Annotated in this window: 33 protein-coding genes (2 of these 33 cut by a window edge); 22 read left to right on the top strand and 11 right to left on the bottom strand. The window is 42.9% G+C overall.

The features are described 5' to 3' along the window. From VXM68_RS20795 to VXM68_RS20775, 5 genes are all read left to right on the top strand, one after another. A protein-coding gene (locus VXM68_RS20795; protein ID WP_367209885.1) for an FAD/NAD(P)-binding protein crosses the window boundary here: on the top strand, nucleotides 1-1,706 show its 3' portion. 10 nt of this gene lie to the left of the window's left edge; the window shows 1,706 of its 1,716 coding nt (coding positions 11-1,716); its start codon lies off the left edge, out of view; the stop codon is at nucleotides 1,704-1,706. Nucleotides 1,707-1,844: 138 nt separating this feature from the next. Beyond that, nucleotides 1,845-5,465 (top strand): response regulator, encoded by a 3,621-nt coding sequence (locus tag VXM68_RS20790; protein WP_367209884.1) that lies wholly within the window; start codon nucleotides 1,845-1,847, stop codon nucleotides 5,463-5,465. Nucleotides 5,466-5,502: 37 nt separating this feature from the next. Continuing rightward, nucleotides 5,503-5,877: a response regulator gene (locus VXM68_RS20785; protein WP_294182947.1), complete on the top strand. Its 375-nt coding sequence runs from the start codon at nucleotides 5,503-5,505 to the stop codon at nucleotides 5,875-5,877. Further along, a complete protein-coding gene (locus tag VXM68_RS20780; protein ID WP_367209883.1) occupies nucleotides 5,874-6,701 on the top strand; it encodes a protein-glutamate O-methyltransferase CheR in 828 nt (275 codons plus the stop codon). The genes VXM68_RS20785 and VXM68_RS20780 overlap by 4 nt, the downstream gene beginning before the upstream one ends. 17 nt (nucleotides 6,702-6,718) lie before the next feature. Further along, nucleotides 6,719-7,441 (top strand): response regulator, encoded by a 723-nt coding sequence (locus tag VXM68_RS20775; protein ID WP_367209882.1) that lies wholly within the window; start codon nucleotides 6,719-6,721, stop codon nucleotides 7,439-7,441. A 143-nt stretch (nucleotides 7,442-7,584) separates the two neighbouring features. On the opposite strand, the gene VXM68_RS20770 is transcribed toward VXM68_RS20775, so the two are convergent. Further along, complete coding sequence (locus VXM68_RS20770; protein WP_367209881.1) at nucleotides 7,585-10,314, bottom strand: DUF5695 domain-containing protein; 2,730 nt, start codon at nucleotides 10,312-10,314, stop codon at nucleotides 7,585-7,587. 248 nt (nucleotides 10,315-10,562) lie between these two features. Here VXM68_RS20770 and VXM68_RS20765 point away from each other — a divergent pair, with 248 nt between their 5' ends. Further along, nucleotides 10,563-13,970: a family 43 glycosylhydrolase gene (locus tag VXM68_RS20765; RefSeq protein WP_367209880.1), complete on the top strand. Its 3,408-nt coding sequence runs from the start codon at nucleotides 10,563-10,565 to the stop codon at nucleotides 13,968-13,970. 76 nt (nucleotides 13,971-14,046) lie between these two features. Here VXM68_RS20765 and VXM68_RS20760 read toward each other — a convergent pair whose 3' ends face one another. Continuing rightward, nucleotides 14,047-14,262: a hypothetical protein gene (locus VXM68_RS20760; RefSeq protein ID WP_293954389.1), complete on the bottom strand. Its 216-nt coding sequence runs from the start codon at nucleotides 14,260-14,262 to the stop codon at nucleotides 14,047-14,049. A 581-nt stretch (nucleotides 14,263-14,843) separates the two neighbouring features. On the opposite strand from VXM68_RS20760, the gene VXM68_RS20755 reads away from it, so the two are divergent. The 10 genes from VXM68_RS20755 to VXM68_RS20710 all read left to right on the top strand — a co-directional run bounded on the left by VXM68_RS20755 (nucleotide 14,844) and on the right by VXM68_RS20710 (nucleotide 32,170). Further along, nucleotides 14,844-17,951 carry a TonB-dependent receptor gene (locus VXM68_RS20755; protein ID WP_312362136.1) on the top strand — a complete coding sequence of 1,036 codons (3,108 nt, stop codon included), beginning with the start codon at nucleotides 14,844-14,846 and terminating at the stop codon, nucleotides 17,949-17,951. A 13-nt stretch (nucleotides 17,952-17,964) separates the two neighbouring features. After that, nucleotides 17,965-19,572, top strand: a complete 1,608-nt coding sequence (locus VXM68_RS20750; RefSeq protein WP_312362137.1) for a RagB/SusD family nutrient uptake outer membrane protein — start codon at nucleotides 17,965-17,967, stop codon at nucleotides 19,570-19,572. A 249-nt stretch (nucleotides 19,573-19,821) separates the two neighbouring features. Next, entirely contained in the window at nucleotides 19,822-21,456 is a 1,635-nt protein-coding gene (locus VXM68_RS20745; protein ID WP_312330544.1) for an alpha-L-fucosidase, read from the top strand. Nucleotides 21,457-21,875: 419 nt separating this feature from the next. Continuing rightward, nucleotides 21,876-22,463 (top strand): sigma-70 family RNA polymerase sigma factor, encoded by a 588-nt coding sequence (locus tag VXM68_RS20740; protein ID WP_293954396.1) that lies wholly within the window; start codon nucleotides 21,876-21,878, stop codon nucleotides 22,461-22,463. Nucleotides 22,464-22,529: 66 nt separating this feature from the next. Then, nucleotides 22,530-23,726 carry a FecR family protein gene (locus VXM68_RS20735; RefSeq protein WP_367209879.1) on the top strand — a complete coding sequence of 399 codons (1,197 nt, stop codon included), beginning with the start codon at nucleotides 22,530-22,532 and terminating at the stop codon, nucleotides 23,724-23,726. 112 nt (nucleotides 23,727-23,838) lie between these two features. After that, a complete protein-coding gene (locus VXM68_RS20730) occupies nucleotides 23,839-27,210 on the top strand; it encodes a SusC/RagA family TonB-linked outer membrane protein (RefSeq protein ID WP_367209878.1) in 3,372 nt (1,123 codons plus the stop codon). 23 nt (nucleotides 27,211-27,233) lie between these two features. After that, nucleotides 27,234-28,727 (top strand): RagB/SusD family nutrient uptake outer membrane protein, encoded by a 1,494-nt coding sequence (locus tag VXM68_RS20725; protein WP_312330541.1) that lies wholly within the window; start codon nucleotides 27,234-27,236, stop codon nucleotides 28,725-28,727. Nucleotides 28,728-28,739: 12 nt separating this feature from the next. After that, on the top strand, nucleotides 28,740-29,546 hold the full coding sequence (locus VXM68_RS20720) for a DUF4843 domain-containing protein (RefSeq protein ID WP_367209877.1): 807 nt from the start codon (nucleotides 28,740-28,742) through the stop codon (nucleotides 29,544-29,546). Nucleotide 29,547: 1 nt separating this feature from the next. Further along, a complete protein-coding gene (locus VXM68_RS20715; protein WP_367209876.1) occupies nucleotides 29,548-30,996 on the top strand; it encodes a PKD-like family lipoprotein in 1,449 nt (482 codons plus the stop codon). Nucleotides 30,997-31,027: 31 nt separating this feature from the next. Beyond that, nucleotides 31,028-32,170: a redoxin domain-containing protein gene (locus VXM68_RS20710; protein ID WP_367209875.1), complete on the top strand. Its 1,143-nt coding sequence runs from the start codon at nucleotides 31,028-31,030 to the stop codon at nucleotides 32,168-32,170. Between the two features lie 133 nt (nucleotides 32,171-32,303). Here the strand turns inward: VXM68_RS20710 and VXM68_RS20705 are convergent, their stop codons facing one another. The 9 genes from VXM68_RS20705 to VXM68_RS20665 form a co-directional block, all read right to left on the bottom strand. Then, on the bottom strand, nucleotides 32,304-33,158 hold the full coding sequence (locus tag VXM68_RS20705) for a sialate O-acetylesterase (protein ID WP_367209874.1): 855 nt from the start codon (nucleotides 33,156-33,158) through the stop codon (nucleotides 32,304-32,306). A 69-nt stretch (nucleotides 33,159-33,227) separates the two neighbouring features. Then, complete coding sequence (locus tag VXM68_RS20700) at nucleotides 33,228-34,958, bottom strand: RICIN domain-containing protein (RefSeq protein ID WP_367209873.1); 1,731 nt, start codon at nucleotides 34,956-34,958, stop codon at nucleotides 33,228-33,230. A gap of 21 nt (nucleotides 34,959-34,979) precedes the next feature. Next, entirely contained in the window at nucleotides 34,980-36,674 is a 1,695-nt protein-coding gene (locus VXM68_RS20695) for an endo-1,4-beta-xylanase (protein ID WP_367209872.1), read from the bottom strand. A gap of 23 nt (nucleotides 36,675-36,697) precedes the next feature. After that, the gene (locus tag VXM68_RS20690; protein ID WP_367209871.1) at nucleotides 36,698-37,723 is read right to left on the bottom strand and encodes a DUF5627 domain-containing protein; all 1,026 of its coding nucleotides are present in this window, start codon (nucleotides 37,721-37,723) and stop codon (nucleotides 36,698-36,700) included. Nucleotides 37,724-37,739: 16 nt separating this feature from the next. Further along, nucleotides 37,740-39,503 (bottom strand): RagB/SusD family nutrient uptake outer membrane protein, encoded by a 1,764-nt coding sequence (locus tag VXM68_RS20685; protein WP_367209870.1) that lies wholly within the window; start codon nucleotides 39,501-39,503, stop codon nucleotides 37,740-37,742. 21 nt (nucleotides 39,504-39,524) lie between these two features. Beyond that, entirely contained in the window at nucleotides 39,525-41,153 is a 1,629-nt protein-coding gene (locus VXM68_RS20680) for a hypothetical protein (protein WP_367209869.1), read from the bottom strand. A 53-nt stretch (nucleotides 41,154-41,206) separates the two neighbouring features. After that, nucleotides 41,207-42,403, bottom strand: coding sequence for a TonB-dependent receptor plug domain-containing protein (locus tag VXM68_RS20675; RefSeq protein ID WP_367209868.1), 1,197 nt, complete (start codon nucleotides 42,401-42,403; stop codon nucleotides 41,207-41,209). 25 nt (nucleotides 42,404-42,428) lie between these two features. Beyond that, nucleotides 42,429-44,327, bottom strand: coding sequence for a RagB/SusD family nutrient uptake outer membrane protein (locus VXM68_RS20670; RefSeq protein WP_367209867.1), 1,899 nt, complete (start codon nucleotides 44,325-44,327; stop codon nucleotides 42,429-42,431). Between the two features lie 13 nt (nucleotides 44,328-44,340). After that, on the bottom strand, nucleotides 44,341-47,523 hold the full coding sequence (locus VXM68_RS20665; RefSeq protein WP_367209866.1) for a SusC/RagA family TonB-linked outer membrane protein: 3,183 nt from the start codon (nucleotides 47,521-47,523) through the stop codon (nucleotides 44,341-44,343). A 440-nt stretch (nucleotides 47,524-47,963) separates the two neighbouring features. Here VXM68_RS20665 and VXM68_RS20660 point away from each other — a divergent pair, with 440 nt between their 5' ends. From VXM68_RS20660 to VXM68_RS20635, 6 genes are all read left to right on the top strand, one after another. Further along, a complete protein-coding gene (locus VXM68_RS20660) occupies nucleotides 47,964-52,040 on the top strand; it encodes a two-component regulator propeller domain-containing protein (protein ID WP_367209865.1) in 4,077 nt (1,358 codons plus the stop codon). A gap of 184 nt (nucleotides 52,041-52,224) precedes the next feature. Next, nucleotides 52,225-52,893, top strand: a complete 669-nt coding sequence (gene fsa, locus VXM68_RS20655) for a fructose-6-phosphate aldolase (protein WP_367209864.1) — start codon at nucleotides 52,225-52,227, stop codon at nucleotides 52,891-52,893. A gap of 7 nt (nucleotides 52,894-52,900) precedes the next feature. Further along, on the top strand, nucleotides 52,901-53,758 hold the full coding sequence (locus VXM68_RS20650; protein ID WP_367209863.1) for a transketolase: 858 nt from the start codon (nucleotides 52,901-52,903) through the stop codon (nucleotides 53,756-53,758). 28 nt (nucleotides 53,759-53,786) lie between these two features. Continuing rightward, on the top strand, nucleotides 53,787-54,746 hold the full coding sequence (locus VXM68_RS20645) for a transketolase family protein (RefSeq protein ID WP_367209862.1): 960 nt from the start codon (nucleotides 53,787-53,789) through the stop codon (nucleotides 54,744-54,746). 12 nt (nucleotides 54,747-54,758) lie between these two features. Next, nucleotides 54,759-55,592 (top strand): alpha/beta hydrolase, encoded by an 834-nt coding sequence (locus VXM68_RS20640; RefSeq protein WP_367209861.1) that lies wholly within the window; start codon nucleotides 54,759-54,761, stop codon nucleotides 55,590-55,592. Nucleotides 55,593-55,698: 106 nt separating this feature from the next. Beyond that, nucleotides 55,699-57,671: the 5' portion of a glycoside hydrolase N-terminal domain-containing protein gene (locus VXM68_RS20635; RefSeq protein ID WP_367209860.1), read on the top strand. 484 nt of this gene lie beyond the right edge of the window; 1,973 of the gene's 2,457 nt are visible here — the first part of the coding sequence; the start codon lies at nucleotides 55,699-55,701; its stop codon lies off the right edge, out of view.

Raw genomic sequence — 57,671 nt, 5'->3', positions numbered from 1 at the left:
ACATCCATGTAGCCATCATCGGGGGCGGACCCAGTGGCCTGTTTATGTACAAAAGATTGATTGAAAAGAATATGGGGGAGCTCAAAATATCTATTTTTGAGTCGCGAAAACAGTTAGGTGCAGGGATGCCTTACAGCTATGAAGGTGCTACACCTGAGCACCTGACAAATGTTTCCGATCATGAAATACCGAAACTGGTGACTACCATTGAAGAGTATGTGCAATCGCTGTCGGCAACTACGCTTCGTACCTATGGCATTGATGTGGACGATTTTAATCGGTATAAAGTAGTGCCGCGATTACTGCTCGGTCGCTATTTATCGGAACAGTTTACACTATTAAAGCGTATGGCAGATGCAAAAGGTATTGAAACCCAAGTGTACCTAGCCAGCCAGGTAAGCGATATCGTTGACCTAGAAAGCCAGTCGCAGGTGAAAGTACTTGTTGGAAGCACAGATACTTATATCGTTGATAAGGCCGTTATTTGCACGGGACACAAATGGCCAACTAAACATGAGGGTAATGTCGAACACTACTTCGAATCACCCTATCCACCCTCTAAACTCGCCCTAAAGACTAATCATGCCGTTGGGATACGTGGCGCTTCGCTTACTGCAATAGATGCTATACGTACACTTGCCCGGCACAATGGCTCTTTTGACGTGCTAGAAACAGGCGAGATAAAATATCACATTGATCCAGGAAGCGAGAATTTTAAAATAGTGATGCATACACGTAGTGGGCTTCTGCCTGCAATCCGCTTTCATCAGGAAGATCCGTTCTTAGCCAATAATCTCTTAATTTCAGAAGAGGAACTGATGCTTAATAGGCTCGAAAATGAAGGTTTTGTATCGCTTGATTTTTTATTTGAGCGAAATTTTAAAGCCCAGTTTAAGGAGAAAGATCCTGCCTTCTACGCCATGGTGGAAAAGCTCAGTCTCGAAGATTTTGTGGAAGCCGTACTTGCCATGCGGGAGCAGAAAGACGCCTTCGAAGGTTTTCGTCAGGAACACGTCCAAGCGCTAAAGTCCATCAAAAGGCACGAATCGATTTACTGGAAGGAAGTGCTTTCTGCGCTGAGCTTTACATTGAATTATCCAGCAAAATACATGTCTGCAGAAGATATGCTTCGCTTAAAGAAGGTGTTAATGCCCCTGATTTCTATTGTGATTGCTTTCGTACCGCAGGGCTCTAGCCGCGAGTTGCTTGCATTGCACGATGCCGGTGTTCTTGAGGTGGTAAACGTCGGTACTGAAAGCCGGGTCGAACCTGCAAAAGACTGTGGAGCTAACTACTTTTATACAAATGAGCAAGGCATAGAAAATAAAACATATTATAAGACCTTTGTCGACTGTGTAGGCCAGCAGCCGTTGGATTTTGAAGATTTTCCTTTTAAGAGTTTGATCGACAATGGTAATATTAGCCCCGCTTATTTGAGGTTCCGCTCTGTGGAGCATGCCAAGGAACAGTTACTGGCGGGTAATGATCATATGTTTGTAGCACCGGATGGGGCTATCTTTTTGCGGGTGCCGGGAATAAAGATAGACGACAGCTTTCAGCTAGTTGATCACAGCGGGCGATCCAACCAACGTATTTTTATGATGGCTGTACCTTATATTGGTGGCTATAATCCGGACTATTCAGGTCTTGATTTTTGCGCAGCGACTTCCGAAATCATTGCCCAAAGGATTGCCGAGGGGGGATAAATACGTGACTTTTTGTTAAAATACGGTAACATTCTCCGTGTTTGCTCAAGGGATATTCATTTTAGGCCCTGTATTGCTATATTTGGCGGCCATCTAGACCATCAGTTGGCATAGTCTTAACTCAATGGATGAAAAAGCATGCCTAAAACTATTTTAAAAAACCTGCAGATAGGTTTTGGAATATCGCTATTGTTGCTCTTAGCTAGTTCAACGGCCTCTTATGTTAGTATTCGTAAGCAGATTCATAATAGTGAAATGGTGGACCATAGCCGTCGGGTGATGAGCCGTGTTAATAAAATTCTACAGGATCTGCAAAATGCCGAGACGGGTCAACGTGGCTATCTGTTGACTGGACTGGATAAGTTTTTAAATCCTTACCAAACCGGCCTTGAGTCGCTGCCCCAATCGTTGAGCCGTGCGCACGATTTGACAGCTGACAACCCCGAACAGCAGCGGGTAATTGATACCCTGTCCACGCTGGTAAAGTCTAGGCTTACCAAACTAGAAAATCTGGTAACGATCAAAAGGCGCGGCGGAATGGTGACGGTTTCCCAACTCGAAGAAGGGAAATCCTATATGGATAGCTGTAGAATTTTAATTGGCCAGATCATAGATAAAGAAGAATCTTTATTGAACAAGCGTTCAAATGAACTCGGACGATCTTCTGGTTATACATCTATTTTTGTTTTGCTGGCCGCGGCAGTTTCTTTGCTGATCACTGTCTTTTTTTACTTCCGTTTGCGGGCTGATTTCTTTAAGCGAGAACAGTTACAGCATGATCTGAAACGTAAAGATGAGGAGATCCAGCGGAGGCTCAGTATTACGCAGCGCATTGCCCGTGAAATCGCAGCGGGAAATTATGATATGCAGATACAGGATGCTGAACAGGACGACTTGGGAAGCTTAGCGGGATCGCTCAATGAAATGGCTCGGTCACTAAAGGTTTCTTTTGATGAACTCAATAACAATAATTGGCATCAAGCTGGATTAACGCAGCTGAGCAATCTTTTAATGGGCAATAAACTTCAAGAAGAGATCACGGCTGTCACGTTGCGACATCTAGCGACGTATGGTAGTTGTGTCAATGGGGCCATTTATCTGATGGAGCAGGATCAGTTGGTGTTAAGGGGTGCTTATGGACTTGAAGATCCCAACCATAAGCGCTTCGCAGCAGGGGATGGCATGGTAGGGCAGGTATTTAAAGATGGTCAGGAAAAATTATTTGAAAACCTCGAAGATACGCATTATGTCATCAGCTTCGCCACTGGAAAAGTACAGGTAAACAACCTTTTTATACTTCCCATTTATGATGGAAGTGAATGTATTGGTGTAATGGAACTTGGCTCATTGCAGCCCTTTTCTTCGATACAATTGGCGTTTTTTAGAGAAGCTGTGCAAAAAGTGGGGGCTACACTCGCCGCATCGCAAGCTCGGTTGGTTGTACAGAATTTATTAGAAGAAACACAGGCGCAGACTGAAGAGCTGCAAGCACAACATACGGAGTTGGAATCACTGAATTCTAGTCTCGAAATGCATACCTATAAACTGCAGGCTTCAGAGGAGGAACTTCGTGTTCAGCAGGAAGAGTTGGTGCAGTCTAACCGTGAACTGGAAGAGCGCTCCAGATTGTTGGAAGATAAAAATCTGGAAATAGCCGAACGTAACCAGGAAATTCAGAAGAAAGCGGCAGAGCTTGCACAAAGCACACGCTATAAGTCTGAATTTTTGGCTAATATGTCGCATGAACTGCGTACTCCGCTCAATTCAATCTTGCTGCTTTCCCGTCTGATGGCCGAAAATACGGACGGTAACCTTAACGAGGAACAGATGGAATCTGCAGCAGTGATCCAAAGTTCGGGAAAGAGTCTGCTGACACTAATAGATGAGATTTTGGATCTTTCTAAAATTGAATCCGGAAAAATGGATTTGGATGTACAGCCCGTATTGTTTGCGGATGTCGTGCAAGGGCTGTCGGCGATGTTCGGACCAATTGCTGCCGACAAGAAACTTGGATTGGAAATGAGTGTAGCGGAGCAATTGCCCACTCAGATCGAAACAGATAAACAGCGGCTGGATCAGATTTTACGTAATCTACTCTCTAATGCTATTAAATTCACGGCATCGGGCAAGGTAACGCTGCATATCGACCGTGAACCGTCTCCACGAAACGGGATTGTATTTGAAGTGCGCGATACCGGAATTGGAATACCAAAGGATAAGCAGCATCTAATATTTGAGGCTTTTCAACAAGCTGACGGCTCTACGCGGCGGAAATTTGGTGGTACGGGACTGGGGCTTTCCATAAGCCGGGAATTAGCACGATTACTTGGCGGTGAAATCTCATTGAATAGCGAAGAAGGTGAAGGTAGTGTCTTTAAACTGATTATTCCCGAACGCATTTCGGACGAAAGTACATCCCTATTCGGCCTTGCGCAAACGTTGTTGACAACAGACGACGCGGAAATTTTACCTGAAGAGCACACTTCTTTGGAAAACATTCCAGCGGTGCCAGCTTTACCTGTAGAAAACACGTTGCAAATACCTATCCCAGCCGAAGTTCCGGACGATCGCGATAGCATCGTTCCTGGCGACCGCTTTATTTTGATCGTGGAGGACGATATTGAGTTTGCAAAGATTCTACTTAAATATACGCGTCAGCAAAACTATAAGGGTATTGTGGTGGTGCGTGGCGACATTGCTGCAGAAGTAGTAGCGCAATATATGCCGCTCGCAGTTTTGCTGGATATTCAGCTTCCCCTTAAAGATGGATGGCAAGTAATGGCTGAGATCAAGGAAAATCCCAAAACACGACATATTCCGGTGCATATTATGTCCTCTCTGCAGGTTAAAAGAGAGAGTCTGCTTCAGGGGGCTATAGACTTTATCAACAAACCTATGGCGTTGGAACAAATGGGTGATATGTTTCGCAGAATAGAGGAAGCGCTCACTAGACATCCTAAAAAGGTACTTATCGTTGAAGAAAACCCTAAACATGCAGCTGCTTTGTCTCTCTTTCTTGGGAGTTTTGACATTGTCTCTGAAATCAAGAGCAACGTAGAAGATAGTATTGCGGCGCTGAGTTCTGATACTGCGGACTGCGTGATACTCGATATGGGCGTTCCTGATCGGGTCGGTTACGAGACATTGGAGGCTGTAAAACGTAACCAAGGGCTAGAAAAATTACCGATTATTGTTTTTACCGGTAAGAATCTATCGCAAGTAGAGGAAATGAAATTAAAACGTTATGCGGATACAATTGTCGTTAAAACCGCCAATTCCTATCAACGCATATTGGATGAAGTGGGCTTATTTTTACATCTTGTAGAGGAAAACAAAGGTACTTCGGCGAAAGCTCCCGCTAGGCTTGGCTTTTTGGAAGATGTGTTGAAGGGTAAAAAGGTGCTTGTAGCAGATGATGACATCCGTAATATTTTCTCGCTCACGAAAGCCCTTGAGAAATATCATATGACCGTCGTACCGGCAACAGATGGAAAGGATGCACTGAAACAGCTCGAAGAAAATGAAGATGTGGCTGTGATCCTGATGGATATGATGATGCCCGAGATGGATGGATACGAAACGATTGCGTCGATTCGAAATAATCCCCATTATAAGAATATGCCGATCATTGCTGTTACTGCCAAATCAATGATGGGAGATCGGGAAAAATGTATCGCTGCAGGAGCGTCAGATTATATATCCAAACCGGTGGATATCGATCAACTCTTGTCCCTGCTACGGGTATGGATGTATGAATAGTTGTTTTAATAAAATAAAAGGCAATAGATAAAAGAGCATGGACAAGAACAAAACCGTATTAATCATCGATGATGATCAAAACAATATATTTGCGTTGAAATTGGCCCTAAAATCGAGAGGCTTTCAAGCCTTGGGTTGTCTGTCTGCTGAAGAGGGGCTTGCTCAGCTGCGGAATAGTGCTGGCGTAGGTCTGGTGTTGATGGATATGATGATGCCCGAGATAGACGGATATGAAGCGACCCAGCTAATCCGCAAAACTTGGGATTCTCAAGAAATGCCCGTCATCGCCGTCACGGCGCAGGCGATGACGGGCGACCGTGAAAAGTGTTTGGCAGCGGGAGCCAACGGCTATATTTCAAAACCGATCGATATCGAACTTCTGGTGAGGTTAATGGGGGAAATTGTTAAATGATCAGTGGAAAAAAAATTGTTAGCCAAGAGCAGGTGATGATATTGATGGAAGATGTGCAACGTCTCTATGGCTACGATTTTACCCATTATACCATAGCGTCTTTGTCGCGGCGGATCAATCAGCTTTGCCTACTAGATAATTTTGCGAGTTTTGCCGAATTGCGGTACCGTGTGTTACATGAACCCGAGTACATGCAGCGATTTGTCGAAAAGATGACGGTCAACGTTACAGAAATGTTTCGCGATCCAAACTTTTTTTTACGTCTGCGCGATGAAATTCTGCCCAAATTAGGTACTTCACCCTTTATCCGCATTTGGATAGCGGGCTGTGCGACAGGTGAGGAAGCCTATTCGTTGGCCATTTTGTTGCAGGAAACCAAATTACTGCACAAATCATTGATTTATGCCACAGATATTAACCCTTCTGTCCTAGAACAGGCTAAGCGAGCCGTTATACCCATGGCAAATCTAAAATCTTATGTGGAAAATTACCAGCTTTCGGGTGGAAAAGCAGATTTTTCCAGTTATTATACAGCCAATTATAATTGGGTGAAGCTAACATCTAGTTTGCAGGAAAAGATTGTTTTTGCTACACACAACCTGGTAAGTGATGCATCTTTCAATGCCTTTCAGCTAATTCTATGCCGCAATGTACTGATCTATTTTGATACCCAACTTCAGGCTAAAGTCCTATCTTTATTCGATGAGAGTTTGGAAACCCTCGGATACTTAGCGTTGGGAAGTCAGGAAACGCTACGTTTCTCGGTGTTGGCAAAAGATTATCAGCAAGTGGGCAATGAGAAAATATGGCGTAAGGTGAAATAAAATAGGTTCATTTTTCAATGAACTATTTTAAAAAAATTAACTTATTAAAAAAAATAAAGTATCTTAGTGGGATTGGAGGAAAAATGACTAAAATTCTTTTAGTTGATGATCATCGGCTTGTGAGAAACGGGATACGATTGATTATTGATACCCACGACAAGCTTTCTGTGGTAGGGGAAGTAGATAGTGCAGAGGATGCATTAATGTACCTTGAAAAAAATAGCTTACCGGATTTAGTTTTAACAGACCTGAATATGCAGGGTATGGATGGAATAACTTTCATCCAAATGGCCAAGAAGATATATCCAGACGTCAGATTTGCGCTTTTATCGATGGTGGAAGAACCGAATGAAGTGGCCGAAGCTTTTCGTAGCGGTGCAGACGGTTATCTGTCGAAGGGTGGGGATTATGATGAAATCTTATTTGGACTATTACGTTTATCCCAAGGGCATAAATATCTGATGACCAATTTCGGTCTACGGTTTATGGAAAATTTTGATGTAGAGAGTAGCACCAGTGTCGATGTGGCTTCACGTCTTTTGCAATATGAAATCACGGAGCGGGAGTTTGCTGTACTTGAACTCATTGCCCAAGGTTTTACTGCTGTGGAAATTGCAGACAAGATTTTTTTGAGCAAACGCACTGTTGAAGGGCACCGTCAGAATCTTATGGATAAGACCAAAAGTAAAAATACAGCCGATCTGATCCGTTTTGCATTTCAGCAAAAGTTACTGAGTTAGGAGCGTCTTCTTTTTCGTATGAAAAGATGGTCGATGCCTTTATGGATAACTGTTATGATTGGGTTTATTGAAAGCAGAAGGTGGCTTCCAGCTCATGGAAGCCACCTTTATTGTTATCTTATGCGCGCTACTGTGTAGCACTTTTACTTCAACTTTTTCAATGTTATCATTTTAGTTGACACAGGTATTGTATAACGGTTAAATGCATCCTTATTGAAACCTTCTACTACGTAATTGCTTTCGGGATTAACATTAAGCAAGATATTCGTAATAGGTTTCTGACTAGCGCTATTGAAAACCAGGGTGATGCTACCGTCTTTTTGATCGTAGTGCAGTTCGGCGATCTCGCCGGCATCTGTGGTGAGCCAAAGATTCTCCTTGGCGAGGAATACGCGAGCATTGGATGCTGTCGTCAGCGCAACTTTGACCAGCTGTTTTTCGGTTTTTAGATTACCGCTGAATGCGAGCCACCCAAATTCAGGGTGCTCCACTATATAGGTTCCCGAATTGACTGCATAGCCATAAAAGCCGGTTCCGTAATCTCCGGAGATGCCGTCATTGGCTAATGTGGATGGATAGGAGTGGAATGCTCCCGGACCGAAGCCGTCGGTAGTAACATTGGCCAGTGCTCCCATCATGCCTGCATGTCCGATACGTAGCAAGTAGAAATCGTCGGGATGATCCCGATAGGCCGTCAGCACAGGGATGGAATTAAGCGCGGAACCGTAGTGATGGAGCTGACGCTCGATTCGCGAAAGTTTGCCACCATAGACAAAATCCCAGTAACGCCGCGCGCTACCGTTGTAACCCCAATGCGGAACGGTAGGCATATAGGCGATGATGGCATTCAAAGTGACCTGTGCTTTCTCATCAAAGCCAAAAAAGCGTGACCAAAGAAAGACTTCTTCTTGACCCGTGGAATCCCAAGGCATTTCACTTCCGAACGGATAATTAAGGGTTTTCCAATGCTCTGCCCGCTTGCGCATCGCAGCTTCAAGGTTATTGGCCAAGGTCGTCAATCCTTCTCGGCGAAGATCTTGTAAGATGATAAGGAAGATACTCCCTTCCATTTGACCGAACTGGGCGTAGTAGGGCGCCTTTTCGACCATGGCGATACTCGTTTGGTAAGCCCGTTCGAGGTAAGTTTGCCAGCTTTCTTCGTTCACTAAATTCGTATAGTTGCGGGCGAGCCTGTACATCACCCAGTGTGCTGCCGCCACATGAGGATAATTGTAGGAACGACCAATATCGTCGGCTTCTTTTTTCGGCCAGGCAGACCAGGTCTTCCAGTTGATGTCCGTACGATAGGTGCCAGCTGGCATGGAGTCGGGTTCATAATAAAATAGGCTTTTGACCACCCCATATTTCTTATCTCCTTCTTTGTGCTGGATATGACCATATAAGGTTTCATTGACAAACCGTTTCAATTTGGCTATTTCCTGTTGATCGGGCTGCAATACTTGTTTCATCAATGCGGCAAGCCAGCTTGCCGCTCCAGCTTCATCACTGAGACCAGCAAACCAGGCACTTTTATTTTGGGTGATGGGCTGCTGTTCCTCATAGTCGTATGAGATGACAGCCGGTGAGCGTTTGAAGGGATCTTTGTCATTTTCATACCATTGTTTGGTGGTCAGGAAATGACCGAGATCCTGAACCACTTCTTTTTCGGATTTGATTACTTTGTATTGGATAGTCTGCGTTATACCGTCGCGATAGTTGATTGTTAATCGTGCACGTCCCCAACGGTTGCCTTTCACTTCATATTCGATCCATTGCTGCGGTGTGCTTCCTTTTTTTGTCAAGGTTAATGCTCCTTCGGGATAAACACTGATACTTTTAATAGCTTTGCTGTGTTTGATAAAAAGTTTGGCCGGATTGTCCATCGGAACAAGATAGCCAGGTACGCCAATAGCTACAGGCCTGTTGTTCTTCACTAACTCAGACTCTATTTCCCGGATACTTGGGGCAAGGACAAATTTTAAGGCAAAGGTCTTGGATTCGTGAGGTTTCAAGAGCGTAGATGTAGGTGTATTCCATTGTTCTACGCCTTTCCATTCAGTCTCGGCATAGGCCTTGCTATGGATCATCCATTCATGAAACCCCTCAAAAGTAATACTTCGGGGAGTCGGGTCAGTATTGAGCGGATTGTAGGCTTCAAATCCTGCATTTTTATAGGGCAATACCAGCAAACTAGGGCCATTGCCATGCAGGCGGTTAACTTGCAGATACCCGGCATCCTGGCCGATATAGGGATCGAAAAAGACGTTCTGGGCATGTGCCTGATCGAGATTCTTCCAGTCCATGTTATTATTGAATGGGAGAGGGATACCCATTGATCCAATCTCGATCGTATAATCGTTGGGGTTTGTCAGTTCAAAACTCAAGATCAGATCCCCCTGGTCATCCTGCCAGTGTCGGATCACTTTCAAAGGGATATGGTTAAGCGTGGGACTGATATCTGCACTGGCGAGGTTGTTTTTCGCAGGAGGTATTGCGATGACATGCTTACGGTCAGCAGCTGATGAATAGGCCGTCCATGAGCTGTCTCCCTGACGACGCAAACGGATATTGATATCGCCGATATGAAAAAACTGATTGCGATCTCTTTTGTTGAGAAGTTCAACTGGCGTATAGTCAAAACCCTTTTCGACGCTATTGGGCCGAAAGGATGATAGTGTCTGGGATGCGTTGAGTATAGCCACATTGAGGTTTTTGAGGGTGAAGCTTTTGGCACCCTCCTCCAAGCCTAAAGTGGCCTGCTGTGCTTTTACTGCTTTCCATACCGGATGTTCATCCTGCTGGCTATACACACGAGTTGACAATTGTGTGCAGACGAGCGCAAAGAGGATCCAATAGCTTTTTTTTAGATTCATTTTAGACATTTTAGTAACCATTTTAAGACAGCGAAGGTCATTGCTCTTACAAAGATGGATGATTGTAGCCTGTATTTATGGGTGAATTTTAACCTTAAATACCCCATTCTTAACCGATTTGACTTCAAAATTTGGAATACCGCTGTTGATTTATAAATTTAATGTAAAATGGACATTTATCGTAGGTTTTATTTGTTATAAAATCGATTGGTTGAGCTGTCTTTTTTTTAACCAATAAACTTTGCGTTATGAGGATGGATTATTTCTATTTTACGGTTTTGGCAATATTGTGCTGGTGGTTGGGCAGCAAGACGTTCGCGCAGTCGTTACAACCTTGGCAGCAGCCGAATGTGTTGAATCCGCTGCTGCCTGGATATTTTGCTGATCCGACGATTAAAAAAATTGCGGATACCTATTATATCTTTGCGACGACTGATGGGAATGGCTGGGGTGCGGGGCCGTCACAGGTGTGGACATCGAAAGATTTAAGAAACTGGAAGATTCAACCGATGAACTGGCCCAATACACATTGGTACTGGGCGCCGGATATGACGCAGGGATACGATGGCCGTTATTACCTCTATTATAGTCAGCCTGTCGAAATTTTTGGCGCAGTGGGCGATAGCCCAACGGGCCCCTGGAAACCTTTAGTGCCTGACGGCAAATCGATGATCCCAAATTATATGATCCCCGGCGTGATTACCCTAGACGGGCAAACCTTTCGGGATGACGATGGCCGCATCTATATGTATTGGGGAACCTGGGGCATCTATCCCGATCATGGTTGTGCTGTAGGGATACTCAATAACGATATGAAAACTTTCCAAAAGACAGCGTTGATCCCCAATACCGTGGCGAAAGACTTTTTTGAAGCTCCTTATATGTTTAAACGTAAGGGCATCTATTATCTGATGTACTCTTCCGGCCATTGTGAAGATGATAGCTACCGCGTACAATACGTCAAAAGTAAAGTAGGCCCTATGGGACCTTTTGAATACCCTTCTACCAATCCCATTTTGACCACCAATGAGGATGGTAGTATTCATGGCCCAGGACATCATAGTGTGTTGGAGCTAGACAACCGTTATTTCATTGTCTATCACAGACACAATAATCCGCATTCGGGAGGTGGTTTCCACCGTCAGGTGGCGATGGACGAAATTTTCTTTACGCCCGAGGGTGACATCGTGCCGGTGCGACCTACACATACTGGCGTGCTGGATGTAGTATCTGCTCAGGCAGAGCCGGTCGATTTGGCTTTTGGGAAAGCAGTGAGGGCATCCTCTTTTTACTCGATGGATTTTAGACCCTCTTTCGTGGTAGACAACAATAATGGAACATTATGGCGTGCCAAGAACAACGAAGGACCGTCCTGGGTAGAAATTGACTTAGGAAAGGTGGTGGATATACAGACAATAGCCATTCAATTTGAGTATCCGACTTATGCCTATCAGTACAGATTAGAGACTTCTGTCGATGCAATAACCTGGGTGACTTATGTGGATCGTTCGGACAACAACCGTTGGGCAAGTCCTATTGTTGAACATGGTAAAGCTTTGGGGCGATATGTTAGACTGCATATACTGCATACGCAATTGAATGGGCTTCCTCGTGGTCTATGGAATATGAAGGTTTATACACAGCAGCTCGTTCAGGAGACATTATGGTCGCCACCACAACACATGCCTGCTAAAGAAGTAACGCAAGGCGATCTGATCCATATTGATGCAACGGATTACGAGGAGGGGCAGCTCGTGAAAAATATTAAAAATAAGGGTTTGATAGGGGGAGTGTTTAGTTCTGAACAGGCATTGGCCGTTAAAAATTATCAAGGCAAGCGGGCATTTTTCTTTGACGGAACCACTGCGCTGCGATCGAGTTTTGCCGTACCGCAGTCACTTGCAGGAAATAGTTCGTTTAGCCTTGCACTATGGGTAAATAATCCCAGGGTTGAAAGATTTGAACAACTGCTTGCCTGGTCGTCGGGATCGCAGGATCTCAGTAGGGCACTATTTGGTTATGGCAGCGATCCAAAACAGGGTGCTATCATTCACGGATCGTGGCCTGATATGGGGTATTCTTCTGTTCCAGAGGCAAATTCCTGGCATCACATTGTATTCTCTTTCGATGGCTATCAAGAGTCTATTTATGTGGATGGAAAACTGCAGCGTACGGAGAACAGAATGCTGTTTGTTCATCCGGGGAAATCTTTTGTTCTTGGAGCTTCGGACATACTCAATCAAAACTTTTCGGGTTATGTAGCGGATTTAAAACTGTATCATACCGCCTTAGATGAGCAATTGGTAGCCAAATTGGCAAATGTGGATCCGGAATGGCATTTTTTTGCGCTGCAAGCTGATGATTTGAACCTTGGGAAAGTCAACACCTTAAGAAATCAGGGAACATCAGCAGACACGTTAGTAACGCTTCAAGATGCGGAAGTCGCTGTGAAGGGTAACAGACTGTCAATAAAAGTAAATACCCTAGAAAGTAAGGCTTTGACAGCGATATTGCAGGAAAAAAACTATGCTTTGGACTTCGATTGGTACGATGGTACTGCATGGCAACATGCTGTAATAACAGCTGATAATGGGAAGAAGAAATTTTATCTTAACGGTAAATTTGAAAAGCCGGGTTATTCTGACAAACTGCTAAGGATGATGAGTAACGGTATTCAATTGACTTATCCATTTCATTTCTTTCGTGCTTATCCACATCACTTAACATCGGATGCGGTAAATAAAAGGTTCAGCCAGTGGAAGGATGGGTTGGCTAATGGTTTGGAAGCGTATGTTCCAAAGGTACTTTCGCAACCGCATTTTATGAATGGCAATCAGGTCTTTGTGCAGGTGGAAAAACAGCAAGGGCTTTGGTATCTGTTTCGTGGAGAAAATGAGCTATCATACTGGAAACAAGAGTCCTACCATCTTTTTAAACCGTCCAAAGTTGAGAAGGCCATCGAAGTGTTGGTTAAAGATGTCTTTGGACATGTGAGTAAGCCCACCCGACTTTCTGTTCGGGAGCTAAAGCCTAAATTGCTCCAGTTTTCAACACTACAGGGTGATACAACCCGAAATAAGAAGATCCCTTTTTGGGATGGATATGAGGCTATTGGTTGGAATGATAGTACACAGACTGAGGTTTCTTGGCAGAACAGCAGCTGGAAATTACAGTCGAAGGATACCAAGTGGGGCGACAAATTACCGCCCGGCCCTTTTCTTTATAAAGAGCTGGAAGGTGATTTTACTGTGGAAGTCAAGGTAAGCGATGTAGCGGGCTTGGCTCGCCGGATACGCACATCAAACGAAGCTGGTATTATGATTCAACCGGTGGACAGGAAGGGTGCTTACATCAATCATTGTATTTTAACGGGATGGAACCTCGGCAATCTGTCGCGAAGCATTGGACCGCAAATTTTTCAGGAAGACAATACGGGGACGGGAATCGATTTTTCACCTTATCTTCAGGTTCAAAAGGTTGGTAATTATTTCTTCTTACGATCCTCGAAAGATGGTCTGGATTGGAGGGACCTTCCGGGGACGCCATTTGTAAGAAATGATCTGAATGGTAAAAAGCTGCGCGTTGGACTGTATCAAATCGCCGGTAACAATGCGTTGGGTTATGTCGTATTTGATGCATTCCGGATATGGAAATAAATCTATTTCTAATTGTATTATGCGCATAATATGGTTTTATGCGCATAATGGCCTTTACCCAATAGCTAGAAAAAGTCTATTTCTCCTCAAAGATAGATTTGTACGGATTCGTTTGTTTTCCTCTAATGTTTTTAATCCCCTTGCTGTTTAGCCATTCGGTAAACTGATCTGGATTTTCTGGGATAAACTGGATGACTTGACCATTTTTCAGGAGCAAGGAAAATATACCACAATTAGCAATGAATTTTGTGATCTCATCGGAACGGTGTTTCAATGGTGAAAAATATTCCATAACATTTGGCTCTTTTTTAAGTAGGTTGGATAAAATATCCAAAACATCATTAAATGGTTAATTCAATAGATTGTATAAATCACATCAAAGATGCGAAAAAATATTTTATATTTCTTTAAATGATTAGAAATTGTTGTTCTGTTTTTTTTGTATAGAATTCTTTTCGTTGAGCTATCAAATTATCATATTTTATAGCGGACTTTTAGCAATATTTTCAAAAATAGCGTCATTTTGTGCTATTTTGCGCGATATTCAACATCCTTGTCGGTACTTTAGATCTTCTATTTTAAACATTTTTACCCTTCTTTTAAATATTTGTTGCAAAGGAATCTTAATAAAAACAATAGTTTCGCTTTATAACCAACTAGCAAATGGCTAACTCATTTTACAAGGATGAGCTATAAAGGGAATAATGATTTTTTAAGCATATACCTTATTGAAGAAAGCCAATATTTATGTGGTGATATCCCACATAACGGGTGAGTAGATACAATTTGAATATAAGTAATAACCAATTCATATCAATAAATAACCAACTACCTGCCTTAATAGGCAGCAAGAAATTTATATCAAGTAAGATTATGAACAAAAATTATGTGTCATCTATCTTTTGTTTTTCCAAAGAGAGGAACAGGAAAGTGAAGTGGTTGTTAATAGCTTCCATGTTAATGTCCATTGGACGACTGTCTGCTCAAGAAAAAGTGATCCATGGGAAGATCATAAGTGATCAGGGAAAACCTATTATCGGGGCATCGATTAGAGTGAAAGATAAAACACTCAGTACTTCCACAAATGAGAAAGGTGAATTTGTGCTCAAGCTCAATCCGGGCGAGACGATTATTGTGTCCAATGTAGGTTATAAACTCGTCGAATATGTCATCGGTAGCGCTTCAGAGGTGAGCATTCCACTTGTTGCCACAACCATTGCGGTGGATGAGGTTGTGGTGGTTGGATATGGTAAGCAAAGGAAGGTGGATCTAACATCTTCTATTGCGGTTGTCGATACCAAAGATCTTGTAAAAGTACCTGGAGGAACGATTGCCACGCTTCAGAGTGCTGTGCCCGGCGTACAGGTAACCAATGGAGCTATTCGCATCCGTGGTGTTGGATCCATTAACGGAACCGATCCCCTCTATGTGGTAGATGGTATGATCGGCGGGGCAATGCCCGACGAAAATAATATTGCCAGTATTCAGGTGTTGAAAGATGCTGCTTCCAGTGCTATTTATGGTGCCCGGGGAGCGAATGGCGTTATTTTGGTCACCACAAAACGGGGTAAAGCCGGAGATGTAAAGATTGATTACAATGCTTTCGCTGGCATCAAAAATATCTCCCATAATGTACCGCTATTGAACGGACAGCAGCTGGCGGAATTGATCAATGAGGAAATGTATAATAAAGATCCCTCACGTCAAGACTATTTGGCTGCGCTCGCCAAACCGTCGGCAATTGGGGAAGGATATAACATGATGGATGAATTGCTGCATACTGGCAATTACCAACGGCATAATCTTTCCCTTTCGGGCGGTTCTCAAAATGCGAATTTTCGGTTAAGTGGTATTTATGCTACAGATAAATCCATTATTATTCAGGATAAAAATAAGTATTATGGCGCCCAATTCATCTCTGATTTTACCAAAGGTAAACTTAAGATAGGGGAAACACTTTCATTGGGTTATACGCGCCGGAATTGGAGTGATAAAAACATCTTCGATGCACAGAAGTGGTCTTCGACATTGCCACTATATGATGCGAATAGCAGTACCGGGTTTGCAGGAGCTGGCAACGGAACCGACGTCCCAAGTGCATTGGCAAACGCATACCTCAATAAAAACGTCAATGATAATTTTTCGGTAAACGGTAATGCATGGGCTACCTATGAAATTATCAAAGGACTGGTCTATAAATTTAATATGGGAATAGACCTTAGCCGTGTGCGAAATGAGGGTTACATCGGCAACTACTCGGTCGGTCAATACCAAAACCATAGTCCGGATGAACTCAATATATCGAGTAGTCAAAATAACAGATGGTTATTTGAAAATACGCTGAGTTATGAAAATAATTTTGGCAAACATGCAATTTCGGCTTTAGCGGGTATCACGTCGGAAGAATCCCGTTATAATGCGGTCAATGCCGGCGCCCGGGGGTTGCCAAGTCCAGATGTTTTGATTCTCAATTCGGCCTCCTTGGCGAGTTCCCGCCTTGTTGGTTCAGGAGTGGGGCAGTCGGCCATGTATTCTATGCTTGGACGTGTCAACTATAATTATGACAATCGATATCTTCTGACATTAAATATGCGAAGGGATGGATCGGCAAACTTTAGCAACCAATATCGCTATGGAAACTTTCCTTCGGTATCTGCAGGATGGCGCATCAGTCAGGAATCATTTATGAAAGCATTTCCTGCGATTAGCGAATTGAAGCTCCGCGGTAGTTATGGACTTCTGGGGAATTCGGATATCGCGCAATATCAATATCAACGGACGGTGAGTTTTGATCATGTGTGGTATTATCTGAACAATGTGATGGTAACAGGTGCTTTACCACAGACTCCTTCTAATCCGAATGTAAAGTGGGAAAGCCAGTACTCTACTGATATTGGTGTCGATTTGGAACTTTTTGATCATAAATTGGCTTTGACCATCGACTACTACAATAAAAGGACTGAGGACATGCTGATCAATGTGCCTATTTCGTTCACTGCTGGGTATGGCAACAACTTTCCAGTGCTGAATGCCGGTAGCATACGGAACCGGGGTTGGGATGTCTTGGCATCGTATAAAGATCGAGCAGGCAATTTTAGCTATCAAATCGGGGCCAATATATCTTTTGTGAAAAACCGTGTGCTCAGCTTGGGCAACAATAATGAAATTTTGTGGGGAAGTATCTCGCCCGGTGGAGAAAATGTAACAAGGACAGCTGTTGGCCGATCAGTGGGGGAATTTTGGGGCTACACTACCAACGGTTTATATACAAGCCAAGCGCAATTGGATGAAGATAAAGCTTTTGCGCCTAATGCAGCACTTGGGGATGTGCGATTCAACGACCGAAATGGCGACAAGGTATTAAATGATCAAGATAAGGACTTTTTGGGAAGCCCAATACCCGATTTTAGTTATGGATTCAATGCTGACGTGAGTTATAGCAGTGCTATAGGGATTTTTGATCTGTCGATGATGTGGCAGGGAAGTCAGGGGAACGATATCTATAACAATAGCCGCTATTGGGGCGAGGGCATGTACCATTACTATAACAATTTTGCTTCAACGCTGGATCGCTACCGTGCAGAAGAACTTATCTTCAAAAATCCAGTATCCGGTGAGACGACAGTGTATCCCAAAAATACAGATACCGATATTCCACGTGCTGTACTTGGTGATCCTAATCAGAATTTAAGGGCTTCGAACAGGTTTGTTGAGGATGGCTCTTATCTGCGTCTCAAAGTCGTCAATATTGGTTACAGTTTTTCTAGCCCAACGCTTGAACGCTGGAAGATCGACCGATTACGGTTTTATGTCGGCGCAAAAAACCTGCTGACCTTTACCAAATATTCGGGATATGATCCTGAAGTGGGGTCGGGCGATACACGCTCCAATTTGAGCCGTGGAATTGATGGGCAAACGCCATGGGGGCTGAGCTTCCCGAATTCAAGAGAGTATTTTATGGGTATTCAATTTACATTCTAACGACGATATCGACATGATGAATAGACACTATATAAAGCTTGTTGCTGCTGCTCTGCTGTTACAGTTTTCGAGTTGTAAACCAAATTTGGATCTATCCAATCCTCAGGAATTGTCGACAGATACTTATTATAAGACGGCAGATCAATTGGAAAATTCCGTTATACCCGCATACCAGGCGCTGATTGGGCGTACGCAGGGTGGATATGCTCGTAGTTTGTATTTTGAGCTTTTGGCTCCTGGGGATGATTACAACCACACGTTTAAGTGGGAGCCTATGTATCAGGATAGCTACAATACGCCTGCGAGCGATGGAATGACAGCGCAGACCTGGAGAGATTTTTGGAACGGGGTATTTGCGGCTAATTTAGCTATTGACCGTATTCAGAAATTTGAGGGCGAAATAGAACAAAATAGAAAAAATAGATTGTTGGGGGAAGCGTATTTTCTGCGAGGTTTGAATTATCTGCATCTGGGCATGTTGTTTGGTGAAACCATTCCACTAATGAGTAAACCTGTTGAAACAAATGAAGATTATTATCCGGGCAATGCACCGGCGGGCGCCGTTTATGCGCAGATCGTGGATGATTTCAAGAAAGCATCGGAATTGTTGCCAGCACGGGCAGCACTTTATGCTGACAGCAAAATGATCGGTAGGGCGACAAAAGGTGCTGCACAGGCTTATCTCGCCAAAACCTACCTTTATAAACCCATTTTGGCTAAAGGACAGGCGGCGGATTTTGCAAATGCTGAGATTCAATTAAAAAGTGTTATTGATAGTAAGGAGTACCAGTTGATGTCCTCTTACAGGGATAATTTCTTGGAGACAAAAGAGAATAATCAGGAGTCTATTTTTGAAGTCCAGCTTTATAATGGTCCGGGCTGGCTAGGTGACGATATATCGAGTTCGTGGCGATGGCAGGAAATCGGCATGTTTGACGGTACTGGCGGCGCTTGGTGGAATCTCGCGCCCAATAAAATGGCGCATGATCAATTTGAAGATGGCGATCCTAGAAAGTTTATGACTTTATGGTGTGAGAATGGTGCGAATTTTACGCAATTGGATGGTAAGGTCACCACTTATACGGACTGGATGAAGAATTTGGCGACGAATAAGGATCTATATGGTACAAGAAAATATTGTCCTGACGTGCAAATAGCGGACTTTGATAACGGTAATAACGACCGCATTTTTCGGTACAGTGATGTGCTGCTTCTTTATGCGGAGTGCCTCAACGAACGGGGGGATGTAACTGGAGCCAAGCAATACATCAATCTGGTTAGGATGCGTGCCAATAATATCGTTCCCGATGAACAGCCGCATCTTTGGTATCAAAAATCGAAAGGAACGATTCCTGACGTAGACGGATTGCTTGCGCAAGGTTTAGTAAAAAACGGTGTTTCATTAAATACCGTCAAAAATATTATCGTTCATGAGCGATTTGTCGAATTCCTTGGTGAATATCAACGGTATTTTGATTTGTTGCGGTGGGGAATGGCTGATCCTGTCTGGTTGGAGCCGTTGAAGAAAGGGGGCTGGTCGCCAAAAGCCATGTATTATCCTTTCCCTCAAGCTGAACTGGATAATAATAAAAATTTAAAAGGTAATGAGATGAACAATTGATCTTAGAAAGTTATTGGTTATTTATTCATAGTTAGTGTTAGGTGGGGGTGCCCTTTTTAGGGCACCTTTTTTATTGCCTAACGGTGCAAAAAATGGAGTCTGTGTCGATATTGTATTAGTATTCATCGATTATGTAGTTTCATTGTTGGTTCAATTCAGGTATTTTTGGTATTCAAAAAGATAACAGATTATAAACCAAATGCCTTTGTCGAGCATCTTTAGGTGAGGCATTTCGCAGATCATGATATAATGGACAGAAGAACAGCAATTAAGTTTCTCGGTGCAACTATTCCGACCCTTTTCCTTAGTAGATTCAGCGCGGCACATGCTTATCTTGGGAAAGTGCCCTTTCACCCCGACTGGCGTTCGCTAGCAAGTTACCAGGTTCCTAATTGGTTTAGGGATGCTAAATTTGGTATATGGGCACATTGGGGGCCGCAGTGTGAACCGGAAAGGGGAGATTGGTATGCGCGAGGTATGTATCAGGAGGGATCCGACCAGTATAATTATCACGTCGAAAAATATGGACATCCTTCGGTGTTTGGTTTTAAAGATGTTATCCATCAGTGGAAAGCCGAAAATTGGAATCCGGAAGAGTTAATGGAATTGTACAAAAATGCTGGAGCCCAATATTTTATGGCGTTGGCCAATCATCATGATAATCTGGACCTTTACCGGAGTAGCCACCATAAATGGAACAGCGTGAATGTTGGCCCTAAAAAAGATATTGTGGGCGGTTGGGAAAGTGCAGCAAAAAAAAGAGGGCTTAAATTTGGCGTAAGCGTTCACGCAGCACATGCTTGGACCTGGTATGAAACGGCTCAGCGAAGTGATAAAGCCGGGAAGTTTGCCGGAGTTCCTTATGATGGTAAATTGACAAAAAAAGATGGTGTAGGAACATGGTGGGCAGACTACGATCCGCAGGAGCTTTACGCGCAGGAGCATGAACTTAGTTTGGATAGCAAAGATGATCATACCGTTCATCGGCAATGGCATTGGGATGTAGACTCTGGCGTGAGTGTACCTGATAAGGCATACTGTGAAAATTTCAAAGCGCGGACGATGGAATTGATCCATAATTACAACCCGGATATCGTTTATTTTGACGATACGGTGCTACCCCTCTATCCAATAAGTAATGTTGGACTGGAGATTGCAGCCGATTTTTATAATAAGAGCATGCAGGAAAATAATGGTAAAGTTAATGTAGTCATTAATGGGAAGATCCTGAATGAACAGCAACGTAAATGCTTGGTATGGGATATCGAACGGGGACAAAGCAATACCATCGAACCGCAGCCATGGCAGACCTGTACTTGTATAGGATCTTGGCATTACGACCGTCGTATATATGATAACAATCACTATAAATCTGCTAAAACCGTTGTCCACATGTTGATTGATGTGGTCAGTAAAAATGGTAATTTATTATTAAGTGTACCCTTGCGGGGAGATGGTTCTATTGACGAAAAAGCGAAGGAGGTGGTTCAAGGAATAGGGAACTGGATGTCTGTTCATCAGGAAGCCATCATTGGTACGAGACCATGGGTTATCTTTGGGGAGGGACCGGCACAGGAGGAGGCTCCGTCATTGAGCGTGCAAGGTTTCAATGAAGGGAAAGGAAAAGCTTTTACCAGCGATGATGTCCGTTTTACCACGAAGGGAAATGTTTTGTATGCCTTTGTTATGGGGATGCCGACCGAAAAGCAAATCAACATTAAGTCTTTAGGCCGTTCGGCCCCGAATGCGAGAAAAGTAAGGCGGATACAGCTGCTCGGAAGTGATGATCGAATTTCCTATCAGCAACTCGATAATGTTCTTCAGGTCTCCTTGCCGGATAAATTCGCTCAAAACAACATTGCGATGGTATTAAAAATCACGTAAAGTTTTGATTTTTTCTGTTGTTAAAGCATGTGTTGGATGCTGGTTAAAAACGCTATAATTGTATCTCGCGGGATAGCAAGGCAGGCGGTATGACTAATGCGCAAAATATTGAACCTATGAAGTTACGCTGTTAATCGACGACCAGTGTCCAAACTATTTAGCAATACCTTGCCTTTCATCGGAAAAAATAACGAAAAAATACGCCTCGGGATTTCGCGGCCGGCGGTATGCCTATTTTGCGCTAAGCAGTATGCGGAAAATGTGGTTAGACATAGAGTTTTCCAGATCATAAAGTATCTGAGCATGGGTTTTCAGAAATGCAGTTTGCTGAAAAATTTATGGTTGAATTACGAAAATTATGAAAAACTCAATTATCTTTATCCACGAAAAGATGTGCCGCTAGCTAAACGAATCTACCCATGAACTATCCGAGCGAAAAAGAACTGCTTGAAGCTTTCCTAAAAGGAGAGGAGCAGGCTTGTGCGCAGGTATATAATCTTTATTTCAGCCGTATCTGTTTATATGCATCGAGCTTTGTGGATGAAAGCAGAGAAGCTCAAGATATTGCCGAAGAGGGTTTTATCCGCTTGTGGGAAAGTGGACGACGCTATGAGAGCTTATCCCATTTGAAGGCAGCACTCTATCAGGCTACCCGGCACGTTGGGATCAATCACCAGACCGCCCGCAGCAGAAGATTGAATCGGGTGGATCGTTATATGGCACAGCAGGAACCGAATCAAAAATCCTATTTGCATGAAATAGTTTATACTGAAGCAATGGCAGAGCTTTATGAAGCTATTCAAAAACTTCCACCCAAAGCACGCGAAATTATACAGTTGAGCTATCTCGAAGGAAACAGTAACCAGCAAATTGCGGATCTACTGCAATTAAATATTCAAACGGTAAAAAATCAAAAATTACGTGCTTTAGGCCTTCTACGCCAACATTTGAAGCGCGATTCCTTTAATTATCTACTCTCGTTGATCGTTCTTTTTGGAAAAATATAATATTTTTTCAATTGTCTTTGGTACTTTTTTACATCAGTGTGGTATCTATAGATGAAATAGCTCAAAATGGATACTAAAGAAGAAGAAAAACTTATCTTTATCAGTTCGCTTGTACTCCGTGAAATGCGGGGAGCGCTCAGCGGCGAAGACCGTCTTTTTTTGGAGAGCTGGCTGCAAGAATCGAAATGGAACCAACAGGTCTATCAACGTTGCCTAGATGAGGCACAACAACGTGAGGGGTATACGAGTCTGGCGCATTTTGATAAGAAACATAATTTCGAGTCGCTGAAGACTAAAATTTCGTTCCATTCTTCTAAGAGAAGAGTTGGACTCGTGAAGCGTCTATGGCCTTACGTCGCTGCTGCGAGCGTGCTTTTGGCCCTGTCTGTCGTCTGGTATTGGTTTCAAGACAACGGTCACCCGGTTGAAACGCAGCGCACCGTTGCAATTGACCGCCTTCCAGCCTCACATCAGGCTATCATTACACTGTCTGACGGTAGAAGGTTTTCATTGAACAACAATGAAAAACAAGTAGTTATCAATGGGAGTGGTATACGCTATGACGACGGTCATGATATAGCTTCGATCGAGGCAGCGGTATCTGCCAACATTGAAACTCCGCGTGGTGGTACTTATGAGGTCACTTTACCCGACGGCACCCGGGTTAAGCTAAATGCCGGAACAATACTTTCTTATCCAACGCAGTTTGCGAAGGACAAACGCGAGGTCAGTCTCCAAGGAGAGGCATTTTTTGAAGTTGCCAAAAGGAAAAAACAGCCTTTTATAGTCCATACCAAAAATCAGCAGGTACAAGTATTGGGAACACAATTTAATATTAATGCGTATCCAACATCAACCCAAACAAAAACAACTTTGCTAGAGGGTAGCGTACAGGTAAAGGAACTGATCAAAGGCCAAAAACTAAACTTGCTACCTGGAAATCAGGCTGTCAATACCGGAACGCAGCTGATCAAACAGTCCGTAAACGTGCAGCAGGAAATCGCCTGGGTCTACGGCAAATTTAATTTTGATGGAAAGTCACTTCGACAAGTCATGGATGAACTGTCCCAATGGTATGCGGTTGATGTGGTTTATAAGGGCGATGTGCCTGATGTTTCCTTCTTTGGAGGAACATTTAGAACAAGCAAATTATCAACCATCCTCAAACTATTAAAAGACCAGGATCTGTCGTATCATCTGACTGATGATGGGAAATTAATCATTGAACATAGTAATCCTAAAACACAGAAAGGAGGCCAGTAGAGAACAGAAAATTATACTTGACCACATAATATAAATTAACAAATTGGACAGTTAATCCACTTAGCTAATCAGTGGATTCTGCAATCTAACCTAACTAAATTAACTAGAATTAATGAAATTAAGTTGTTTTTCACAAACGACCAGGACCCTTTTATGGCTAGTTTTTGCTGTCTTACTCCAGCTAGGCCAGAAGGTAAATGGGCAAACAGTAACCTATTCCGGGCGCAATGTTCCGCTAATGGATGTGCTGCAGGCTATCAAGATTCAGACGAATTATGAGGTGCTCGGAACCAAAAAAATGTTGGAATCGGTAAAGCCAATTTCTATCAAAGCGGACAAAATGCCCCTTAAATTATTTCTTGATAAAATATTAAGTCCGCAGGATCTCGGCTATACAATTGAATCGAAGACAATTTTCCTGGAAAGGAAAGCTAGTCCATCGAAAGCTGAACCTATACGCCTTCCGCAAGGGGTAAAACCAGTGCAAAAGCAGATCCGAGGACAAGTGATGGGGAAAGACCGGGCGCCTCTTTCTGGAGTGAATATTTCACAAATGGGTAATACCATTGCAGTAGCAGATCAAGAGGGGCGTTTTTCTTTTGTCGGCACAACGCAACCGCTTACATTAAGTCGGGTCGGTTATAAAAACCTCACCCTCGCTTTGGTTGAAAACAAGGACGAATATAGCATTGTGATGGAAGAAGAGGCAAATGCACTGGAGCAAGTGGTTGTTACGGGTTATCAGGTGCTAAAAAAAGACTCGTATACGGGAACTGCGATTACCAAAAGCGGCGATGAACTGCGGCAGGTAAATCCGCAAAACGTCCTACAGGCGATGCAGGTATTCGATCCATCGTTTAAATTACTCGACAATAATCTCGCGGGCTCCAATCCAAATGCATTACCAAATATCAATGTGCGAGGATCTTCGTCACTGCCGACTGGAAGCGGTGAGGTATTGAGAAGAGATAATATTACCACGGCTATCAATATGCCGGCGTTTATTTTAGATGGTTTCGAAGTCAGTGTTCAAAAAGTGCTCGACCTTGATATGACCCGAATAGAGAGTGTTACAATTTTGAAAGATGCAGCGGCGACAGCGATCTATGGCTCTCGAGCCGCCAATGGTGTTATGGTCATCACAACCAAGATGCCTAAGGAGGGTAAACTGCAATTGACTTATACGCATGAAAGCAATATAAATACACCTGATCTCACGGGATACAGTGTTTTACATGCAAGTGATAAATTAGCTTATGAGAAATTAGCGGGACTATATGATCCAGTCATACAGCAGCGGTCCAAGGATGAGCTGGATGAAAAGTACTATAACAAATTAGCGAATGTATTGGGGGGAGTAGATACGTACTGGCTATCCCAACCTGTTCGCACTGCGATAGGACAAAAACATGGCCTTTACGTTCAAGGTGGAGCTGAAACGTTCCGTTATGGTGTAGATTTGCGTTATCAGACTAGACCTGGTGTAATGAAGGGTTCAGGCCGAGATCAGTATTCTGGAGGCTTAAATTTCACTTACAATGTGAAAAATAAGCTCCGATTTCAGAATGAACTTGCGGTAACGATAGTGCGTGGTACTGAATCCCCTTATGGCTCATTTTCTGAATACGTGAATATGAACCCATATTATCGAATGACTGATGAAAACGGCAATATCTTACAAGAAGTGGATACATGGAACCGGCGGACAAACGAGGGTAATTTTAATCGAGAAGTGGTATTAAACCCACTTTATAATGCAACATTAAATAGTTTTAATAAACTCAGCTATACCGAATTGCTGAACAATTTCTCAGGGGATTTTGATTTGGGTAAGGGTTTGCGCTTACGTGGTCAGGTCAGTTTATTAAAACGCCTTAATGCAAATGACAATTTCCGCTCACCGTCGGCTAATGATTTTTATACCTATGCTACTTCCCGTACAGACGAAAAAGGTAGCTATGAAAGTTATTCAAACAACGAACTGTATTGGGATGCCAATCTACGCTTAAACTGGATGCGTACCCTTGATAAACATAATTTTAATATCGTTGGAGGTACTAATATTCGCACAGAAAGCTTCGATGAGCGTTCATTTAAGGCGATAGGATTTCCAAATGACCGATTTACTAGTATAGGATTTGCTAAAGGTTACGAAGAAGGGGGAAGTCCGGCCAGTAGCATCAGTGCCTCACGATTATTTGGTGTGTTTTTAAGTTCAAATTATTCCTATGACAACCGTTTTTTGTTTGATGCTACATTTCGTATGGATGGTTCATCAAAATTCGGAGCGAATAGACGGACGGCTCCATTTTGGTCGACTGGTGTTGGATGGAATATGCATAAAGAAACGTGGTTCAGCAATGATATCATCAGTCAATTAAGATTAAGGGCAACGGTGGGTCTTACAGGATCGGTACAATTTGATCCATATATGGCCCGTACTACCTATAGTTATGATAAAAGCAATTGGTATTCATCGGGCTTGGGGAGTTCAGTTAGGAATTACGGAAATGAAAACCTGACTTGGCAAAAAACACAAAATACGGATCTTGGGATCGACCTTGGGCTTTGGAAGGATCGTTTGACGATATCGCCACGTTATTATTATAAAATCACACGGGATATTTTAGCGGATATTAACCTAGCTCCTTCGACGGGTTTTAATTCCTATAAAGAAAATTTAGGTGATCTGGAAAACAAAGGTTTTGAAATTAATGCAAATTGGATTCCGATTCGGAATGAGCAGTGGACCCTGAGTTTGATGACCAACTTGGTCCGAAATAGAAATAAAATTGTTCGGATTTCAAATGCCCTAAAAAGCTATAACCAACGGGTCGACGAGGCTCAAGAGGGAGACGATTTAAAAGCTGTACCATTATTGCGCTATAACGAAGGGCAATCTTTGGATGCAATTTATGCTGTTCCCTCATTAGGTATTGATCCAGAAAGTGGAAAAGAGGTGTTTATGAAAAAGAATGGTCAATTGACGTATGACTGGGATTCACGCGATATTGATGTTGTCGCTGTGGCAACGCCAAAACTGGAAGGATTTTTTGGTGGTACTTTGCGGTATAAACAATTTATGGTGGTGGCCTATTTTCAAGCTAGGTTTGGTGGAAAAACCTACAATCAGACGCTGGTTGACCGCGTCGAAAATGCCGATCCACGCTATAATGTGGATAGCCGCGTGTTAGCAGAAAAATGGAAAAATCCTGGAGATGTAACTTTCTATAAAAGCATTCAAGATCTTGGCCAAACACGTGTTTCTTCTCGCTTTATTATGCCTGATAAATTGTTGGCCCTTCAATCGTTTAATTTATCATACGATGCCCGTAAAGAGTTTGCTAAAAAATTGGCCTTATCTAGCCTACGCATAGGTGTCATAGCTAATGATTTATTCCGTTGGTCGTCCATCAAAGTGGAACGAGGAATTACTTACCCTTTTGCACGAAGTGTCACGTTTACCCTTCAGGCTGGTTTATAATCAAAAATATAAGAGTAGACAACATGAAAAATATTCATAAAATTTTAATATTGATATCCACATTGAGCTTATTTTCCTGCGCTAAATGGTTGGATATCCAACCAGAAAGTGATGTGGACAAAAATGTGCTTTTTTCTACTGAGGATGGGTTCAAAGAGGCATTGTTAGGTGTGTATACGCGGGCGTCAAAGAGTGACTTGTACGGATTGGAGTTGACCATAGGAACGCCAGAGGTTTTGGCTCAAAATTATGTCATGGCCAGTGGTGATAAATTAAGGTATGAGGAGACTAAAAAAATTAAATATCAAGACGCTAATTTTATTACTAGGAAGGATAACATTTGGAAAGGCCTGTACAACGGGATTGTAAATGCGAATTTAATTTTAGAAGAGATTGATAAGAAGCAGAAACTATTTGTTGGCAATAACTACGCATTGATTAAAGGTGAAGCTTTGGCATTGCGCGCCTATCTTCATTTTGATGCGCTTCGACTCTTTGCTCCTTCCCCGATGCTAAACAGCACGTCCGACGCCATTCCTTATGTAACAAGCTATTCAAATAAATCGACCAAGCTTTCTACGGTGGCGCAAGTATTAGACTCTGCAATTCGGGATCTGGAAATAGCGAAAGATCTCCTGAAAGTAGATCCCATTAGGCAGCCTTCTTATCTGATAGGCTATCCAATTATAACAGATACTTTAAAAAATTCAGAGTTAAATAGCAGTGAGCTATTTTTACAAAATAGAAGACACCGATTGAATTATTTCGCTGTTTGTGGTTTGCTAGCTAGAATTTATTTGTATCAGGGCGATCAGGTGAAAGCCTTAGCACATGCCAACGAGGTTATCACTGCGAACAAATTTCCGTGGACAAATAAAACAGATTTTTTGGCTTTAGAACCTGATAAGAAAGATCGCATTTTTTATAAGGAATTGCTTTTTGCTTGGTATATCCCTGCCATGAGCGGAACTTATAATAATGACTGGTTTGTGGACGGAACGGTAGGGATGTATTTGGACGAAGATGAAACGCGAACCATCTATAATGTTGCTGGCGATGGGGGCACAGATATACGATTCACCCAGTGGTTTGAAAGCAGGAGTTTGGGGACGCAACGGGCATCTGTACTTCTGAAGTTTAGGAGAAACTCATTTAGTGACAGTTTTAGCGCTAATCTACATTATTTGGTCGCTCCTGCGATCAAATTAAGTGAAATGTATTACATCGCCGCTGAATGTACTTATGACAGTAATCCCACTAAAGCGCTAGCATTAGTGGATGAGGTGAGGGAACACCGCGAGATCGGGAAGAAATTGCAAGTTAGTACAAAGAATCAATTTATCAGCGAACTAGTCAAAGAATACCGAAAAGAAATGTATGCTGAAGGGCAATTGTTTTATCTCTATAAGCGGTTGAATTTACCGATCAATGGCCAACATGGTGAGGTTATTCCGGCTAGACAGGAAATTTTTGTATGGCCGCTTCCCGATGATGAGATTATTTATGGACAACGTTAAAAAGATAATTACATGAAATTTAACCCTATTTTATTTATGTTATTAGGTATGCTCTTGCTGTTTTCTTGTAAAAAAGCAAGCTTGATAACCTACGATCAGCCAGCAAACGTTTATTTTGACCTGAATGATGCCGATCGGGATAGTATCATTTACACCTTTGCATATGATTTGGAAAAATCGAGTGATACAGTGTATTTTCCTGTAAAGATTATGGGCTATCGCGATGCTAAACCTCGAAAATATGAGGCCTATATTGTGGCCGATTCATCTACGGCGAAGATGGGGATCCATTATGACAAACTAGAAACGGCATATACCCTAAAGGCAGAAGAAGGTCGAGCTTACTTGCCAATTATTGTTCATAATGTAAAGGATCTGGAGGATCGTGCCGTATCGTTGATCATCAAATTGAGAGAAAATTCAGATTTCGGTATCCGAAATCCCGATCTTATTCGTGTCAAATTGGTTTTATCCGCAAAATTGGAACGTCCAAGTTGGTGGGACAATTGGTTGAATAATTATTCTCAGGTGAAACATCAGTTATTTTACATTGCAACTGAACAGAAGTCGCTCACCACGAACGGCTTAGATGCCCCTAAAAATCTATATTTTGTCAATCTTTTACTAGCTATGTTGAATGATCCATTTAAATGGGTTATCGATCATCCGGAAAAAGGTTATGCACTAACCACAAAAGATAATGGCGAAACATATGAATTTTATCCTATTAATAATCCTGGTAGGAAAATATTAATTAAGAGAAATAATGCCACTGGTAAGTATTTCTTTATCGATGAAAATGGAAAGGAGTTGAGATAATATGATAGTCAACAAACTTAAGCTAACTGCAATAATTAACTGTAGTTTTATCCTTTTAATTTGCAACCTTTTTTACGGTTGTTACAAGGATAAGGGGAATTATTCGATAGATATTCCCCATGAACCTATTGTTCAGGGATTGGATACAGTTTATGAAGTTCGTGTCGGTGATAGTTTAATCATTAAGCCGAAAATAACGGGTGTAGAGCTGAGCAATCTATCGTACGATTGGCAAATTAGTGCGCCAGAGGCCATTGATCCGGAGGTCAATCATTACAGGGGGGCGACTTTGCGCTTGGCGTTTGGGCTAGGAGCAAATCGATATAAAGTGAGGTTTACCATTTCAAATCATAGCAATAATATGAAGTATTTCCATGATTTCTATATTCAAGGAATTACTGAATTTTCCAAAGGTTCGCTTGTGCTATCGAACGACAAGGGCGTAGGCAAACTTACTTTCATAAAACCTGATAACTCCATTTTGCCAAATATTTATGAAATTATTAACAATGAGGTGCTGCCATCAGATCCGCTTCATATTATTTATGCCAATCACACTATTGCCAATACTCCATTAGCGTATTGGTATATAGGGAAGCATGGTGGGGTTCGTATGACGTTGGAAGAGCTTAAAAAGGAAAAGGTTAAACCCGGTACACTGAAAGAAAACTTTTTCTTACCACCAGAAAATATCGACGTTGGGGATTTGCAAATGTATGAGCAAGGGGTGCTACTTGGGGTCATCGGTGGTAAATTTTATGGTGGGGCTACCAGCACCTGGAATCAAAGTAATACTTACGGCATGTTTGGCACACCTGCAGATGGAAATTATGTCTTGGCACCAAAGTTTATTGTTACGAAGGTACAGAATGACCATTTTATTACAGCTTATGAACGTAATAAGAGACAGTTTGTACGGATTAACCTGTACGGAGGCGCGATGTATTTTGGTACGCAATACAGCACGGTTGGCGCAGAAGTATTTGATCCTACGAATGTGAAAATGGACCTTATACAGATGGTGCAGATTAATAGCTCGGATATCTATGCGTATATGAAAGATGATGCAGGTAAAATATATGAACTTAAATTTAAGACGGATTTTGTGCGGGAATTTAAGTTTGAAGCATTACAGAAAAAGCTGTTTTCTCATTCCGAGTGGATACATGCAGATACAAAAATGGTGGCGAGCCGTGTAGGCTATATTTATATTGCTTATCAGGATAAAGTTTTTAGGTATAACCCATTGAATGAACAAGTACAGGAATTGCAAATGGCTTTCAAATCGACAGTTACATTATTAAAATTTGATGAAAGTGAGGAAACGCTGATTGTTGGCGCTGGGGGATCGCTTTACTACTTGGCTGTACAGGTTGGGAAAAATGGTGAACTTATCAAGAAAATTGATGGGATTCCAGGCGATTTGGTGGATATAACTTGGAGAAAGTAACATTAAAACGTATTTAAATAAATCAAAAAATATGAAAATTTTAAAAATAGTTGCCTTAGCACTGGCATTTTTGCCTATGACATCCTTTGCGCAGCAAGCTAATTTCCAGATCAACGGAAGTGCCCCAAAAGCTTTTAATGGTAAAAAAGTGTATCTGGATTATATAAAAGATGGATTTCCAGCATCGGATTCATCGGCTATCGTGGACGGCAGATTTAGTTTCAAAGGAACAGTAGAGGAGCCGTCTTACTCCAGGATGGTTTTTGATCAAGACAGTAAGGGGAAATTAGTCGCACAGAATATTGGCGACCGTTTATACTTCTATTTAGGCAATGAAACCTACAATATAGCTATCAAAGATTCGCTGCGTACTGCTGCCGTAAAAGGATCGCCGTTGCATAATGCTTACGTTGCATATTTAAAGGAGATTGGCGGTGGTTTCATGGATATCATTGATGCCGGGAACAAGGCCTTTGGGGCTGTGAAACAAGATGCTCCTGATGCCAATGAACAGTATAAGGCTATCCATGAGAAGTTTGAAGCGCGGTTTGAAGCCCGACGGGTAAAAGAGCTTGCATTTGCTGCTAAAAACCCCAATTCGATCTTTGCGGTGGATGCACTTATTGATGCGGCCAATAAACGCAAGCTCAGCGAGATCGAGCCAATATTTTTGAAGCTGTCCAAAGAGGTGCGTCAGACCACGAATGGGCGACAGCTTGAGGCTCGTTTCTTGGCAGAGAGAAGTGTGAAAGTTGGTCATAAAGCACCTGATTTTTCACAGCCCGATACGGAGGGGAAAATGGTTAAGGTATCCGACTTTAAAGGTCAATATGTACTGATCGACTTTTGGGCGAGCTGGTGTAGTCCCTGCCGTGCCGAAAATCCTAACTTGTTGAAGGCCTACAACAAATACAAAAGTGAGGGGCTGGAAGTACTTGCAGTATCTTTGGATGATACAAAGGGGAAAAATGCTTGGTTAAAAGCGATCAAAGATGATGGCTTGCCTTGGGTCCATGTCTCAGATCTAAAGGGTTGGAGCAATGAGGCAGCTGTATTGTATGGTGTGCGGGCAGTACCGCAAAATTATCTGGTGGATCCTCAAGGAAATATTGTTGCTATCAATATTAAAGGTGAACAGTTACACCAGGAGTTGGCCAAAATTTTTGATAATTAATGGTCAGATGCACCGTATTGGTGTTGCCTTTAATCCTAAAAAGGATAATATTTTTTGGAAGAAATGGCAATATTGACGAGCAGCTGTATCGCGGGTTATGTTTTGAGGCTAGGGATTGATTCCCTAGCTTTTTTTATTTCGTTGCTTCTGTTAATAATTTAAGCATGCTTGCCGCATAGTTTTTGCCCAGTTTTCTGTACCCAGTGGGGCTGAAATGCAATCCATCGCTTATCCCTTCGCAGTCTGCGGATGATATAATATGGGCTGTCGGTACAGTGGCGGGCAAGGTTTCGATGATGCTGTTCATGCTTGCGCATTTGCCTCCGGCTTCGGCCGATAGGAGTTCGCCTGCCAGTATGGGCACTTCATCTGCCTTCAAGTGCAAGTCGTGCAGTAAATTTTCATATACTTTTTTTACTTTATTAGGCCATTCGCGATCGCCAGTGTTGGATTCGCCCTGATGAAGTAAGATGCCTTTGATTACACCTTTCTGTTGTGCTATCTTGGCTAATGCTACAAGTCTTTGATACGGGTTGTTGTCATAAGCTGCAAGCATGGATTTCATCCACTCCGGCGCCTTTGCCACATAGCTGGCCGTGCTGTCCTGATCAAATAACTGAATATGACAGCCACCTACCGAAACGTTGATGACACCGATCTCGATATTTTCAGGAAGATTTTCTATAAGCGTTCTGCCGAAATAATCTGCAGGTGTAAGTCCTGTATGGCAGCGCGTGAGTGGTGCACGGGCGGGAGACCACTTGCCATACTGCCTTCCCAATTCGGGGCAGTCTACTGCCGCAAGTACATGGAACCGACTATTGGTGATGGTATCCTGTGGTTCGAATTGACCATGCCCCTCCATATTGGATTGTCCAAAACAAAGGTATATATGAAAGTTGTTGTCTTGAGCGAAAGCTGCTGTTCCTAAAACGTTTCCCAGCAGGAAGATGAATAGCAAGATTTTAAATGGTGTTTGTTGCATCATGGAGTTTTTTTATATTTCTAAAATTAAGATATTTCGCGGTAAGCACAGCTTACCGCGAAAAGATATTCTTTAGTTCATCGCTATAAATTTGAATTTGAACAATTGACAGGATGTACCGTAGTAGTCCCAAAGCTGCAGGTTGGAGTTCCCATCCATTGTACAGCTGGGGATATCCCATCCGCGTGTGGCATCGACTTTTGATACGATTTTGTAATATCCATTTGCTACAGCCGTTACCTTCCATGTCTGAGCATCATTGCTGTAACTCTGCCAGAGGCGGATGGAGGTTCCGAGTGCATTACTGTTACTGGCTAGATCAATGCAACGATTGCTCGCACTCGCTTTGGATACAAAGCGCCAGTATCCATTGCCGGCATCGATCGCTACCCAGCGCTGTGCATTTGCACCATTCCTAGTCCAGGGTCTGAGTACAGCACCATCGGCATCCTGACCTGATTTTAAATCAAGGACTTTATTGGCGTCGGTTTGGAATTCAATCTCGTAAATTCCATTATTGACCAGACTCGTGACATTGCAGTTAGACATCGGATAATTGGAGGCAGCATATTGCTGAAACCATTGTTTGCTAGGTGCTGCACACGCTTCCCAATCGTTGTTGTAAGCTGTGCCACCATTGGGATCACCTTTGTGGAGCAGGTTATCCGGAGCGAGAAGATTCCAGCTCACATTGCCGGATTGATCCACGATATACTTTAAATTTGCACCAAAGCCGTTGCCTCCGGCGGTACCTGTGGAGCCTGTTCCGAAGGTACCATATCCTTGTGGAGCCCAGTCTGTCTCTGTAATGGCAATCGGCGCAATGTCAGCAATAGGTTTCACATTGGTATTCCAGGCATTTTGAAAGGCCTGATAGGTATTGACACCACCCCAGTATCCCGGATATATATGTACCGCATAGCCGATGTTACCGCCGGTAATCTGGTTATTGACATAGCCTTGGTAATGGGACTGCCAACCGGTACCGGGTATCCAACATACGTTATTGGCACCGTTGTTACGGATAATATTTACCAAAGGCTGGAAGAAATTTTTCAGCGCAGCAAAATGCTCATTGCCGGTCATCCCCCAGGAGCCATTTGTTCCCAATATTTCAACGGGCTCGTTGGCCAATTCAAACATCACATTGTCTGCATTTTTCAGTGAAGCATGTTGCGAAAGAAAAGTCCATACTGTCTTCAGATACGTATGATACGCATCGTTTACTGCAATACGGTGCGGGCATACCCCCGGCGGACGCAAGATAACATACATACCTCGGCTACGGGCGTGATTAATCAAAGGAATAATAACCTGGTTGGTGTAGGTAACCAAGCGATTATAGTTAAACCTTGAGATGTCGTTTTCGGGAATAGGCGCTCCTGGATCGTTGGTCCAATAAGGGTCGATGTGAAGACGAATATAATTCAGGTACCAACCATCGGCTGCACTAGTGAGTTTGTCAATGACGGCTTTGTTGTAGTTGAGGGCACCTTGTACATTGTAGTTATCCCAGGTACAGTAGCCCGAGTTGGCACCGTACTGACAGCCGTTGAACCAAGGGCTGGGAGTAATGGCGACCCCATGAAGGACGATGTTGTTGTCGCAGGGATCTTTGAGGTACTTTCCTCCTACATGTAATGTTGGAGTTGGGCGAGGCCAGTTTGTAACGGCTTGCACAGAAACATTGGATTTAAGACTTCTTTCGGATTCGCTAGTTAGCGCTTTTTCTTCCAGCCGCGAACAGCTGAAAAGGAGGGTCGTTAATAAGACCACCAGTAACCACATGTTGTTTGTTCTCATAATTTAAATATTTAAGGGTGATTAATGATCTTGTTTTTTAGCTACCAATGCCTCAGCGACAGCCTGATAGGCTGGCTTTCGAACAAATCCTTCGGTCCATAAACCAACCGGCTCTCCGCGGCGCCAGAATGAACTCTCCTGATCGGGGCTATCCAATGGGCTCCATATGGTAATACCGTATTGCTTATCCTTTGGAATGATTGCCAGATATTTTTCAACGACATACCTGTACAGGTCAGCTTGTTTCTGATACATTTCAACCGTGGCATTGCTAGTTTTGATGCCATTTCCTAAGCCGATGTCCAGCTCGGATACTTTGATCATCTTACCGGTGGAGGCCAATAGATTGAACATACTGACGATATTGTCTTTGCTGGTATTGATATCGATGTGCATCTGGGTACCGATCCCATCTACTTTAACCCCCTTGCTTTCGATGTAGCTGACATAGGCAATCAGCCCCTTACATTTGTTACCACTGCCTTCTAAGCCATAATCATTAATGAATAGGAGATCGTTGGCATTGCCATATTTGCGGGCAAGCTGGAAGGCTTTTACGGCATAATCTTTTCCTAAATAATCTTGCCAATAGAATTCGTCATCCGCCAAATCGGTTTTTCCGATTCCGGTCTTTAAAGCATATTGGTCTGGCCAGTCGGACATGGGTTCGTTGACGACATCCCAGGCTTTTATGTAACCTTTGGTTTTTTCCAGCATACCAGCAATAAATGTCTCCAGCGCTTTGGTGAGTATGGTTTCTTTCTCTGCCGGTGTTTTTTCAATACTATAGCCTCCGGGACTGCCATAGCCCTCACCATCCGCTGACTGTGCTCTAGTGGAGTTGTTTCCCCAGCCGCCCCAGCCATCGATATTGCTTTCAAAATCTCCGTTAGCAATCAGATTAGCTGAACTACCGGTCTTTTTGAGCACAACCTTGTCGATGAATATAGTACCGTCGTATTGGCCGAAATTGATAATAAAACGATCTCTTTCGGCAGTCGCGGTAGCTTTGAGTTCGTACTCTTTATAGCTCGTCGTTAATGCTAATGAGCCCATATTGTCACCAGTATAATTGGAAGAAGTCTGCAAATCAATGCTTAGGTTACCTGCTTTATTGCCCCGGGCGACAATCTTTAAGACATACTCTTTCCCCACCTCGATGGAATTAATGGCATGGGCTGTCTGTGCTTCCCAAGGGTTCACAACGGAAGGATTGGTCATTTTTAAAGCATGACCAGCTAGGGCTGGCCCGTCGGAACCTGGTATTTCCACAGGTGCTATTAATTTATTGAGATAGGCCGCATTCTGTCCCGAGTGCCAGCACAGCGTATGCCCATATAAAGCCATATTGTTTTCCTGTGCGGACGTGATAAGCTGCTCCACACGGGATAGGTTGAGGCTACCGTCTGCCCGCACAATGGAGCCATGCTTCATTTCATAGCCCATGACCATTTCCTCAAAATTACGGTTAGACAGACGGTAAAGCACCCCTTTGTTTAAATAGTCGTTTATATTGAGCGCTACACCAAGCTTAAAACCTGGGTTTGCCTCCTTGTCTAAATAACTTTTTAGGGGATTGTAGGCATTTATATCTTCTTGTTCAATTACTTTCTCTGGTTTGTCGACAGCGTATTCCAGGGCATGATATTTGGAACAGGAACTCCATACGGTGCCGAGCGAAAGTAGGATGACGATAGTTTTATTGATTTTTTTCATCGCGGTTCATAATTGATTTGATACTACTTTTTGATGGGTGTAAAAGTTTCCATTTTGACAGATCTGTCCCGCATCACGAGGGTATCCTTGCTTGTGACAGTCATTTGTGCCATATCAATCGTATAGGATAAATAAAGTGCATCTCTGTCTGTATTGCCCCAGCTATTTTTTTCGCCCCGTTTGACGAACTTTCCGGTCCCTGACGCAGATATTCCCGCGCTGCCTGAGCTAACACTGCAATTATTATCGTCATCAAAAGTTAAGTTCAGATTGACAGTGATATTAACATTATCAGCTCCCTTAAAAGATAGCGGCAAAATCGACTTTTTAAGTGCTGCTGTATTGACGCTTTTGACTTCATCTTTTTCTACATAAGTCTGGTGCCTGACGACATTTTTAGTCAGGTTGCCGTTAGCACCTTTGCCCACGATCTGGTCGGTACCCCGACGCAGGTAATTGCCGTGCCAGGGATTGATATATTTGAGTGCATAAAAGATAAAATCTTTTGGTGCGACATCCCAATCGGATACAATAGCCCTATTGGCAGTCTGTAGCGACGTTTTACCGGAGAGGATGGAATCGGCGTTAACCACTTTTGTCATCCTTAGAGGAAGTACGTAATAGGTTTCCAAGGATTTTGAGTCGGCAAAAAATGCGTTAGTCAGTTGCACTTCAACACCGCCTGTGAGACTACCACTTGGGATGTTAATTTGATTGCTGCTAAGCTGGTAGTAATTGTTGGGTAATGCGGTAACTGCCTGCCCGTTTGGATAGCTAAGGCCATTCGTAAGGCTGTTGTCGACAACAAAATCGATACGGATGTCTTTTCCATTGTTGTATACTCCTCCAGTGGTTGCCATGACTTTCACCTTATGCTGGTTGTCGAGGCTGTTGTCAAAAATGTCTTCGCCCAGCGTTAACGTTCTGACGGGTGTCTGATAGGCGAAGTACACCGATTGAAATTCAAAGTCTGGGAACTCCCAATCATTATTTTTGCAAGACGCCAAGCTAACTAATGCCATTGCGTAGAGGATATTGATCTTTTTCATCGTGTGCTTGTTAAGTTTAATTCCAACCTATATTTTGTATAAGATTACTGTATTTAAGTACCTCACTGTAGGGAATTGGACCGTAATTCATATAGTTTTCATAGACTCTATTTTCTACAGGTATTTCGGTATAGTTATTATTAGTGATGTTTATTCCCTTGGCGGCGACATTGATGTCCATTTTCCAGCGGCGTAGATCCCAAAAGCGAAATCCTTCAAAGCATAGCTCCAGTCGGCGTTCGTTTCGGATCAGCTGCCGCATTTGATCTTTATTGTTTTTTACTTGCTCGAGGTATGGATCGCCATTGTTGGTGCCTACACCTGCACGCCTGCGGATAGCTTTAATGATATCGTAGGCAGAGAACGCAAAGGTTCCCATGCCGGTAGGTCCCCAAGCTTCATTAGCTGCTTCGGCATAGGCTAGATACATTTCTGTCATGCGTATACGAGCGTTGAAATGCATTTGCTGGGTTGAAGATGATGGATTGAGATTGACATCCTGACGCAGGAGCTTTTTCAGGTAGTACCCCGTCCGTGTGGAGGTTTCCACTTTGTTTAAGCCGTCATTTGTTGCACTATTGGCTGTTGTATTGATCGCTGTATTGCTGACCCCTGCTGTTGCTCCATTGACAATGATATAGGTTTTTAATCGGGGATCCCTTTTGTCGTAAGGATTGGCCTTGTTGTAAGCCGAATTGGCATCGCTAATGGGATAGCCATTCTCCATAGGGAAGGCATCGACCAGGTTTTGTGTTGGATTGAGTCGCCCTCTTCCAAATAAGGTGGGCGGAAAATGGTCTTGTTCCATGCTGTTGCTATTTCCTTTGTCAGTGCGCCAAATAATTTCGGCTGGATTGGATCCAGAGGTCAGGCCATCGATTACGTCTTTATTGTACCAGGTAAATCCTTTAGGATCGATGCCACTGGCTCCGCCTTTGGCTTGAATGACCTGTCCCGCATAGTTTGCGGCTTGTTCCCAAGTGGTTTTGCTCCCTTCACTGTATGCTGGGCTGGCAGCTAGCAGCGCTGCTCTAGCTCGGATAGCTTGTGCGATGCGTTTGGTCATCCGTAGTTTAAAAGTATCGCCAAATACGCGATTGTAATCATTGGCGTTTATAGATCCTGCATATTTGGCTGGAACTTGGCTATCGCTGGTTATATTTTCATAATCCATTGGGAGGAGGTCCTCTGCATTTTTTATATCATCGTATAACTGCTGCATACAGGCTTCAAATGAGGCTCGAGGTTGATTGAAATCCGAATTGACGGTCTCGGGAGTCAAACGAATGGGTACGCCCATTATTTCTCCTGTACTTGACTTGCCGGCATGTGCTTGTAGAAGATGGAACATAAATAGCGCACGAAGACCGTAGGCTTCGCCTTTCATCCGGTCGTTGAATAGGGCGCTGACTTTTGGTTCCATTGCCCATTCTACTTGATCGGTTAAGGACAGAAAATTATTTAGATATTGGATAGCTGCGTAACTGTTGCGCCATTGATCGAAAGGGTTGTTTATGCTTGTCCACTGTCCGGTTGCCGTTTTTAGAAAAGTATTGTTCTTGTCGTTGCTCACCGCATTGTCGGTTGATACATCGTCAAAGCTGTAACTGTTGCTCGGAATCCGGTTATATCCATTTAAGAGCAGTCCCTGGGCATACAAAGGACGGCTATTGGCCGTTTCAATTTCGAGATTGTTCTCTAGAGTAGGCTCAAACATATCATCGCAGGAAGAAAATAACAGGCTGCTCAGGATAGCTATCATTAGTATTTTTTTCATCATTCTCTTTTTAACTATTCATGATTAAAATAAAGCCTTAAGGCCGACGTTGAAAAATCGGGTTTGGGGCGCTTGTCCAATATTCAATTGCATGGTTTCTTTTTCCTTTGCAATCATCAACAGATTGGATCCATTGGCATAAATTCCCAGTTCGTGGATAAATTTGGAGCTGAGTATATGTTTGGGAAAATCATAGGAAAGCTGCACTTTGGACAAATTGATACGATCGTTCTTATAAAGCCAAAAGTCTGAGCTTCGAAAGTTATTGTCGCTGTTAAATGTGGTTAGGCGTGGGTAAGTTGCAGTCTCTTTGGTCGATTCGGTCCAACGGTCACGCACGGCCACCGAATATTTATCCTCTGCATCCACCCAAAAATACGAACTGTTTTTCATGGCCTTAGCACCGAACTGGCCTGTAGCAGCTGCAAATAAGGTTAAGTTGTTCCATTTCACTGTTAGGTTCAGTCCGAGTGTAAGTGGCGACCCCGCCCATCCACCTTTGCCCAAATATACTTCGTCTCGCGTATCAATGGTGCCGTCTCCATTTTGATCTTTATACTTTATATCACCGGGTTTTACTTCACCAAAGGAGGAGAAGGCCGAATTGTCAATATCGGACTGGCTCATATAAAAACCGTCGTGCTGTAAGCCCCAAATGGCGTCTAGCGGTTTTCCGGCTCTATTTTGATAGCTAAACTGATAGAGTTCGTCCCTTTTGACTGCTTTTGTTGTATAATACATGCCATTGAAACCCAGCGATACAAACGTTTGGTTGATCTGTTTGTTCAGATTGATGCCAAAGTCAATTCCCCGACGTTCGTCAATGTTATAATTGATATAAGGAAGATCCGAGTAAACGGGCCAACCGGTCATGAAATACATGGGATATTGGGTTGTGGCCTGTACCAAACCGCCGCTCATGCGATTAAAAAAGTAACCGGTACTGAACGTGATCAGGTTATCGTAAAGCCCCCCTTCCAGGGCGACATTAAATTCCTTGCGTTTTGGAAACTTCATGTTTGGATTGTCGCCTCTTCGTCGGTCAAAAGAGTGCACCAATGCACCATCTGCCCAGCTATACCAAGCTCCGTCGTTGTAGGTATAATAGCCTTGATAAAGGTAATAATCGCTAATGTCCAGATCGGTGTTTAGAATACCTGCTGAAGCAGACAATCTTAACTCGTTGACGATTCTATTGTTGGCGAGGAAGTTTTCTTTAGACAAACGCCAGGCAAGTGCCAGTGTAGGGGATAGGGCTTGCCTGTTTCCCTGTGGTAATTTTGCAGAGTGGCTGTAAGCGCTACTAAAGTCAACATAATATTTGCTTGAATAGTTGTAGCCTAATTGTAGCCCTAGGTTAGCATTGCTGACTTTATGATAGCTGCCGGAGGCAGCGATCTGAAACGCATTGGCCAAAAGGATTGCCGAAACATGGTGATTGCTATTGTAGGTGCGATTAAAGTTCAGGGAGCCATTGAGTCCTATGGTCTGCCGATAGGTACTACCACTGATATTCTGGATACCTGAAATGCGGTCATCGCCATATTTTGTGAGGCTACTGATTCGATCTTTTCCATCGTAGTTATTCCATGATGCCTGATATACTGCATAATTGTTGTTGTAGGACTGATTGTAATTTGACTGATAGTCCACGGCGAGGTTAGTTTTAAAAACTAGGCCTTGCAGTATATTTTTCAAGTCAAAATTCAAACCCGTATTAAATTGAAACTGCCGGTTGAGATCACGATTTGTGCCACCGGCATAAATATTTCCAAAAGCATTGGTTTGGTCGAGCTGACTTCCCCCAGGAGATATTTGCCATCGATAAGAAAATTACTGTTGTTGACATAGACCATCGAGTTGATATCTCCTTCTTCAATCATATCAATCGGGATGAGGGGGGAGAAGCGATGTGGGCGTATGGTGGCTGCTTCATTCCAATAGTTAGCATTTACTCCTTTTGAAACATAGAAACTGGCTGCTGCATCTACATTTAATGAGATGAGGTCACTGACTTTGACATCTATATTACCGCGCATATTAAATCTATTGGCACCACCATTTTTCTTCGCTTGTCCAAAATTGAGCATAGCTCCTTCTGACCAGAATCCAAAGTTGGTATAGTATTGCGCCCGCTGGTTGCCCCCTGATATTTCGGCAGTCGCATCGTAGCGGTTGTAATGATCTTTAATATAGTCCCATGAATAGTAATCGACGTTAGGGTAGCGAAAGGGATTTGTTCCAGCTGCGTGTTGATAGATCGTTTCAGCGCTATAAAGCGGTGTTAATCCATCATTTTGTCGGGCTTCGTTATACAATGTCATATATTCTGCTGAGCCCAGGTATTGCGGATAGCTTATCGCAGCGTTGATACCAGCATTCGCCCTGATTTTGATCTTCTGGCCCCCGGCCATTCCACGTTTTGTGCTAATGCTGATGACGCCTTTGGCCGCCCGGCTCCCATAAAGTGCAATGGCATTGACTCCTTTTAGCACACTGATCTGCTCGATTTCTGTGGGCATCACATTGTTGGCATCGCGCGGAAATCCATCCACTAAGACCAAATAACCGCTCATTCCCCAAATATTTCCATTATAACCTGGAATAAATGCATCGAGATTTTCTAGACTATAGGTATTATAGCTCTTATCGAGCAATTGAGGAATGTTGATGGTTTGAACATTGCCCATGAGATCATTTTTATGAACTTTGCGGAATGCGACTTGTACAATTGATGTACTATCTGTGCCGCTACTGTCTGGAACTGCGGCTCTCAACAATTCACGGAATATATTTCTATCTGTTATTACGTTTGGATCATGCGATGCTTTGGCCATTCCTTCAGTGGTGGCGATCCAGCTTAATCCAAGACATAGTGCTATCGTTAATTTTTTGTACTTCATTTTTTGAATGATTAAATGAAACTTGTTACCAGCCTGGGTTCTGATAGAACTCGGGATACATACTGACATCTCTGACTTTTAGTGGCAACCAGTAGTGTTTGCTCGTGAATTTGCGTTCCAAAATGATATTCTCTTGAATATTGACGACACGATTTTGAGATGGATCTTGGTTGTTAAATACGCCTGCTCGATCAAAGAAAACCGCTTTTTTTAAGGTATATGGAGCTTCTGTCAGCAACAACCAGCGGCGCAGATCATTAAAGCGGTGCCCTTCGAAAGAAAGTTCGACAGCGCGTTCGCGGCGTAACTCGGGAAGCAGGGATTCGGCAGAGCCAAGAAACTTACTGTTTACATGTCCCACGCCAGCCCGGTCGCGTATGATATTGATAGCGTCGACAGCGGTTTTACCATAATTGTCTGCTTTGCCCGTGGCCGAATTGGAAGCCATCATGGCTGCTTCTGCATACATCAAATAAACATCGGCAAGGCGCATGTAAGGGACGTAAATATGAAGCGTGGTTCCGTAACTATAAGCTTGATCATATTTATTGGCTGTCAAAGGGATAAATTTGCGTAAGACATAGCCTGTCTGACTGCCAGTACGGGTATCTCGATAGCTTCCGCCTGTGTATAGATTGGCATTGCGGTTTTTCTCTTCTGACGCGGACATGTTTCCCTGAACGACCTTTGTGCCGTCAAAAATAATGTCCTTATAAAAGCGTGGATCCCGATCTTTCCAAGGGTATTCGGCATTATATCCCGATTCCGAGTCGGACTTGGTAATGTCCTTGATCGGTAAGCCACTTTTCATGCCATAGTAGTCGACATAATTTGCGGTCGGATTGAACTTCAGGTCGCCGTCGCCAACCTCTAAAGGGATGTACTGTTTGCTGGTCCCCCAATTAGATACCCAGGCATCAATATAAGGTCCCCTGAAGATTGCCTCTGTACTTCCTGGCATCGCCCAGTTTTGTCCCGTTGTATAGAAGTTTAAATGGATATTGGCTAGTGGTACCAGCGCATAACTTGTCTGGCCGCTTTCGACAAGCGAGAGCAATTCACCAAAAGCTTGAGCCGCTTTTTTACAATAATCTGCGTGATAGGTCTTACTTCCTGTTGACTGAAAGTTCATTAAGGGACTTCCTGCCCAAAGGTAGTTCTTACCAAGGTAGGCCAGCGCCATAATTTTATTGATGCGCAGCTGATTTTTACCCAGTGTACGTTTTCCAGCGGTTGTATTATCCCAATCAATTGGCAAAAGGTCGGCCGCTTCTCTAAAATCGGCTGCGGCAAGATCCGCACAGGCCTGATAGCTCAGTCTTGGTAGTCGAAGCTTTTCGTCGCTAGGAAGTACATAATTAATGTAAGGCATACCGCCAAAATATTCCATTAGTCGATGGTGAAACCAACCTCGGAAAAATAACAATTGCCCCTTGATCAGATCCCTTTCTTCTTGTGTTGCTTCGGTCAGTTTATCTATATTTTCTAAGCCTAAGCTTATTTTGCGAAGCCCAAACCATGCGGCGCTCCATAAATCGCGGAAGGCGCGGTTGGCGAATACATCGTCATTTCTGGTGGTAAAATCGCCCTGATCCATCCAACCGGCTCCCCAACCATCAAAGTCTCTTTGCCAACCCCAAAAATTACCTTCGTCTATTTTGTTTACGAAATGAAAATTGTTTGCTGTGGAAGTTATTTCGTCCTCGCCCCAGTTCCAAGAGTTGGTCCAGTAGTTGTTACTGAAATTAACTACACAGTTATACAGCTCTTCGGTATACCCCTGAAAGTTTATAAAATTTTTGAATGCTTCTTTGGATGATACGTTGGACTGCTCTTCTTTATCTAGATATTTATTGCAGGAGAGTAAGGATGTGGATGACCACAGCACACCCGTTATAAAAATTACCTTGAAATATTTTTTCATCTGTCTAATTGCTTTAAAAAGTAATGTTTGCACCTAGATTAAACCGTTTTACGGTAGGATATGCTCCTTGAGATGCCCAGCCTGTACCGGCATAATTGGATTCTCGATCATCGGGCATTTTCGACCAGAAGATCAAATTGTTTCCGTTTAGGAATAGGCGCAAATTCTGTAGGCCCATGCGTTTGATTACGCTCGATTCACGATTAAAATTGTAGGCTATTTCAGCAGTCTTTAATCGAATGTATGAGCCATCAAACATATACCTGTTTCCGGTGTTATAACCGCTCGGTTGCGATAACCAGCGCGGCAGTGGCACATCGGCATTGATATTATCCTTTGACCAATAGGAGCCCTCATCGTAGGCCAGATTAAGCTGTCCTGCGAAACTGTTGAAGACAACTTGGCGGGTGACATTATTGACAGCGTACCACTGCGTCATAATACTGAAATTCTTCCAGTCAAACCCAATCGTCAAATTGTAGGTGTTTTGGGGAACCGAAGGAAAGGCATAAGGTATATTATCCTTGGCGTCGATAATACCATCTCCGTTATAATCCAAGATGTGATAATTGCCGGGAAGCTTTGCAAGGTCATTGCTTTCGTGAATGGTGCTGCCATAAAGTTCGTCCCATGTATTGTAATATCCGGAGCTCACATAGGAATAGGTTTGATTTACCTGTTTGTTATCTGGTTTCTGATATTCTGGCAGCAATTCAGCTGCATCAGCATTGATGACTTTATCCTTAGCGTGGGTAAAATTGATATCAGCCCATATCCGCCAATCAAGATTGAGTTGCTTATTAAATTTCAGTTCGACTTCATAGCCTTTGTTTTCTACCTCCCCGAGGTTGGCCGTTGGGGCCTCAACACCGAAATAGGATGGAATTGACCGCCCGCTGCCGGTGATAAGTACATTCGTCCTATGATCCTTGAAGAAATCTACCTTTCCGGAAATCTGGCCATTGAAAAGTCCAAAATCTACACCGAAGTTTAGCTTCTTTACTTTTTCCCAGCGGATATTTGGATTTCCAAGAATATTTTCTTTATACCAGATATATGGGCTGGTGTTCCCGTCGGAGTAGGAAAAACGACCGTCTACACCCATTCCTGAAGTACCGCCATAAGACCATTGGGTAAGATAGAGAAATTGCCCACCACCACTGTCGTCACCAATATCTCCATAAGAACCACGCAGCTTTAACATACTTAAAAAGGATAATGGTTTTAAAAATTCTTCTTCTGAAACCAACCAGCCAATACCCCCTGAGTTAAAAAAAGCAAATCTATTTTCAGGTGCGAATTTTTCTGAACCAGTATATGCACCGTTATATTCGAGCATATATTTGTTTTTATAGTTGTAGGTGGTACGGAATACCCAGTCTTCCCGGTAGGAAGGAACGGTGTTTCCTGTTCCGTATTGATTGCGGTTGACTAATCCCATCGCCGAAATATTGTGGTTTTGAGCAATTGTAGTTGCGTAATTCAGTTGTAATTGGTAGAATAATCTTCGATAAGTAAGTCTGTTATCGACAACACCGCCTCCTGTTGTCCAGTCAATACCTTCGACAAAATCAAATCTATTGGTAGCGTCAGAAGTGATCTGGTAAGTCGGAAGTCCGGTTTCGGGATTTATCCACTTGGTTTGGGTATTGTTATTCGCGTCGTTGATACCGCGATTACCTTCAACGAAAGTATTGTCCAGTGACAGCGTTCCACGTACATTTAGTCCTTTTGCTAAAAATTTAAGATCTTGTTCGAGCGTAAAATCGCTTGTAATGCGACTTGTTGTCGTATACTCCGTTCCACTGATGGCCAGCACACGGGCAGAGTTTATGCCGGCATTCGGGTTTAGTGCATTATATCCCCATGTGCCATCTGAATAGCGCGGATAAATAGCATCCGGCGCTACGGTGTACGCTGCAATCCAATATGAATAATGATTTCCGCCGCCAAATGGACTTTTTCGGACACCACGGGAGCCCGCTAGATTTGTTGAAAATTTTGTCGTTGGCGTTAGCTGGAAATCCAGATTCGAGCGCACATTAAGGCGGTTGAAACCATAGCCCGTTTTATAACCCCTCGCATTTTCAAACTGGCGGAACATATCGCCTTCATAGAGGTAATCCGCGTTAGCAAAGTATTTGACAAAAGGGGTGCCGCCGGCAATATTTACACTGCTGTTTTGCGAAAATGCTTGGCTTTTAAAGAGTTCTTTCGCCCAATTGGTATTGACATAGCGCTCTCGTTCAGTTTGGTCAGCAGGAAAGCGGTATTTATTGATAATACCCTGCGGTGAATAGTTGGCCCAACTTGTAGGATTGATACCCAATTCATACTCTATTACCTTGTTCCGTAGCATCAATGCATCATAAGAATCCATTTTGCCTGGAAGCTGGGAAACGGTCTTTACAATGTTGTTGACGGTACCCCGTATCATCATTTGTCCTTCTATACCCCGCTTAGTGGTGATTAAAATAACCCCGTTTGCCCCTCTAACACCATAGACAGCAGTTGCCGAGGCATCTTTGAGGACAGAGATTGTTTCAATAGAGCTAATATCCACCGCGGATAACGGTCTTTCCACACCATCGACCATCACTAAAGGGTCGGTATTATTCCACGTACTACGGCCGCGGATCACAATACGAGGATCCTCTTCGCCAGGCATACCTGTACTTGCAGTGGTAATTACGCCTGGTAGATTGCCTGTAAGTGCGGCACCTACGCTGGAAACACCTCCTGCGCGCTCGAGAATTTTACCGGAAGTCTGCGCAATAGCTCCTACAACGGTTTCCTTTTTCTGACGACCGTACCCGACAACTACCGTTTCTTCGATTTCGATTGACTGATCGGTTAACTGTACTTCAATGGTGTTTTTATTGTGGATATCGACTTCTATTTTGGCATATCCTAGCTTAGAAACAGTCAACAAAGTATTATCTGCCGGGACCTGGATTGTAAAAGCTCCATTATCATCAGTAGCCGTGGCCAGCGATGTGCCTTTTACCCGGATGGATGCACCGCTCACTTTTTTATGGTTACTATCGACGACAATGCCCTTTATCTGTCTTTTGGCCTGTGCAAAGAGTGTTGCCTGCCCCACGTAAAGTAGGAAAAGCAGTAAAGTGAATGGCTTAGCTATACCCCATAGCTTTTTCCAACGCCTTACTCGTGTGATTTTATATATAATCATCATCGCATTTTTGGATTGATAATAGGTTGAAGAATTATTGGTTAAATTTTCTTTAATTGGCGTGATACTTTTGTATCCCTATCCCCTTAACTCATATTGATAGAAATGAGGGGACAGTCAAGGATCATCTGGTACTGTCATAAATTGTATACTATAATTGGTTAAATGCTCTATTATAACTGTTTCGCAACCGGTTGCATGATTGAGATGCAATTTCCAATAATAGGAGATGCCTTTCAAATCAGTTTATAATTGTAAATCAAAGCTAGCCAATGTTAAATTTTTTGGATAGCAAGAATGTTTAAATGAAGGGAAATAATGTCAAAAATTGCCATCTACACAGCATAAATAATCGTTTTGACTAGTTTAGTAGGTATTAATTTGATAATTTAGTTGACAGTTGAGCATCGATTTTCTGTGCTGCAGATTACACACCTAAATATATGATACGGACATTACTGTTATTTACTTGGCTGTTGTTGACGTTTTTTTCTTATGGGCAAAACCAACCCGTAACCTTTCAACGCTATTATTCGAAGGATGGCCTTTCTTCCAATACAATCTATAGTATCTATCGCGACAGTTATGGTTTTCTTTGGTTGGGAACAGAGGATGGACTTAATCGCTTCGACGGCCGTCATTACACTGTCTACCGGTATGACGCCAATAAAGAGAATAGTTTAATGGCTAACCATATTTCGGCGTTAAAGGAAGACAGAAAGGGGCGGATATGGATCGGTACGAATGGTGGTGGATTGAGTTATTATGATCGGGAAGCCGACCGGATTCGTTCCTATAATCTTACACCCGATGGTAAATGGGTGAGTACTGCAATCAATTCGATTGACCAGGATGCGAATGGAAATATTTGGATTGCTTCTTATGGCGCTTTATATGTTTTAGATGTAAATGATCTACAAAAGAAGATGGATCCCACCTATAGGTACATTTTAGAAACGTTTGCCGGTAAAGTAACGGGCTGCGTATTCCGGGATAGACATAACAATATGTGGGTATCATCGGAGAACGCAATATACCGTATATCAGCAAACTTAAAGACCATAAAGCGTTTTGAGGTGCTTTCGGAACAGGATGGTTACGGAAATGGTATTGATATTACTTCCATTGCGGAAGATGATATAGGCAGGATTTGGATGGGATCTATGCTAGGACTTAAATATCTGACGCCTGGAGATACTGAATTCAAGAAATTTAAATCGGAGGTCGGAAAAGGAGCGTTGAGCAGCCCCCGAGTTTATACCTTATGCTACAATCAAAGGCAGGAATTATGGATCGGAACGGATAATGGTCTGGATGTATTGCATACCAATAATTTTACTGTTCGAACCTTCAAGCCCGACCCAAGTAATGTCCATAGCCTTTCTCATAAGTCGATACGTTCGATTTGTATGGATAGCAGCGGGATCTATTGGATTGGTACTTTTCAGGGGGGCTTAAATAAGTTTGATACCAATTTAAGTCAGTTTAGTTTAAAAAGCCTTGACTTTTTGGAAGGAAGGAATGGCGATCCGGCCATCGTAACCTCGTTTGCTTCCTATCAAAATAAGATCTATTTGGGAGTTGATGGTGGTGGCATTTGGAAATATGATCGAACAGCTGATCGATTATCACCTTTTGCACTTTCTGCTAGCCTGCCTAAAGATCTTACGGTACTAGCCTTGGAAAGAAAGCTCGATCAACTTTGGATCGGTACTTACCAGCAAGGGGTTATTTGTTATGATTTCACTTCTGGAAATGTCAAACGGTACACCGTTGGCAATAGGACAGATAACTTAAATAATAACGATATCTTTTGTTTAAAAGTTGACTTCGAGGGAAACACCTGGGTTGGCACAAATGGAGGTGGTGTAAACATCATCCAAAAGGGAAGTGGGATTGTCAAAAAATACAGGCGAGAGGAGCCGTCAGATAATGGGATGGAGTTGCCAGGGAACTTTATACGTGCGCTGTCGGAAGATCAAGAACATAACATGTGGATTGGTACGTATGGCTCGGGTCTAGTGATGTACGACCCCATTAAACAATATACTGTAACGTATGATAAAGCAAAAAGTAAGCTTCCAAGCAATTATATATTAGCTGTACACACCGATAAAAAAGGGAATTTGTGGGTTGGAACAAATGGAAATGGAGTGGGTTTACTGCGAAAAGGGAAGACATTGTTTGAGACTCTTTCCGAGAAAGATGGTTTAGTGAATGGTGCGATCCAAAGTATTATTGAAGACGATATGGGGCGCATTTGGTTTTCGACAAATAAAGGATTGAGTTGTTACTCTCCGGCAAATAATAAGTTTAAAAACTATTCAAATGCCGTAGGATTACAAGAAGGGGCTTTTATGCTTGGAGCATCGTTGAAAACAGATGATGGAGAAATTTACTTTGGCGGTCAGAAGGGGTTTAACCATTTTTATCCTGCTCATTTAAAAACGAATAGTAATCCTGCCAGGGTGGCACTAACGAATCTAAAAATTGACAATGTGATTATTCAACCTTCAGACAAAGGTCCAATACAACAATCGCTCTTGACCGCGGATCGTGTCAATCTGAAGTATAAGCAGAATTTTTCAATTTCTTTTGCTGCACTGAATCTCACGGTGCCCGAAGAGAACCAATATGAGTACCGCCTTGTCGGTTTTGACAAAAACTGGATTCGAAACGGAAAGGAAAATAGCGCCTATTACACGAATTTAGATCCTGGTGATTATGTCTTTGAGGTACGTGCAAGTAACAATGATGGTATTTGGAACAGGGAAATTAAATCGATAGCTATTCACGTTGCACCACCTTTTTGGCGTACAATTTATGCTTATTTATTTTATGTAATTGCTTTTGCTGGAGTACTTTTGTCTATCAGGCATCGAGGAATTCAAAAGTTAAAGCAAAAATTTGCGCTTGAGCAGGAACGTATTCAGGCGAGGCAGCTTATTGAACAGCAAAAAAGAGATGCTGAAACCAAACATCAGTTGGATGCGATGAAGATCAGGTTTTTGACCAATTTGAGTCATGAATTTCGTACCCCAATCTCTTTAATCATGGGGCCCATCGATGCGTTATTGGCCAAAAGTAAAGATGCTAAACTGGGCGATCAGCTTAATTTGATCAGCCGTAATGCCCGCCGGTTACTGAATTTGGTCAATCAGTTACTCGATTTTCGTAAAATGGAATACCATGAGCTAAAATTGCAGGACGAAGATGGTGAATTGGTGTCATTTGTACAGGAAGTATACCGCTCCTTTCAGGATATGGCTTTACAAAAAGGTATAGACTATTCCTTTATTCCCTGTCAGGAAAAATTGTATTGCCGTTTTGACCGCAATAAGATTGAACGTATTTTATTTAATTTGATCTATAATGCCTTTAAATTTACAAAAAAGGGTGGGGATATCGCCGTGAGTATAACAATGGCAAATATGGTCGATAAAAAGCTTCATGTCAATCTTGAAGTTCGTGACACAGGTATCGGAGTTCCGGAGGAGCTTCAAAAGTCCATATTTGAAAGCTTTTTCCAATACGATAATGAGGGTAAAGTGGCAAGTCAAGGTTCTGGAATTGGGCTATCGATTGCCCAATCATTTGTTCAGATGTACGATGGGGAGATTTCCGTAGACAGCCAACCGGGCAGTGGCAGTGTCTTTAAATTTGATCTGTGGTTGGATCAGGCTGAACCGCAATATGAAGAGGTGCCAGATTGTGAAGCGATAACGTCGGTACAGCCTGGTGAACTTAGACAGAGTCCTCTAGTATTGATTATTGAAGATGATGAAGATTTTAGGTATTATCTCTCCGAATCCTTAAAAGAACATTACCAGATCATTGAAGCTACTGACGGGAAGGACGGCTGGCAAAAGGCGCTTTTTCATCATCCCGATCTTGTGGTGAGCGATGTACAGATGCCTTATATGAATGGTATGGAATTTTCGCAAAAGCTTGCTCAGGATAAACGGACAAAACATATCCCGGTCGTTTTACTGACTGCTTCACATGTCGATAATGGACTTGTCTGTGGCCTTGAGTCGGGAGCAGTCGGTTACCTGACTAAGCCGTTTGATATGGATGTACTAGTCGCCAAGGTTAACAGCTTGTTGCAGCTAAATCAGGCGTTCAAGGAAGTCTATAGTAAACAGGTATCTATTTTGGCTCCAGATGTCACCATAGAATCCGAAAAGGATAAATTTTTACAAAAAGTACTCAAGTATGTCCATGATAATGTTGACAATCCACAATTATCGGTGGAAGCGCTAAGTGCCCATACGTTGATGAGCAGAGCTTCCTTGTATAACAAATTATTGGAACTTACGGGGATGTCACCCGTAGATTTTATCCGTTCAGTAAAATTAGAAAAGGCTGCGAGCTTGTTAGAAAAAAGTGATAAGTCCATTTCTGAAATTGCCTATGAAACAGGATTTGCCAATCCAAACTATTTTACAAAAGTATTCAAAGCTAAGTATCAGATGACACCGAGTGAATATATTCAATCGCAGAAAAGCGCATCTGTGTGAGCGGTATATAATAGTTGTTTAAAAGGTCGTTTTAGATCATTTTTTTAGAAGGGTATGCTGTTTTAAACATTTTTACCCTTCTTTTTTTTATTTGTTGCAATCCTATCTAGCTGAAAACTATAGTTTTGTTTTATAACCAATCGCTAGAGAGCTAGCGAATACAAAAACTAATCAACTAAAAAAAATGAAATTTTTTATCGATACAGCAAGTCTCAGTGAGATTCGCTTGGCTCAGAATTTAGGTGTCCTAGATGGAGTAACGACCAATCCTTCGCTGATGGCAAAAGAGGGAATTGCAGGAACGATTCATGTTCACGCACATTACAAAGCTATCTGTGATATTGTAGACGGTGATGTAAGTGCTGAAGTGATCTCAACTGATTACAGTTCGATGATTAAAGAGGGTATGCTCCTGGCGGCTCTAGACAATAAGATTGTGGTTAAGGTTCCGATGACCGAAGATGGTATTAAAGCGATCAAATATTTCAGTACCAACGGAATTAAGACCAACTGTACCTTGGTATTTTCCGCTGGTCAGGCGCTCTTAGCCGCTAAAGCCGGAGCAACCTATGTATCGCCTTTCGTGGGCAGACTGGATGATATATCAGTTGATGGGCTGGCACTGATCCGCGAGATACGGACGATATTTGACAATTACGATTTCCCAACCCAGATTCTAGCAGCTTCGGTACGCCACAGTGCGCATATTCTGGGCTGTGCAAAAATAGGTGCCGATGTGATGACAGGGCCCTTGCAGGCGATCTTTTCACTGTTAAAACACCCGTTAACGGATAGTGGACTAGCGCAATTTTTAGCTGATCATAAACGCGTTGCTGCGCAAAGTAACAATTGAGATGGTCATGACAAAACATAGTATACATAATTTAGAAGCTATTGTCAAACAAGTACGGAGAGATATAATCCGGATGGTGCATGCATGCCAGTCAGGACATCCCGGAGGATCGTTGGGTTGTACCGAATTGTTGGTGTGCTTATACTTTGAGTTGATGCAGCGAAACGACCATTTTGACTTGGACGGTATTGGAGAGGATCTATTTTTCCTTTCCAATGGACATATATCTCCGGTGTTTTACAGTGTTCTTGCTCGGGCAGATTATTTTCCGGTTGATGAACTCTCCACCTTCAGAAAACTCAATTCACGCCTTCAGGGACATCCTACGACGCATGAAGGACTTCCTGGTATTCGTGTTGCTTCAGGGTCTTTAGGACAGGGGCTTTCTGTCGCTATTGGTGCTGCACAGGCTAAAAAGTTAAACCATGACAATCATTTAGTGTATGTATTGATGGGGGATGGCGAATTACAGGAAGGCCAAGTATGGGAAGCGGCTATGTATGCCGCACACAACAAAATGGACAATTTGATTGCCATTGTAGATTACAATGGCGCTCAGATTGATGGTGCTACCAATGATGTGCTCTCGCTGGGCGATCTACCGCGAAAATGGATGGCATTTGGCTGGAGCGTTATTGAAGTGATGCGAGGAAATGATATTGAATCGGTGATATCGGGACTTCGAAAAGCTCAAGCTTCAACTAGCGTAGGTATGCCAGTAATGGTGTTGCTACATACGGAAATGGGTAATGGCGTCGACTTTATGATGGGTTCACATAAATGGCATGGTATTGCTCCCAACGATGAGCAACTTAGAATGGCCTTAAATCAGAATGCAGAAACATTGGGGGATTATATCGCCTAATACGCAAAGGATTTTGAAATAGATAAACATGAAAAAATATACATATACAGAGTCAAAAGACACGCGTTCGGGATTTGGAGCCGGTTTGCTTGAAGCAGGAAAGCGGGACGAAAATGTGGTCGCACTATGTGCCGACCTAATCGGTTCACTAAAAATGAACGATTTTATCAAAGCCTTTCCTGAACGCTTTTTTCAGATAGGGATTGCAGAGGCAAATATGATGGGAATCGCAGCTGGACTTACCATCGGTGGAAAAATACCTTTCACAGGAACGTTCGCTAATTTTTCAACCGGGCGAGTATACGATCAAATTCGGCAATCCATTGCTTATTCGGATAAAAACGTAAAAATAGCAGCTTCGCATGCTGGTCTGACTTTGGGCGAAGATGGAGCGACCCATCAGATATTGGAAGATATCGGATTGATGAAAATGCTTCCTGGAATGACTGTTATCAATCCTTGCGATTATAACCAGACGAAGGCCGCGACACTAGCTGCTGCTAAACACAAGGGACCAGTTTACCTGCGATTTGGTCGTCCCGTGGTGCCGGTTTTTACACCCGAAGATCAGGAATTTGTGATTGGTGAAGCCGTGATGCTGAATCCAGGCACCGCAGTGACTATATTGGCGACAGGGCATCTAGTGTGGGAAGCCATCCGTGCGGGAGAAGAGTTGGAAAAATTGGGTATTGATGCCGAAATCATTAATATTCATACCATCAAACCCCTAGACGAAAAAGCGGTACTGACTTCTGTAGCTAAGACGGGCTGTGTCGTTACCGCTGAAGAACATAACCGTATCGGTGGACTTGGCGATAGTGTCGCACAATTGCTGACGAAGAAAATGCCGAGGCCGCAGGAATATGTGGCTGTGAACGATAGCTTCGGTGAATCGGGGCCACCGAGTGCATTGATGGACAAATATGGCCTGAATGCAGACGCGATAGTAGCAGCGGCGTTACGTGTACTTAAAAGGAAAGAGGTTTAAATCAATTATATTATGAAAAAGATAATCTGCACACTATGGTGCGTTTTCTCTGTCAGCTTAATCGCTCAAGCGCAGCAGGCTGCTCCACAAGGATTTGATCTTGAGCGAGCATTGGCCTCAACTGGAAAAATAGATTCCCTAGTTTATCCTTCAAAAACTGTTGGGGTAACGAGAAAAGCTTTAATCTATACGCCGCCTGGATATCATGCTACTAAAAAATATCCTGTAGTGTACTTGCTGCATGGAATAGGTGGAGATGAAAGGGAATGGTTCAGACATGGAAACCCGCAGGTTATTTTTGATAACCTATATGCCGAGGGAAAGATGGAACCGATGCTGGTTATTATGCCGAATGGCCGCGCTATGCAGGATGACCGTGCTGGTGGTAATGTGATGGCACCTGATCGGGTTGCAGCGTTTTCGACTTTTGAACAAGATCTTCTCAATGACCTTATTCCGTATGTTGAAAATCAGTTTCCCGTTATCAAAGATCGCGAACACCGTGCGATTTTTGGGTTATCGATGGGGGGCGGTCAGGCGCTGAATTTTGGACTGGCTCATCTCGATACATTCGCCTGGGTAGGAGGCTTTTCCTCTGCGCCCAATACGAAGATGCCTCAAGAGTTGCTCCCGAATCCGCAAGATGCGAAGGAAAAGCTAAAACTACTTTGGATATCCTGTGGCGACCAGGACGGCTTGCTTGATATTAGTAAACGTACGCATGATTACCTTTCGCAACATGGGGTGCCTCATATTTATTATCTGGAGCGTGGAGGACATGATTTCAATGTGTGGAAAAATGACCTGTATAATGTTTCGCAATTAATATTTAAGGATAAAAAATAAACACTTTTTAATTAGCAATAAACCAGTACACATTTTGCCGAGCTGGGTTTAACATGGATAAATTGGTTGTTTAGGACAGAAACGGTAAAAAATAGGATGAAGAGAAATGATTAAAAGCCTTATTTGGAAGCATATTATCACATTCATTGGAATCATAACATTGCATACTACACTTTTGTTTGCGCAAAAGCGGTCGGCTTTAACCCTATGGTATGATCGGCCGGCTGATGAGAAGATATGGGAGCAGGCCTTACCGTTAGGAAATGGTCGGTTGGGTACGATGTTTTATGGAATCCCATCGTGCGAACGTATGCAGCTTAATGAGGAAACTATCTGGGCGGGTAGCCCTTATCGGAACGATAACCCCAAAGGCGGTAGGACATTAAAAACTATTCAGGATTATATATTTGACGGGAAGTCAGCTGAAGCTGAAAAGCTTGCAAATGAAACTTTCTTTACAAAGACCCATGGCATGCCTTATCAAACTGCCGGTAACATACTGTTGCGATTCCCGGGGCATGACAACTATCAGGACTATTATCGTGAACTGGATATTGAGCACGCTGTAGCGCGTTCTCATTATACAGTAGATGGGGTAACATATACCAGGGAGGTTTTCACTTCCTTTGCTGATGATGTGATCGTAATGCAGATCCGGTCGAGCAAGAAAGGAAAACTCAACTGTACCATGACGTATGAGAATGAGTCGAAGCATATTATTTTTAAAAGCGGTGATCAGCTGGTTTTAGAAGGACGAGGAACTGATCATGAGGGGGTTAAAGGAGAGGTTGTTTATCAGATCCATACGGGCGTCAACCTTACGGATGGAGCGCTAGTTGTTGAGGACCAAACGATTACTATAAAGGATGCTACTTCCATTCGTCTTTATATTTCAATTGCTAGTAATTTCAAAAATTATAAACAGTTGGGATCGGATCCCTTCAAGGAGGCCACGGAAAGGTTGCGAAAGGCAATGAGTAAGGATTATCAGCTCGCTTTTCAGCAGCATAAAGCCACTTACAATAAGCAGTTCAACCGTTTTCAACTGCATTTGGGCAGCGTCAACAATGAACAGCAACAGCCTATTTCAACACGAATTGCAAATTTTGCCCGTACGCAGGATCCAGCGCTAGTGACCCTATTGGCTCAATTCGGTCGATATTTGCTTATCTGTTCTTCGCAGCCAGGTGGCCAACCTGCTAACCTACAAGGCATCTGGAACCGCTCCATGCAGCCCGCTTGGGATAGTAAATATACAATCAATATCAACACGGAAATGAACTATTGGCCTGCGAATGTAACTAACCTTTCCGGGACCCTTCAGCCATTATTTTCTATGATTAAAGAACTCAGTGAAAGTGGAAGAGAAACGGCAAAAACAATGTACAATGCTTCTGGTTGGGTAGCTCACCATAATACAGATATTTGGCGTGTGACGAGTCCTATTGATTTTGCGGCAGCTGGAATGTGGCCCAGTGGGGGGCTGTGGTTGTCGCAACACGTATGGGAGCATTACCTTTTTACGGGAGATCGTTTTTTTTTAAAGCAATATTACCCCACTATGAAGGGCGCTTGTGATTTTCTTTTGTCTACACTTATAATACATCGTGGATATCCAGATCAGCAATGGCTTGTTTTGAGCCCTTCAATTTCGCCCGAACAAGGCCCACTCGCTGCAGGGGTGACGATGGATAACCAGCTGTGTTATGACATGCTCACTCGGACCGCTTTGGCTGCAGACGTGCTGGGTATCGATTCTAGCTACAGGGATACATTGCTAAATACGGCTCGCCGCATTCCACCGATGCATATCGGTCGATATAACCAGCTACAAGAATGGATGGAAGATGTGGATGATCCCCAAAATCAACATCGGCATATTTCACACCTATATGGCTTATTTCCAGGGAACCAAATTTCACCTTTTGATACACCTGAATTGTTTGAAGCAGCGCGTAATTCATTGATTTATCGCGGGGATTTCGCAACAGGATGGTCGATCGGCTGGAAAATAAACTTATGGGCCCGTCTTTTGGATGGAAACCATGCGTACGAAATTATAAAAAATATGCTGACCCT

It is taken from the genome of Sphingobacterium sp. R2 (genome assembly GCF_040760075.1).
In the GTDB taxonomy this organism is placed as follows: Bacteria; Bacteroidota; Bacteroidia; order Sphingobacteriales; family Sphingobacteriaceae; genus Sphingobacterium.
The sequence above is the reverse complement of the archived record's forward strand: the minus strand, read 5'-3'. Positions and strand labels throughout refer to the sequence as shown.

What these genes read in the sequence shown, in the direction of transcription:
- VXM68_RS20755 (WP_312362136.1), top strand. Translation starts at nt 14,844, where the DNA reads ATGAACAAAAATTATGTGTCATCTATCTTTTGTTTTTCCAAAGAGAGG.
- VXM68_RS20690 (WP_367209871.1), bottom strand. Translation starts at nt 37,723, where the DNA reads ATGAAAAAGATCAATATCCTCTACGCAATGGCATTAGTTAGCTTGGCG.
- VXM68_RS20700 (WP_367209873.1), bottom strand. Translation starts at nt 34,958, where the DNA reads ATGAGAACAAACAACATGTGGTTACTGGTGGTCTTATTAACGACCCTC.
- VXM68_RS20715 (WP_367209876.1), top strand. Translation starts at nt 29,548, where the DNA reads ATGATAGTCAACAAACTTAAGCTAACTGCAATAATTAACTGTAGTTTT.
- VXM68_RS20725 (WP_312330541.1), top strand. Translation starts at nt 27,234, where the DNA reads ATGAAAAATATTCATAAAATTTTAATATTGATATCCACATTGAGCTTA.
- VXM68_RS20665 (WP_367209866.1), bottom strand. Translation starts at nt 47,523, where the DNA reads ATGATGATTATATATAAAATCACACGAGTAAGGCGTTGGAAAAAGCTA.
- VXM68_RS20685 (WP_367209870.1), bottom strand. Translation starts at nt 39,503, where the DNA reads ATGATGAAAAAAATACTAATGATAGCTATCCTGAGCAGCCTGTTATTT.
- VXM68_RS20790 (WP_367209884.1), top strand. Translation starts at nt 1,845, where the DNA reads ATGCCTAAAACTATTTTAAAAAACCTGCAGATAGGTTTTGGAATATCG.
- VXM68_RS20660 (WP_367209865.1), top strand. Translation starts at nt 47,964, where the DNA reads ATGATACGGACATTACTGTTATTTACTTGGCTGTTGTTGACGTTTTTT.
- VXM68_RS20670 (WP_367209867.1), bottom strand. Translation starts at nt 44,327, where the DNA reads ATGAAAAAATATTTCAAGGTAATTTTTATAACGGGTGTGCTGTGGTCA.
- VXM68_RS20745 (WP_312330544.1), top strand. Translation starts at nt 19,822, where the DNA reads ATGGACAGAAGAACAGCAATTAAGTTTCTCGGTGCAACTATTCCGACC.
- VXM68_RS20785 (WP_294182947.1), top strand. Translation starts at nt 5,503, where the DNA reads ATGGACAAGAACAAAACCGTATTAATCATCGATGATGATCAAAACAAT.
- VXM68_RS20640 (WP_367209861.1), top strand. Translation starts at nt 54,759, where the DNA reads ATGAAAAAGATAATCTGCACACTATGGTGCGTTTTCTCTGTCAGCTTA.
- VXM68_RS20645 (WP_367209862.1), top strand. Translation starts at nt 53,787, where the DNA reads ATGAAAAAATATACATATACAGAGTCAAAAGACACGCGTTCGGGATTT.
- VXM68_RS20720 (WP_367209877.1), top strand. Translation starts at nt 28,740, where the DNA reads ATGAAATTTAACCCTATTTTATTTATGTTATTAGGTATGCTCTTGCTG.
- VXM68_RS20760 (WP_293954389.1), bottom strand. Translation starts at nt 14,262, where the DNA reads ATGGAATATTTTTCACCATTGAAACACCGTTCCGATGAGATCACAAAA.
- VXM68_RS20770 (WP_367209881.1), bottom strand. Translation starts at nt 10,314, where the DNA reads ATGAATCTAAAAAAAAGCTATTGGATCCTCTTTGCGCTCGTCTGCACA.
- VXM68_RS20775 (WP_367209882.1), top strand. Translation starts at nt 6,719, where the DNA reads ATGAACTATTTTAAAAAAATTAACTTATTAAAAAAAATAAAGTATCTT.
- VXM68_RS20750 (WP_312362137.1), top strand. Translation starts at nt 17,965, where the DNA reads ATGATGAATAGACACTATATAAAGCTTGTTGCTGCTGCTCTGCTGTTA.
- VXM68_RS20650 (WP_367209863.1), top strand. Translation starts at nt 52,901, where the DNA reads ATGACAAAACATAGTATACATAATTTAGAAGCTATTGTCAAACAAGTA.
- VXM68_RS20695 (WP_367209872.1), bottom strand. Translation starts at nt 36,674, where the DNA reads ATGAAAAAAATCAATAAAACTATCGTCATCCTACTTTCGCTCGGCACC.
- VXM68_RS20780 (WP_367209883.1), top strand. Translation starts at nt 5,874, where the DNA reads ATGATCAGTGGAAAAAAAATTGTTAGCCAAGAGCAGGTGATGATATTG.
- VXM68_RS20710 (WP_367209875.1), top strand. Translation starts at nt 31,028, where the DNA reads ATGAAAATTTTAAAAATAGTTGCCTTAGCACTGGCATTTTTGCCTATG.
- VXM68_RS20765 (WP_367209880.1), top strand. Translation starts at nt 10,563, where the DNA reads ATGAGGATGGATTATTTCTATTTTACGGTTTTGGCAATATTGTGCTGG.
- VXM68_RS20675 (WP_367209868.1), bottom strand. Translation starts at nt 42,403, where the DNA reads ATGAAGTACAAAAAATTAACGATAGCACTATGTCTTGGATTAAGCTGG.
- VXM68_RS20735 (WP_367209879.1), top strand. Translation starts at nt 22,530, where the DNA reads ATGGATACTAAAGAAGAAGAAAAACTTATCTTTATCAGTTCGCTTGTA.
- VXM68_RS20730 (WP_367209878.1), top strand. Translation starts at nt 23,839, where the DNA reads ATGAAATTAAGTTGTTTTTCACAAACGACCAGGACCCTTTTATGGCTA.
- VXM68_RS20705 (WP_367209874.1), bottom strand. Translation starts at nt 33,158, where the DNA reads ATGATGCAACAAACACCATTTAAAATCTTGCTATTCATCTTCCTGCTG.
- VXM68_RS20740 (WP_293954396.1), top strand. Translation starts at nt 21,876, where the DNA reads ATGAACTATCCGAGCGAAAAAGAACTGCTTGAAGCTTTCCTAAAAGGA.
- fsa (WP_367209864.1), top strand. Translation starts at nt 52,225, where the DNA reads ATGAAATTTTTTATCGATACAGCAAGTCTCAGTGAGATTCGCTTGGCT.